Here is a 57671-nt window from a genome sequence, read left to right on the forward strand (position 1 = left end):
TCTGGAACTCGCCGAGTGGCGCGCGGGTAGCTTGGTTCAAGGATCCGGATGGGAATGTGCTAAGCGTGACGGAGTTTCGATCCGCGTAAATCTCAGATATCCCGAGTCTCAAAATCGAGACATGGGGCACCCGCGAAAGCGATCGCTTCTTGAGCGGCCGGGAAGCGAAAAGCAACTGCAGGTTCCTCCACTACCCCTTCACTGACGTTCCGGGTCCGTTCGGAATGACAGCCGTTGAGAGGAAGCAAGTCTCCCGCCGCATATAGAAAGGCCGCGCTATGCGCGGCCTTCTGGTCACTGGCCTCTGATCTGCTTTTTACCCGTTCAACTGTTCCTGCAATTTATTCAGCGTGCGGTGCAGGTCCTTGTCGGTGCGGCGCAATTCATCGATTTTGCCGATGGAGTGCATCACCGTGGTGTGGTGCTTATTGCCGAACTGGCGGCCGATTTCCGGCAGGCTTGCTTCGGTCATCTGCTTGGCGAGATACATGGCGATCTGCCGCGGCACAACGACGTTGCGGGAGTTGTTCTTCTGCTTCAGGTCGCTCACCTTCATGCCAAACTGCTCGGCGACAGCGCGCTGGATCGACTCGATCGTGATCTTGCGCACCTGCATGTCAATGAACTGTTTGAGGCACTGCTGCGTGGTTGCCAGCGTGATCTCAGTGCGGTTCAGGTTGCACCAGGCGACCAGCCGGGTCATCGCGCCTTCGAGTTCGCGCACATTGGTGCGAACGTTGGAAGCGATGAACAGCGCCACATCCGTTGGCAGCTGTACTTGTTCGTTCTCGGCCTTCTTCTGCAGGATGGCAACTTTCGTTTCGAGATCGGGCGGCTGAATGTCGGCGATCAAACCCCACTCGAAGCGCGAGCGCAACCGGTCTTCAATTTCGGCCAGTTCCTTGGGCGGACGGTCCGAAGCGATCACGATCTGCTTCATGCTCTCGTGCAGAGCGTTGAACGTATGGAAGAACTCTTCCTGCGTCCGCTCTTTCTGCGCGATGAACTGAATGTCGTCGATGAGGAGTACGTCGACGGTGCGGAAGCGATCACGGAAGCTGGTCATGCGATCGTTGCGCAGCGAGGTGATCATCTCGTTGGTAAACTTTTCCGCGGAGACGTAACAGATGCTTGCCGACGGCTGCCTGCGCTTCACCTCGTGGCCGATGGCGTGCATCAGGTGGGTCTTGCCCATACCCACGCCGCCATACAGGAAGAGGGGATTGTAGGCGCGCGAGGGACGCTCTGCAACGGCCAGTGAGGCCGCGCGGGCAAACTGGTTGCCGTTGCCAATCACGAAGGCGTCGAAGGTGTAGCGCGGATTGAGCTGCGCCGCTGTGGACCAGTCGAAGCGCGTCTGCTCGGGTGTACGCAATGAGGGCGCGGTCGGTGCATGCGCGGGCAAGGGGCCGAAGCCGCCATCCCTGCGCTGCGGAGGCATCGACGGATCCTCTTCCACGGTGACGAATTCCACGTCGTCGAACTCGAGCGACTGGAGGTCGATGGCTTCCTGGATCAGGTCGCCATACTTGTCACCGATGTGTTGAAACTCTTTGGACGGAACGCGAACAAAGAGTGTGCGGCCATTGGCATGGCTGAAGCGGGTCGGTTTCAGCCACGTCTCAAACGACTGGCGGATAACCTTCTTTTCCAGGGCTGCGAGAATCTGCAGCCAGGGATTGAGAGCCGAAGCCGGCGAAATTGCGAATGCCATCGAGCGAGTCCTTGCCGGCGCCACCTGTCTACTGCCGTGTAATTTTCAGCCCGCGCGGTTGAGACAATGGCTCACGCAGTGAGAGAGCCGTTGCTCACCCACATTCGCGTTTTGAGAACATGCCTGATGGCCGTTGGTCTGCCTCGGAATAATACTGCGAGGCACGGGTTGAACTTCACTCCGTGGGACGCTCGGAAACTTTCTTGAACGGTCCCGATGGTAGCACATTTGGGGTGTGTTGCAATGCCTCTTTCACATAACTTTTGGGAACATGCAGAAGGTTGCACCACACACGGTGAAACAGAACACACACGATCAAAATTCTCGCGCTTCGAACGCAAAATTCTACTCAATTATTGCTTTCATCGAGCTCTGTCTGGATTGGATGCCAGACTCGCGCGTCGCGTTTTCGGTGATCCGCATCGGCAAGCTTTGCCGGAGTCCTTCCGCATCGACGCTCCTCACATCGAGTCCCCTGATTACCAGCGTGGAGTCGCCCCGCTGGCTTCCGGGGCCAACCTCCGATATACTTAATACTTGCCGTTCAGGCGAAGATTTCAGACAGGAAACAGGAGCGCATTTTTATGCCCAAGCGCACATTTCAACCCAACCGGCGTCACCGCTCGAAGACGCATGGCTTTCGCTCACGTATGAAGACCAAGTCGGGAGCAGCCGTGCTGAGCCGTCGCCGCGCCATAGGTCGTAAGCGCGTCTCAGTCAGCGCCGGTTTTCGCGACTAAAGCGGTTCTCCAATTGATGTAATGCGATACTGCCAAGCGGCTTTTCACTTACCGGGGTCCCCGGCGACAGGTCTTCGTCTCTGGGGTGGAAGCAAAAGCCACCTTCTGCGAACTAAAGATGCCAAATAGTAATTGGAGAATCGCTCTAAGTTCTTCCCGCCGTGTTGTTTCGGCTGGAGCACGTTCCAGAGCCTACCATCCTCTGGCCGAATTCCTTTCAGTTTTGCGATGAGCATCTCCATCAAGCCTGAGCAGGATTCCGTTGCGCCGACGTCGTGCGTCGCGGCTGCTGCGCCTAAGGTCCGCGAGTCTCTGGCGGGGTCGCGGCTGCGCAAGCACGCGGACTACCAGCATGTGTATGCTCAAGGCCGCAAACACCGTTCCGCTTCGATGAGCTGGTTCCTGGCGCCGCAATCCGAGGTGTCGGCTCCGCGCGTCGGACTTACGGTGGGCAAGGTGCTTGGTCCGGCGCACGAGCGCAATCGGATGAAGCGGCGGCTGCGCGATGTGCTTCGGCGGCATGTTGGCCAGTTACCGGCCGGCTGCGACCTGATCCTGCATCCACACCGGACCGTGCTGACGCTCGAATTCACGAAACTTGATGCCGAGATTGTGCGTATTCTCCAGCAGGCAAATGCCGAACAGGCCCGCGCAAACCCGACTCACTCTCCGCGTTCCGGCAAGACAGAGCCCGTTCGATGACGCGCGTCCTTCTTGCCATGCTCGCGTTCTACCGCCGCTGGCTTTCCCCGGCGCTGCACTCGCTCGGTTCCGGTGGCGGATGCCGTTTTGTGCCCACCTGCTCGGAGTACGCATCCATCGCGATCGCAACGCACGGCCCTGTCCGCGGCACGGGACTTGCGCTCTGGCGGCTTCTGCACTGCCATCCATTCAGCCGCGGGGGCCTCGATTCCGTGCCGCCCATACGACACGCAACGCATCCGCCGCACGAACCATTACCATAGAAGGAGCGGCTCCCTTTCGGTGAGCCCCTCCTTGGAGACAGGAAGTTACCTTTGCCAGAAATTCGTAATCCCAACCTCGAGTCGCAGGGTTCCGGCGGCGGCGGCGCCAGCGGCGGCGATTTTCGCAGCCTGATCCTTTTTACATTTCTGGCCCTTGCGGCCCTGATGGTCTATCAGTATTTTCAGAAGCCGGCGGCGAATGCTCCTGCGACACAGAACCAACAGGCACAACAGCAGGTAGCGCAGCACCCGACGAGCGTGCCGGCTCAAGGTCCTGGAGGTTCTGGAAGCACTGGCCCGAGCAGCTTCGTTGGTCCTATCGCTAGCGTAGGCGCCGCGGCCGAGACCACAACTACCATCGAGAATGAGAAGTTCCGAATCACCTTCAGCAACAAGGGCGCGCAGGTGGAGCATTGGATCCTCAAGGGCTTTACAGACTCCAGCGGCAAGCCGCTCGACATGGTGCAGCAGGATGCGGCGAGCCGTTTCGGACTGCCGCTCTCGCTCTTTACCTATGACAACGGCCTGACCACGCAGCTCAACACGGCTCTCTACGAGGCTTCGGCGACCGGCCAGCTTCTGGCGCCAAACTCAGTCACGTTCCACTACGCTGCTGGAGGTCTCGATGTGGTGAAGACTTTCAGCTTCGATTCAACCTACGTCGTGAGTGTGCACGTCGCCGTGAAGCGGGATGGCGTTCCTGTGCGCGCGCTGGTGGCATGGCCCGCCAGCCTTGGCGACATGGAAGAGTTTCTCGCCGCCAGCGGCAAGCACACGACGTTCCTCGTACCTACGCAGTCGCAGCTGGCATGGTCGATCGACGGCAAGCAGGACACGATGGCGGCGAAGAAGGTGAGCGGCGAAGCCACCCTCGATCAGCCATTCGAATACGCCGGCGTCATGGATCTCTACTTCGCCGCGGCGTTTATGCCCGACGACCCATCGCGCGCCACTGTGGTCACGCTCCACCACACCATCGATCTGCCAAGCAGCTTGAGCGACCCCAACAGCGCCAAAAAGCCTGCGGACGTGATTGGTCTCGCCGTTGGCGACCAGAGCGGCGATACGCAGTTGCGTCTGTATGCCGGTCCGAAAGAGACCAGCATCCTCAACTCCATCCACGCCATCGGCACCGATGGGAAGCCCACAGGCGAGGCGCTCTCATCGCTTATCCAGTACGGCTGGTGGGGCATCATCGCCAAGCCTCTGTATCTTGCGTTGCGCGCTCTGCATAACATGATGGGCCCGGGACAGTACAACTGGGGCTGGGCCATCATCATCGTCACGGTGATTTTCAACCTGGTTCTGCTGCCCACGCGCATCTGGACCATGAAGTCGTCGTTGAAGATGATGCGCATCCAGCCGCGGCTTGACGGGATCAAGAAGAAGTACGCCAACCTGAAGATCAACGATCCAAAGCGCGCCGACATGCAGGCCGAACAAATGGCGATCATGAAGGAAGAAGGCGTGAACATGTACGGCGGCTGCCTTCCCATGCTGCTGCAGATGCCGCTCTTCTTCGCTTACTATCGCGTGCTGCTGAATGCCGTCGAGTTGCGGCAGGCGCACTGGTTCTGGCTTACCGATTTGTCGCTGGCCGACCCTCTGCACATTCTGCCGATTCTCATCATCGGCACCATGTTCCTGGTGCAGTTCATCACGCCTTCGCCCGGCATGGATCCTGCGCAGCGGCGCATGATGGCGATCATGATGCCCGCGATCATGGGCTTCACCCTTTGGAGCTTCGCCTCGGGACTGGCGCTCTACTGGATCACCGGAAACATCATCAACCTGATCATGCAGGTGGCTATCAATCGGTCCAAAATCGGCAAGGAAATGCACGAGATCGCTTCCCGCCGCGCCGCAAAGAAACTCGGCAACAAGGGCGCCAACGTGAGTCCCAAGGTAATCCAAGGCCGCCGCTAAGCGAGTCTGTTCGAATCAAAACCAATCTGGGTGCCCCATCCATGCGCGTTCTTTTGCGCAGGGGTGGGAAAGCACGATCTTTACGTGAGCGCCTTTTCTAAAGCGACGCGTATCTCCGGCAACGCAAACCGGAACCCCGCTGCCTGCAACTTCCCCGGCTGCACGCGGGCACTGGCCAGAAGCGCCTCGTCGGCCATCTGTCCGAACATCACACGTAACGCGAATGCCGGCACGGATAAGAAAGCGGGTCTGCGCAGTTGTTTTCCGAGGGCGCGGGTAAATTCAGCATTGGTTACGGGATTGGGTGCAGTCACATTCAGCGGGCCTGACAGGTTTGAGCGTTCCGATGCAAACAGAATGGCCGCCACTACATCTGCCAGGCTGACCCAGCTCATCCACTGCTGTCCGCTGCCGAGACGCGCACCCAGGCCGAGACGAAACGGAGGCAACATCTGCTGCAGCGCGCCTCGACCCGGCCCGAGCACGACACCGAAGCGAAGATGCACGACCCGGATTCCCGCCTGAACCGCAGGCGCCGCCGCCGCTTCCCATTGTTGGCAGAGATTGGCGAGAAAGCCTGTTCCAGGCGCCGACGTCTCCTGCAGCACCTCATCGCCACGATCGCCGTAGATCCCGATCGCAGATGCGACCAAAAAGACCCTGGGCGGTTTCTGAAGCCCCGCCAGCACCCTCGCGAGCCGGTTTGTTGAGTCGACTCGGCTGACGGTTAATTCGCGCCGATACGCCTCGGTCCAGCGATGGGTGGCCACGCTGGCCCCGGAAAGGTGAATTGCGGCCGCTTTGCCTTCCAGCGGTGCAGGGTTTTCGATAGGACGGTCCAAACCAGGATTCCATTGCAGTTGTCCTTGGGAGGTCGGAACCCGTCTTAGTAATTGAAGGGTAGAAATTCCCCTCGCCGTCAACGCTCGATGCAGAGCAGCGCCCAGCATTCCTGAAGCGCCGCTCAGAACGATTCCGCCCGAAGCGAGTGTGGAATCCATATTTGGCATTGTCGTTCCTGTTAAGTGTGAGGAGTTTCGCCCGTTTGCTCAGACTATACGAGTTTGGTAGGATGGGAATAGGTTTTGATTGGGGCAAAACACGCCCGTGAATTTCCTGGAGGGCTGATGACTGAAGCAGCGGCTCGCAACGAAGAAACGCAGAAGTCGCAAGTGGACACCGAAACCACCGAGAAGTTCATTGCCGAGAAACACATCGGCGAGCGGATCAAGCGTCTGCGACTGAAGAAGTCAATGGGCCTGGTGGAATTGGGTAAGCACACAGGTTTGTCAGCGAGCTTCCTCTCGCAACTCGAAACCGGCCGTGTGGTTCCTACCCTTCGCAATCTCGCCCGTATCGCGATGGTGTTCTCAAAAGACCTCTCGTATTTTTTTGAGGCTGAGCCCCAATCGATGTTTCGCATCCATCGCCGGAAGGAACGTGTGCGGCTGCCACAGACCGGCGTCGAAGAGCCGACCTATTTTTTTGAAAGCCTTGGCTACATGGTGCCCGACCGGCACATGGATCCCTACTTTGCCGAGTTCATACCGCTGGATAGTGCCAAGGAACCGCGCGCGCACATGCATCCGGGCTACGAATTCCTCTACATCCTTGACGGCGAACTCGAATTGCACCACGGGGAGCACCACTGTACGCTGACGCCCGGCGATGCGGTTTACTTCGACTCGAGCACGCCCCATTCCTACGTCTGCGCGGGCAAGAAGCCAGCCGACGCCCTGATCGTGACCATGCACCAGCCACCCGCTACGCAGCCGGTGACTCTTCTGCGGTCCGGAAGCGGTGCAACGCTGGTGCAGCGGGCAGTTGCGGGGCGCGGCGTGCTCGGCGTGCGCGAGCCGGCTGGAAGTTAAGACTCGTCGCGAGAGTGGCTCTTTCAATCGAACTCTTCGCGCACCACACCCTTACTGTTGGGGTTTTGTTGGCGGATTGGCTGGTGGATTGGCAGGCGTGCCCGCAGCCGGCTTCGTCGTGGTCGTCTTTGCCACCGGCCGCTTCTTCTTTGCAGGCGCAGGCGGCGCTGGACACTTGGGAGCCGGCAGCGGCGTTGCTGCAACCTTCAACGACGCAGCTTGAGTCTGCACCGTGGTCCGCAAATCCACGATTTGCTTCTCCTGCACCGTTGCAGTCTGCACCAGCTGGTTTCCGAGCCTGACGCGTGCCTTCTCCAGGTCAGCCAACGTCGTTTGCAACTCGCCTACCTGGTCGCCTGGTGCGGCCACGCGAGACCCTTCCACCACGTGGACCAGCACGTCGTAGAGCGCGTCCACGTTGCGCGAAAGCGGAAGCATCTTGCTCAAGCTGCCGGGCGCGGAATCGGCCTCCTTCAAGAGCGAAGGGAGCGTTCCCTGCATATCGCGCTGGATTGCGTCGACATTCGTTTGCGCCTCGTCGCGTACCGATCCGCGCTTCCACTTATCAAGCTTCAGGGCACCGACGGTTTGCTGCACCTCTTCGAGCGAGTGCCGCAGTATGTCGGATGCCGCCGAAGGCGTAAATGCAGCGTTTGCGCCGGCGGAACTTGAGGCAGCCGAGGCGGCCGTGGGCCCTGTCTGTGCCCGCCCGGGCAGCACCAGCTGAATCAATGCGCTCGCGATCAAAACGGTCTTGGGAATTCGCATGGGGGAATTTGCCTTCCTGCAAGTTGCGGGCATACGCGGCTTAAGAGAATGTACGATTTAGAGCGCGGTTCAATTTGCGAACGCAAGACCCGTCCAACCAGTATCAACAATCGCCTCTCCTTGAACAAGTAGCGGCCGCATCCGCGGCACGCACTTAAATCGTTATCTTGCTTCAAGGCAACGGCTGTATCTCCAAGGCCATCTACAAAGCGGATGCGTCTACAACGTAGAACGAACCTGGATTTAGCTATTCGATGCCGGCAATGTGCCGCCGTGTTGGTTTTCGCCTTCTCGATCCTTACTGCGGCATCGCCGATCGCAGTGCGACATCCTGAGGGGACATTGCACGGATTTCTCGCCCTGACCACGGACCAGGGCCAGGTCCTCGCCGACGGCGACCTCATCGAAATTGTGCGCGGCGATCGCGTGACCTCTCATCTGACCTTCCACTTCAAAGACGGATCACTCGACGAGGAGACCACCGTCTACACGCAGCACGGGTTCTTTCGACTCATCTCCGATCGTCATATCCAGCGCGGACCCTTCTTTCCCCATCCGATCGACATGACAATCGACGTCGCAAAGGGAGTCGTGATGACGAGCTCGCTCGGCAAAGATGGCAAGGACGAAGTCACAACCACAAGGGTCAAAATGCCGCCCGATCTCTGCAACGGACTCGTCATCCCGGTGATCAAGAACATCTCCCCCGATGCCGGTGAAACGAAGGTCTCAATGATCGTCGCCGCACCCAAGCCGCGCGTGGTGACGCTGGACATGATGCCGCAGGCTCCGGGAACTTTTTATCTCGCAGGCATGCCCCGCAAGGCGACGGTCTACGAAATCAAAATCGAGATTGGCGGACTAGCCGGCATCATCGCGCCCGTCATCGGCAAGCAGCCCCCCAACATTTTCATTGAGATCATCCAAGGCGAATTGCCGGCTTTCTTGCGAGAAAGCGGCCCAATCTTTGAAGGCGGAGAGATCCTCACCATTTCGCTCATCGGCCCTACGTGGAAAGCCGAATCTCACGATTAGTCTGCGCAATGAACGATCAGTCTTCGATTGTGGCGAAGTATTCCGCGACTTCGTGCCAGTTGTTCACGCGCACGAAGCCCGTCGCCGTCAGGTTGTGCGGCGCGGTGTACAGCAATCCCCGCCCTTCAAAGCGCAGCAGATTCTTCGGCAGATCGTCTACCAGGTAATCGGCGCGCAAGATGCTCTTGTCGCCGCAGAAGACATAATGCGTGGGCGGAATGAAAGGGAAGTGCCGCTGCAGCCAGCGATACTTCGGCCCAAGTGAGTTGGGCACCGCCATCGCCTGGGTGGCGATGAAGATCTCGAAGCGCGACGAAAGCTGCTTCAGAACCTCCTGCGAGTCCGGCATCAGCGGCAGATCCTCGAAGAAGTCCTCCGCATCAAGAAACGCGCGCAACTCCTTCTGGCGATCCTGCGGCGTAATCTCCCACAGTCCCTTGCCCGCCAGATCATCGACCGTGACATCTTCTTCGAAGGCCTGGTTGTAGCGGCGCAGGTGCTCGGCCAGCGTATCCGCCATCACTTCGTCCATGTCCACGCATACGCGTTTCAACTTCCGCTCTCCGGTTTTTGCGATCTGGCTTCGATTGCATCCCTAAGGCGAGCCATAGCCATGCAATGGCTCGTCCATAGCCGCGTGGAAACTCTAGGCTCCGGCCTGCCGCGGCTTGCGGATCGCATGTCCCGTGTCGGCGACTGCCGGATCCGGTTGGGGCGTCTTGGGTGCGGGCGCCATCGCAGGATCCCAATAGAGTAGCCGCCCGCAACTGTCGCAGGTCAGCAACTCGCCCTCGCGCAGCTGGTTCCACATCTGTGGGCGCACGCCCATGCGGCAGCCTATGCACTGCTGGTTATCGACGCGTGCAATTCCGGTGCCGCGGCTTGTAGCAATCCGGTCGAAGCGGGAAAGCAACTCCGGCGCAATCTCCTTGCGCAGCGCTTCGCGCTCGGCGCCAAGCGTGGTCTGCTGCTGGGTCAGTTCGCGCTGGCTGGCCGCCACGCGCTCCTTTGTCTTGTCCAGTGTCCCAGCCAGTTCTTCTACCTGGGCTCGTGCGGTCGCGAGCGTCGTCTCCTGCACTTCGCTGCGTTCCAGGCTCGCGAATTCCTCAGTTTCCAGGCGATCGATCTCGGCCTGGGCAAATTGCACTTCATGCTCGATGGCCGAGGCCTGTGCCGGTGTGGTCACGCTATCCTGTTGCGCCTTATAGCGCTCCGCCTTCTGCCGGTGGCCCGTAATCTCGCGATCCAGCTTGGTGCGCAGCGAGTCCTCACGGTTCAGCGCATCGGCCGCAGCCGCCGTCTTTGCCTGCATGGCGGCCAGTGCGGACTCGGCCTGGTGAATTTCAGCGGGCAATGCCTTGGCCAATTGCATCAGCCGGCTTCGCTCCAGTTCCACGGCTTGCAGCTTCACCAGGTTCTCAATATTCGTGTCCATCGTTGCTATGAAGTCTAGTTCATTGGCCGTCGAATCAGAAAACGGGTGCGTAGATCGACCGGACGGCATCCAACCTCAAAGATGGAGCTTACTGAGACAAAGACCCCGCGTAGACGCCTGCCCCGCTGGCCATTTTGGATTGGCGGCTGCATTTTCGCGCTCCTGGTCGCCGTCGCCATCTTTATCAACATCGCGGCACATCGCGCCGAGCCATTTGTGCGCCAGCAGGTGATCGGGGCGCTGTCAGAGCGCTTTCACGCGCGCGTCGAACTCGACAGCTTCCATCTTTCGCTGGGCAATACGCTGCGCGGCGAGTGGGGCGTCTGGGGTGAGGGGAAGGGTCTTCGCATCTGGCCACCGGCCGACGTTGAGGGGGTTCACGTTCCGGAGCCCAACCCCTCGCTTCAGCCGCTCATCCGGCTCGATGAGTTCCATTTTCATGGACCGCTGCATTACTCGTCCGGGCAGCCGGTTCACATCACGCAGATTCGTCTCAAGGGTCTCGACATCCGGTTTCCTCCGCGCTCGCATATGCAGAGGGCGATCGACTCCGGGAACGAGAAGCGGCCTCCCTCGGATTCGCTGCATGTCAGCGTCGTGATCGATGCTGTCGAATGTACCGACGCGCGCTTCTCTCTCGAGACGGACAAACCGAACAAGCTGCCACTTCAATTTGTCATCAACCATTTCCGTCTCAAGGGTGTCCGCTCCGGCGCGCCCATGGTCTTCGACGCGCAGCTTGAAAACCCCAAACCCCCCGGAGCGATCCACACCACGGGCAGCTTCGGTCCCTGGATCGTCGAGGATCCGGGAAGCAGCTCCATCAAAGGCGACTACACGTTTAACCACGCCGACCTTTCTGTCTTTACCGGCATTGCCGGTCTGCTCAATTCCACCGGCCGCTACCAGGGAACGCTGCGCGATCTCACCGTGGACGGACAGACCGATACTCCCGACTTCCAACTCACGCATACCGGCCACACCATGCCGCTCCAGACCACGTTTCATGCGCGCGTCGATGGAACGAATGGCGACACCTGGCTTGAGCCGGTGGATGCAACTCTGGCCGGATCGCACTTCACGGCGAGCGGGCAGATTGTGCGCGTGCTGAAGACCGGTGACGACGGACGGTTGCACAGCATTGGCCACGATATCGCCCTCGATGTGAATGTGGATCGCTCGCGGATTGAGGACTTCCTGCGCCTTTCCACCGATTCTCCGACGCCCATTCTCAACGGCGGCATTCAGCTGAAGGCCCATCTCCACATTCCCCCGGGAAAGGGGCCTGTCGGCCAGCGCATCGCGCTGAAGGGGCATTTTGTGATGGACGATGCCGAGTTTACCAGCCTGCCGGTACAGAAGCGCATCCGCGAACTGAGTTTGCGCGGGCAGGGGAAGCTCAATGAGTTGAAGTCCTCAGAAGACGACAAGATCAAGTCGCACGTGGAGGGCGATTTTGCGCTTGATGCCGGTGTGCTGACGCTTCCTTCACTCCTGTATACGGTACCCGGCGCCGATATTCACATGCACGGCACCTATCGCAACGAAGGTGGGACACTCGATTTCACCGGCACGGCGAAGATGGAGGCGACGGTCTCGCAGATGGTGGGCGGCTGGAAAGGATTCTTGCTCAAGCCCGCCGATCGATTCTTCAAAAAAAATGGGTCTGGAACCGAGATCCCGATTTACGTTGCCGGCACCCGCGAAAAACCGCAATTCGGCTACGATTCGGGGCACTCCGGCGGCACCCATCCCCAGCGCCCCGACGCACAATAGCAAGAACTTGTACGGTGGTGCCGCACTCCTGTCCAAATGCGACATCTGGCCTTTCTAGCCTGTCTGTATAATTCTCCGCAGATTCCACATTTCAGTGTCGCGGAGGCTCCTATGGACGTGGTCATTCTGATCCTGCTCGCCGTCCTTGCAATTATCGTTCTCTCGCTCATTCTGGGCAGCTTCTTTACTGTCAGTACAGCCGAGGTCGCGGTCCTGACGCGCTTTGGCAAATTTCTCCGCGTCGCTGAAGCCGGTCTCAACTGGAAGGCGCCCTATCTCGACACTGTTGCGGGAGTTGTGAGTCTTCGTGTTAACCAGATCACGCTGACCATGGAGACCAAGACGAAGGACAACGTGTTCGTCACGATTCCGATATCGGTGCAGAATCGCGTGCGCCCGGAGCGCGTCTACGATGCGTTCTACAAACTTTCCGACCCCGTAGCGCAGATCAAATCCTACGTCGAACAGGTGATTCTCGGCCATGTCCCCGGCATGACGCTCGATGAGGTGTTCGCATCGCAATCGAGCATCGCCGCCGCCGTCAAGCAGGAACTCGACGCCGATATGGCGGCCTTCGGCTACGAGATCGTCAACGTGCTGGTCACCGACATCATTCCCGACGCCAAGGTAAAGTCTGCCATGAATGACATCAACGCCGCCCAGCGCGAGCAGGTAGCCGCGACCGCCCGCGGCGAAGCCGACAAGATTCTCGTCGTGAAAAAGGCTGAAGCCGAAGCCGAAAGCAAAGCGCTGCAAGGGCAGGGAATCGCCAATCAGCGCAAGGCGATTGTCGAAGGGTTGCAGAACTCCATCGAGCAATTCCAGAAGGCCGTTGAAGGCGCCACTCCGAAGGACGTGATGCAACTGGTGCTGGTCACCCAATACTTCGACACGCTGAAGTCAATCGGCGAGAACGACAAGACCAATACCCTCTTTCTCGCTCACTCGCCCTCCGCGGTAAAAGAAGTCTCCGACCAGATCCTCGAGTCCATGCTGATCGCACAGAACTCGACGGTGATGTCGCGCTGAGGATGTCGGAGTGAGCAAAAAAGGCCTTAGTCCGGGACGTCTGGAGGCGTTCTCCGACGGCGTTATCGCGGTCATCATCACCATTATGGTGCTGGAACTGAAGGTGCCGGGGCCGGATGGTTTAGCCGGTCTGCGCGCGGTGCTGCCTACCATCTTTCTCTATCTGCTCACCTTCGTGCAGATTGGAATTTACTGGGTGAACCATCACTATCTCGTCGACGAGGTGGAGACGGTCAGCCACGGTGTCTTGTGGGCCAACCTGATGTTTCTCTTCTGCCTCTCTCTGTTTCCGTTCGCCACGGACTGGATCGGCGTCAAGGGATTGTCATCGTTCACCACTGCGCTTTACGCTGCGGTCAGCATTTTCCCGGGGCTTGGATTTATGGCGCTGTGGACCCAGATTCGGGCGCAGAGTGGGGCGTCTGCGCACGCAAGCTGGGGCAAGCAGATCGCGTCCGTTTCGCTTTATCTCACAGCAATTCCCGCGGCTTATTACCGGCCAGCTGCCTCTCTGGCGCTGATCGGCATCGTTTCGCTCCTCTGGCTGTTGCCGCCGAAGGCCGAGGTCGGCCCCGAGTGAGCTAGTACACCGCTCCGCGGTGAACGCGAGAATTGCCCCCGCTGTGATACTTTGGCGTGTTCACACCGTTGCCGATTTTACGAGCAATGGAAGTTTGAGGGACCCGCAATGCACTGGACCAAATCTGTTGTAGCCGCTATCGCAACATGCGCTCTAAGTGTGTCCATTGGAGCGCTCGCGCAAACCGCACCATTACCGCCATCGACTCCGTCCGCGCAGTCACAGCCCACCGGCCCGGAGTGGTGGCGCCATGCGGTGATCTATGAGATCTACCCGCGCAGCTTTCAGGATTCCGACGGCGACGGCATCGGCGATATCAAAGGCGTCACGTCGCGACTCGACTATCTGCACGACCTCGGCATCGACGCTATCTGGATCACGCCGATGTATCCCTCGCCCGGCATTGACTACGGCTACGACATCTCCGACTACACCGCCATCGATCCGCTCTACGGCAGCATGGCCGACTTTGACAACCTCGTTGCCGAGGCGAAGAAGCGCAATATCCGCGTGATCATGGACTACGTCATCAACCACACGTCAGACCAGAACAAGTGGTTCCTCGAGTCCCGTTCCTCGCGCGACAATCCCAAGCGCGACTGGTACGTCTGGCGCGATGGCAAAGGCGAGACAGCGACAGATAAAGGAGAGTCGCCCAACAACTGGCAGTCGTGGTTCGGTCATTCCGCGTGGCAGTGGGACGAGAAGACGCGTCAGTACTACTACCACTATTTCTATGTGCAGCAGCCCGATCTCAACTGGCGCAATCCCGAGGTGCACAAGGCCATGGATGGCGTGCTTGATTTCTGGATGAAGCGCGGTGTTGCCGGCTTTCGTATCGACGCCGTTTCGCGCCTCTACGAAGATCCGAATCTGCACGATGATCCGTACCTCCCGGGCCACAATGCGTATGGGGATCGCAACATCCAGCACAAGTACACCGACGACTTGCCCCAGGTGCATGACGTCCTCAAAGAAGTCCGCAGCGTCGTCAACAAGTATCCCGGCGATCCGGTGCTAGTGACCGAAGCCGACGAGCCCAATGTCGAGGCGCTGGCGAAGATGTACGGCAATGGCGACGAAGTGCAGCTACCCATGGACTTCCAGATCGCCGACGTGAACAAGCTTTCCGCGCCGCGCTTCCGCGAACTCTTCAACGAGATCGAAAGCAACTCGGCGCACGGCCAGCCCGAATACTTCTTCTCGAATCACGATCAGCCCCGCCAATGGGATCGCTACGGCGACGGCGAGCACAACGATCAGATCGCCAAGCTGATGGCTGTGCTAGAACTCACCACGCGCGGCACTCCGCAGATGTACTACGGCGAAGAACTCGGCATGCGCACTACCGATCCCGCGCGCGTCGAGGATGTGCACGACCCCATTGGCAAACTTGGCTGGCCGAAGGAGAAGGGCCGTGACGGCGAGCGCACCCCTATGCAATGGGCGTCATCGAGCGAGGCCGGCTTTACGACGGCCACCAAACCCTGGCTGCCCATCCCACCCAGCGCCATTACGTACAACGTCGAAGCGGAAAGCAAGGATCCAAATTCAATTCTGAACACCTACAAAACGCTAATTGCACTTCGTAAATCGGAACCCGCGTTGCGCGATGGTTCGCAAATGAGCATCGGTAACGATCCCGATGTTTTCCTATATCTGCGCCAAAGCGGGAATGCCATCGTTCTTGTCGCGATCAACATGAGCGACCAACGACGTACAGTTGGCGTAAAACCGGACGAGTATCTCGGGTCCACCACGGCCCGCCTCTCCACTCTCTATAATTCGATTGGAAACGCCAGCGAACTATCGCCCGCGCACATTGTCCTTGAACCCTTCGCGGCGGTGGTAGCAAAGGTGCAATGAGTTGCACTTGAACCGCACAGCGTGGTCCGTTGCAGGCGGGCCTGGCTCGGGAAGATTCTGTCTTCGCAACCTTGCTTCGCTTCTAAGCGTCTAGGTCAGGAGCGGCCCGATCGATATCGTGCGGGCTCCTGGATCCTTCCCCCGTGGAGATCATTCCATGCAATCCGTTGTCGGCTGGTCGGCGATGCTCACCCTGTGCGCCACCCTGGCTCCCAGTTCCATTTCCGCCCAGGTGCAGGTCGTCGCTCGGGCATGCACGAAAGACGGCAACCAATACAGCTGCGATAAAGCCAATTTCGAAAAGATCCTTCACGTCGCCAGGACAGTATCGGTTCGCACGCCCCGGCTTCATTGCCCCGCGAGCGATAGACGCCCTCCACTTTGCGTCGGCCAAATGAACCCGATCCCGATCTATATCTCTTCATTTGCCAATCGCTGCATTGATTTGGATCGCACCCCGCTCTATCCCACTTTGAACTCCCCGAACCCCCGCCGAATGTGTTAGTTTTGCCTGTTCACACCGTTGCCAATTCAAGAGCATCGGAATCGGGGTTCGTCGACGTATGCCTTCGGCCGAATGACCGCCCCATGGACGAGGAGAGCGCAATGCATTGGACTGGAAAAGTCTTCAGGAAACTCCTAACCGCAACGACCGCAGCTTTGATGTTGACCCTCTGTATTGGTAAGACGGTGGCCCAATCTCCAGAACCCAGCGCTTCCAATGAGAAAAACTGGTGGCGCAATGCCGTGTTCTACGAGATTTACCCACGCAGCTTCGCTGACTCGAATAACGATGGCATCGGGGACCTGAAGGGCATCACCGCGCACCTCGACTATCTGAAGGACCTCGGAGTCGATGCCATCTGGCTCTCACCATGCTATCCGTCGCCACAGGTCGACTTCGGTTACGATATCTCCGACTACGAAGCCATCGATCCCAAGTACGGCACCATGGGCGACTTTGACCATCTGGTTGCGGAGGCCAACAAGCGCCACATTCGCGTGCTGATGGACATGGTGATGAATCACTCGTCCGACAAGCACAAGTGGTTCCTGCAGTCGCGCGTGTCCAAAGACAATCCTTACCGCGACTGGTATGTTTGGCACGACGGCAAGGGCGAGACTGCGACGGACAAAGGCCAGGTGCCCAATAACTGGCAATCCGACTTCGGCCACTCAGCGTGGGAGTGGGATGAGAAGACGCGCCAGTACTACTACCACAAGTTCTATATCCAGCAACCCGATCTCAACTGGAACAATCCCAAAGTTCACCAGGCTTTTAAAGACATTCTGGCCTTCTGGCTCAAGAAGGGCGTAGCTGGTTTCCGCTTCGACGCCATCACCACACTCTTTGAAGACCCCGAGATGCGCGACGACGACGTCTTGCTCGACAAGAACGGACAGCCGTTCCAGAACGCATACGGCGACACTGCGCTGAATGACACGCGCACCAACAACCTTCCTCAAGTGCACGCGGTGATGGCCGAGATGCGCCAGGAAGCCGACAAGTTTTCGACAGACAAATACCCCGGCACCCGCGTCTTTATCGGTGAGACCTATCTGCCCAACGTTGCCGAACTGCTCAAGCAATACGGAACCTTCGAGCACCCTGAGTTCCAGCTGCCCATGGATACGCAGCTCGGCTTCATCAACAAGCTCGATGTCGGTGCCTTTCGCGCGAGACTTGAGGACGCGGAGACCGATCTCGGCAGCAACGTTCCCCTCATCATCTTCGACAATCATGACAACCCGCGCCTCGATGCCCGATTTGGCGACGGAGTGCACGACACCGATATTCAGCGCGTCATCTCCACCATCCTCTTTGCCAATCGCGGCGCCTCGCTCTTCTACTACGGCGACGAAATCGGCATGAAGACTACTCCTCCCACACGAAAAGAGGATGTAAAGGACCCGGTTGGCTTGACCGGCTGGCCCAAAGAGAAGGGTCGCGATGGCGAGCGCACCCCCATGCAATGGGCGCCCGGTCCAAACGCGGGATTTGACGGCCCCAAGGCCACGCCCTGGCTGCCCGTTCCGCCAAGCGCCGCTACCATCAATGTCCAGATGGAAAAGGGAGACCCGGCTTCGCTCCTCACCTGGTATGAAACCCTCATACGGGTGAAGAAAACCAATCCGGCTTTTTCCGAGGGCTCCGACACCATGCTTGACACCGAAAACACCAAGGTGCTGAGCTGGAAGCGCGAAACCGCCGGCGCTCCTCCGGTCGTGATCGCACTCAACTTTACGGCCGAACCGCAGACGGTCAACCTGGTTGGCCCCGGGCTGCCGGATGGCACCCTCAACACTCTGCTGAAAACCCCTGGCGGCCCCAGCTCAGCCTCGCTGAAAGCTATTCAACTCGGTCCCTACGGCGTCTATATTGGCCAACTCCAGTTCATGATCAGCCGCTAAGACAGGTCGAAACAGAAGCAGACTCAATCGGCGGCTTCTCTTCCCTGAAGTCGCCGATTTCGCTTTTCCGCCCCGGATCAATTTCCAATCCTCAAACCAGCGGCCGCTGGAGTAATATGGCGGAACGTCCCCAGCCGGGGGCGCGGGCTGACCGTGGCCCATCCTCCTCAGGAATCCGATGCCGATGCCCGAAGTTACTCTCGACCGAGCCGCAATCTTCCAGGCCGCCCTCGCCGAACACATCCAGATCATCCAGGCCCTGAAAGATCAGCAGCGCGTCCTCGATCAGATCGCCTCCGAAATGGTTCTCGCCATTCGCATGGGCGGCAAAATCCTCTGGTGCGGCAACGGCGGCAGCGCGGCAGACGCGCAGCACCTCAACGGCCAGCTTGTCGTCCGATTTCGCCTGGACCGCCCCGGCATCCCCTCCATCGCACTCTCCACCGACACCTCCATCCTTACCGCCGCCAGCAACAACTACGGCTACGAGCACATCTTCCAGCGCCAGGTCGAGACGCTCGCACGCAAGGGAGATGTCGTGGTCGCCATTTCCACCTCGGGCAACAGTCGCAACGTCTTTCTGGCCCTCGAAGCAGCCCGCAAGGTCGGCGCTGTTACAGTGGCCTTTACGGGGGCCGGCGGCGGCAAAATTGCCACGGCGGCGGATTTTCTATTTGAAGTCCCGTCGAATGACACTCCCCGCATCCAGGAAGCGCACATTCTCGCCGGACACGTCCTGATCGAAATCCTCGAAAAGGAGATATCGGCTGGGCAGGGAACAGCGGCGCAGAATGGCGCAGGAGTCAGAAATCCTGTGCCGACTCGTCCTCAGTAATTCCGGATTCAGAGCTCGTAATCTTGTCTTCCGCTTCTCGTAGCCGGGAAAGCGTCTTGCGGTAGAACCACGCCGCTGCCAGCCCTCCCAGAACCGCCGATGCGGCGGCCACAGCCCCGACCTTCAACCAGCCAGGCGGAGGTGGTCCGCGCCGGTCAGCTTCCGATTCGGAACTCGCTTCTGTTGAAACTGAAGATTTCAAACTACTTGCCATCCTGTAAACCCGTCTTCAGTCTATCCTGGGCCGTTCTGCCTCAACCATCGTGGCGCACGTTAGATGCTTCTCGGAGGGAAAGGTTTCATATACCACATGGCGGGAAAATTTCAAATTTTGTATTTGCTTCGAAGTGGATCTATAGTATCGTGTAGATATTCCAGTGATGGAGAGCGGTCTTCCTGATCGCACCAAAGCTGGAAGTAGTTTGCGTCACTGGCCTCCCGGCACGAACAGCTAACCGTTCGTGCCGTCTTTTTTTGTCCTGAACTCACCAGCCATCTTACTGCGATATTCTCTTCGGATTCGAGGCATTCGTTCCCGACGGTGGATTCCGTTTGCTTCGTCGCGGGTCTAAAATGACCAGGAGAGAATACCGCCTCAATGATCATCGCCAATCGCCGTTTCTTTTTGGGCTTTGCCGTCTTCGCCCTCACTGCCGTCAGCTACGCGCAGTGGTCCAACCCCGCCGAGGATGTCCCTGCCTATCACCCCTCGGCACCGCTGAAGGTCGTCGCGCTGCCTGCGCTGCTGTCTGGGACGAAACTCACGGGCCAAAACTTCCGCTACCCCTGGCAGGTCCATGTCTATCAGCAGGCCGCGAAGATCGGTAGTGTGCTCTATCAGCTTCCGTGCAACTGCCGCTGCGACCGCGCCCTGGGCCACACCAGCCTGCGCAGTTGCTACGAGGGTTTGCACGGCACGGAGTGCTCCACCTGCGCGCAGGAGGCTTTTTACGCCTACGCGATGACCAAGGCCGGTAAGACCCCTGTCGAGATCCGCACGGGCATCGCGAAACACGCCTACGAGCAGATCGATCTCGAAAAGCAATAACCGACCAACAAATAACGGCTCGGAATAGCCAGTCAACTCCAACACTCGACGGCAGATTTTGTCTGCTTCGTGTTGTTTCCTCTCTCTGCGCCAGGACGCACCGTCAGTCACGCCCGAACAGGCATTCCGTTTGCTGTTTTGCTCGCAAGAAGCAGTAGATTAACCGTCTTTAGAGTTCTTGAGAGTTCCGTCAAGACTTCACGGCGCTAGTTCGATAGCGTTTGCGTACGGAACCGGGTCTGAAGACATTCTGCTCAGCGCCCGTTCGGCAAGTGCTTCCCAAGCACGCACAGCCAAAGTGTTCCAAGGTCCCTGTGACTAGTGAGGAGAGGTCAATGAGCCGACACTGTTTGATTTTGAACGGCAAAGACATCAGGAACTTCGGGCTAATTTCACTTGCCTGTTCAATCGGATTTGCCGCGTTTCTGGCGCCTCTCGCCCAGGCACAGACGCAGAACCCCATCCAGGCAATGAAAGATGCCTGGAAGAAGACTCGGGAACAACAGCAACAGGTAAAACAACCGCAATCGAAGAAGGTGGCGAACCCCGGCTCGGGGTCAAACAGCGCAGCCCCAACCCCCAAAAACCTCCCCCACTCGTCAGCCCACGTCGATGACCAATTGATGGCTGCGAGCGAAACGGGGCTGCAGTTTCAGATCAGCGAAACTTCTGCGCATTTTGTGGCGCCGGCGCATCGCGGTAGTCGCATGGTGATGCTCTTTGACGGCGCGGAGGGACCGAAATTCGACCAGATTGTTCCTATGGGCGGAGCCAGCGGACCGGTTGTTTTCAGTCCCGACGGCACGCGCTTTGCCTATACCGGACGTTCCGGACCTGAGAAGGTGGTGATGGTAGACGGCAAGGAGGTGCTTCGGTTCGACGAAAGCAAGACGGCACTTGCCCCCGGAGCCTTCAATGCCGCTGATGTGGAGTTCACCCCGAACAGCAAGCACTTCTTCTTCCGCGTCCATCCCATATCGACCATGGGGCACGAGAGCGATGCTGCGCACTTCTACTGGGACGGAGTCCCCGGCCCGCCCTTCGCAGACTATGCCGTCATCAGCCCTGATGGTGATCACTACGCCTATTTCACGCACGTGCCATCGCCGAACGGAGACGCCGTTCCGCACCTTTACCTGGACGGTAAGGCCGCCGGCTACATGGGCGGCAATCCGCAGTTCACGGCCGACGGAAAGCACCTCTTCACGGAAATGAATTATCCGAGGCCTACGCCCTATACCGAGGTCCTTCTCGACGGCAAACCAATCATGAAGGCCACAGCGGTCCAACTCTACATGCCCCCGACCGGATACAACTTTGTTGCCGTTCTTGGAACCGGCATTGGTGACAACTACCGATTCCTCGCGGTTGGCAACAAGAAGGTGGAAGGAAGCGAGTGCCGAGGCTCCGGCGGCTACGACCAGGTTTCGTTTACTCCGGATGGCAAGCATTGGGCAGCGCGATGCGAATCGAGATCCGGATACCACTTTGTCATCGCCGACGGCAAGAGAGGATCGGAATACGGCGACATTTCCATGCTGAACTTCACGGCTGATGGAACGGTCACGTATTTTGCCGGCCAGCTCAACAAGCACTACGTCGTGATTGGAGACCAGGAGTCAGAGGGGTACGACGGGGTGGGGCCCGCAGCGGCCCAGGATCTGTCGCAGGTCGGAATGCCCGGCCCGTCAGTGATCGGCGAGCACCTTGCCTATGTCTCTCGCACTTCTGGAACGCGTGGAGCAGTCATGCATATCGATGGCAAGGCATTCCCCGCCACGGACTTGGGAAAGCTTCAGTTCAGCCCCGATGGCAAGCACTTCGCCTTTGTCACCACCGGGAATGACCCACGCTATGGAACGGTTGTGCTGGACGGTGTGAACCAGCCGGGCACTTACATGGATATGTCTCAGATAGTTCGCAAGAACCGTGGATATATCCCAACTATTGTCTTCAGCCCGGACAGCAAACATGTCGCATGGTATGGCACTTCGCCCTCTGACCCGGAATCGTCAGGCATTTTTGTCGATGGCAAATTTGTTAGGTCTGGCGAAGCTGGGCTAACGCCATATCATGTGACCTTTACGCCGGACAGCAAGCATCTTGTCTACGGTTCGATCATGAGAACGGAACCGTCGAGCTTTGGTGTGTTTGTGGATGGCAGGCTCGCGGCACAATTGGACCTGAACAACTCACTGATGCAGAACGAGTCCTCATGGCAATGGGCTGACGATGGAAGTCTATTTGTGTTCGGACAGGATGCGGACGGCCTCAAGCGGTTGCGGATTAAACCTGCGGACGACACCAGCGTGGCAACCATGGTCGGATCTGGCGCAACCATTGCGGAGAACCGCTGAAACTTCTCACAGACGTTTTTGCACCAACGCGACCACCTCGGGGACTCTCGAGGTGGTCGCCGAAATCACCGTTCGATCCCCATCCAATACTTCAGGATCACGGCTCCGAATCCCGCAGCCATTGCGGCAACTTTTGGCCCTGGGTCGCCGAAGATCTCGAATCCTGTTTACAGAACACACGGCCGCCAGTTTCGGAACCCATTGCTGGACCACCGGACCCATGAAGTGAGCTTCCACGGCAGCCGCATCCACGTATGTCTCCAGAAGCGTGAACCGCTTGCTGCCGACATCGGCAAACCACTCGTAGCCGAGCGTGCCGGGCTCCGATTTCGAGCCCTCCGTCATAGCCTTCGCGATGCTATTGAACGCTTCGGTCTGTCCTTCGTTAATGGTCAGGCTCACTGCCAGGCGTACCACTTTCCCTATCACGTTGACCTCACTTTCCTCCCCAATCGCATTGAGATGCGAAGGGTTACATGCCACCGTAGCACCCCGCATCCAGCTCTCACATCAGATTTGGCGTAAAATAAAAAGAGCAGCACGAGCCAGTTGTCCGGCTCGCACCCTGCAGGGAGATTGGTTCATCCAACTGGGTGACAATCAACTCCGGCTTTGGGGGCGTCACGGTTTCGACGGGATCGATTGCGGCATGGGAGGCATGTCGGGGTGTGGGCACCCGTAATCGCCTGCAAAAACAAAGTTGCCAACGATAACCTGGCACTTGCTGCTTAATTAATTAAGCAGCCGTCTCTCGCAGCTTCGCCTATGGGCAGCGAATCGGACGTCATTCAGTAGGCTGGTGACTGCTTCTCGGTCCGTGTTGCAGCCATAAGATCATCGGACTAGCTTCAGGCGCATCTTGTCCGTTCTGAGCGTCTGAGGCGAAAACATGCGGAACTGGACTGAACATGGATCTTCCCGGCTGACAGCGATTTCGGACGCGGGTTCGACTCCCGCCGCCTCCACCAATTCTAAGCTACTTATTTTCAGTAGCTTAACTTCCAAGGCCAATTTGGACGCACGTTTTTGTACGTGATTTGTACGTAGCGCCCTTTTTGACCGACTTCTGTTCTGCGGGCAATCTCACCTGAAGAAGTGGGAGCCCGATGCTGCTTTTTGTCTTTACCCGCCACTCCACCGGCTGCAAATTTTCAAGATACCGCGCCTGTCGGAGGTGCAACTGTCCGAAGTGGGTCGGTGGGCAGGTGAACGGTTACTACTTTCGCCAGAGCGCCAAAACCCGCCAATGGGCCGTGGCCGAAGAGATTCGCCTCAAGCTTGAGGAGGCACTCGTCAAAGGCCTGCCGCCTTTCGGCTCCGCAGTTGCGAACGGTTCGGCGCTGTCACACCCCACTCCGGCCGATCCTCCGACGGCGCCCCGGACGGAAATCCCTGAGCCACGCGTACCGAAGCCGCGGCCAAGGGTCACGGTGGAGCAAGCGGTCGATGCGTACCTGGCCGATGCCGTGAGCCGCAGCGTCGAATCCTCGACCCTCAAAAAACTCGAGACCATTTTCCGCAAGCAGTTTCTTGTCTGGACCCGAGCGCAGGGGCTCGAATACCTGGATGAACTCGATCTCGATGCTCTGTTGAACTTCCGCGGCACCTGGAAAGATGGTCCCCTCGCCAAACAGAAAAAACAGAGCCGCGTGATTGGTTTCTTCTGGGCCTGCGTACGACGCAGATACTTGACCGAAAACCCCGCGATCGGTCTGGGGAAGATCAAAGTCGTTCAGATTCCCACCGACTACTTTCCTTCCGATGAGTTCGAGAGGATCCTCGCCGCCTGCGGGCGACTCGATAAAGGGGGCAAGCGAGCCTATGACATCGAGAAGCGCGGTCAGCGCATCCTGGCGCTTACGGAACTGATGCGCTGGAGCGGGCTGCGCATCCGCGATGCGGTGACCCTGGAGCGGCATCGCCTCCACGGCGACAGCCTTCTCCTCTACCAGGCAAAGACCGGCACACCCGTATACGTGCCGCTCCCACCGCACGTGGTCGAAGCTCTCGAAAGAGTTCCCCCCGGCCCCAAGCCCAACCCCCGCTACTTCTTCTGGAGCGGCAACGGAAATCCCAAAAGTGCGGTCGCCGATTGGCAGCGGAGCTATCGCCGTCTGTTCAAGTTGACGGACATCAGGACACCGGACGGCGAGCGAAAGCGGTGCCACCCCCACATGTTCCGCGATACGTTTGCGGTCGAGATGCTGCTCGCCGGCGTTCCTATCGACCAGGTCTCGCTTCTGCTCGGCCACGCTTCGGTGAAGATCACTGAGAAGAGCTATGCGCCGTTCGTGAAGGCCCGGCAGGTCCAGTTGCAGGAAAGCGTCCGCAACGCGTGGAAAGTGGGGCAGCCCACAGGGCGCGGTCCAGAGAACAGCCCGTCTGCGTCTTCGGCTTCGAAAAAGAAGCGCGCAGGTCTGCAGCTGATTCACACGCGGCCGAAAACAGGAACCGGCTAGTCGCTATTGGAATCGCAGCCCGGAATATCGGGCCATGTGCACCTGGACCCTGGCATGCACTTCATCCCAATTCCTGTCCAGGATTTGAAAAAAACGCTCCTCTGCGTGCCCGTTCACTACCAGCACGCGAATCCAGGAGCGAAGCAACATCGACTCGATCAGATCTGGTGCGACACCTTCGAGTTCGCATTGGGAGATTGCATTCTGGAGGTCATCGATCGTCAGAATTTCTTCCGGCTCCTCCTCGTCGAGCAAATCAGGCGATTTGCCGAGCCACGTCTTACGTCGGTCGAATTCCCTCCTTCACGCCGCCGGGCCGTTGAAGCAAGGGGCCCTTTGACCGAATCCTGAATCCACGTTACATCTAAGCCGCTCGATCTCGCAGCCCGCAGTCTGTTCGGACTCATCGGGCGGCGTTCACTACTCGCCGCAAATCCGAATTCTGAGAGGTGCTCAATGGAACCCATGCAACAGCAGATAAATGTTTCGATGACTCCCGAACGGCCACAGAATGGCTTCGCCCCAACGGCATTGGAACGACATTACAGCGTTTCCGAGCTGTCTAAGCTCTGGTTTTTCAGTGAGAACACCATCCGACGCTTATTCAACCGGGAGCCCGGAGTCATCAAGATCGCCCGTCAGTCCACCAGAGTCAAAAGAGGCTACACATCTTTGAGAATTCCGGAACGAATTGCTCAGCGTGTGCACCAACGATTGCAAGGACTTTCCTGAAATCTATCCGGGATGACGCGAATTTGACTGAGTTCCGGATTCGCCGCATGCTGCAACGGCAGTCGGAGGAAATCCCACGTGCGAGAAGAGCAACCCGAAACACAATGCTCGGCACATTTGAGCCTCCGGGAGCACGCTGATGTTTGATTCGATTGAACAGTTATCCCGCGAGCTCACCTCGACCGGTTACTTCATTGATCCGGTCATGATACAGGTCGTGTTTCTCGCTGCCAAGCTGCAGAAACCTCTTCTCCTCGAGGGGCCCGCAGGCAGTGGCAAAACGCAACTCGCCTTGTCGGTCGCAGCTGCCGCGCAGACCCATGTTGAGCGCCTGCAGTGCTACCGCGGCGTGACGGAAGACAAAGCCATCGGCCGCTTCGATGAAGGCCTGCAGCGGCTCTACATGGAGTTCTCGAAGGGCCAGCACGAAGATTGGCAGACCGTGCAGGCGAACCTCAAGGGGCGGGACTTCTTTCGTCCCGGCCCTCTGATGCGCGCTCTCGAATGTGAGCGGCCCTGTGTGTTGCTTATTGACGAGTTGGACAAGGTAGACGATGGGTTCGAAGCAATGTTGTTAGAAATCCTCTCCGCCTGGCAGCTCTCGATTCCCGAGTTCGGCACGGTCGCAGCAAGGAGCGTTCCCTTCGTCGTACTCACCAGCAATGAGGAGCGCAGGCTGGGCGACCCCATTCGGCGGAGAAGCCTCTATGTGCGCGTCGAACATCCAGCACCGGAGCGCGAAGCGGAAATTATCGCAAGCCGGACCCCGCTGGCTGATGAGAAGTTTCACCGGGAGATGGCGGGGATTGCTCTCTCCTTCCGCAATTACTCGCTCGAAAAGCCACCCTCGGTTTCGGAGATGATCGACTTCGCCAACGCACTTCAACTCCTCGGGACCGACCACGTAACTGAGGAGCACCGTGACGTGCTGTTGCCGTTCCTGGCGAAGACCGAAAAGGACCGCCGACACCTCCTGTTGCGCGAGGGATTCAAGAGCCTCCTCGACGACGGCGCGCGCTTCGCGAAGAGCCTCGCGCTCCCCGGAGGGTCACCATTATGAACCGATGGCTTTTCCTTTTGTTGCTCGTGTTTCCTCGGTTCGCGTGTAGTGAAGTTGATCCGGCGCATGCGGAGCACTTGGCGCGGCAGTACGCGGCGCACTACCGTGTGCCACCGGAGTTGATTGCCGCATTGATCGATGTCGAATCGAGATGGAATCCGCGAGCAGTCTCCAACAAGGGAGCGATGGGGCTGATGCAGCTCATGCCGGCGACAGCGAAGCGATTTGGCGCATTTGACGCCTTCAACGCGGAACAGAATATCGCCGCGGGCACCCGCTACGTGACGGCGTTGATGTGGGAGTTCCACGGGGATCTGCGCCTGGTCGCCGCGGCCTACTACGCCGGCGACCGCAACATTGCGCGGAAACAACTGGATTATCGCAATCCGGCGGTTGTGGCCTACGTTCAAGCGGTGCGAAGGCAGTACATGCTTCGCAGGTATCCGGCCGTTCGGCCATCAAGGAGGTCAACCCCATGAAACTTCGCTGGCTCATCCCTGTCGCAGTCCTGATTCCACTTCGTCTCGGCGCGGCCGACACTCCAGTTGGAGCACGCGTCGCAACTATCACTATCAACCCGAGAGACGTTACCGTCCTCCATCTGCGGCCGGAGTTTGAGTCGACCATTCGCATGCCGGAGGAAATCACATCTGTCATCTTAGGCAGTCCGGGTGAGTTCAAGGCCGAACATAACGAGGGCGAGCCGGAGTACGTCTACGTCAAGCCGATCGTCAAAGAGGCCGCGCAGTCGAACCTCCTCATCGCGACCAAATCAGGCCAGCATGTGACGCTGGAACTGGTCAGCGATGGCGCGAGCGTCCCAAACGCAACACAGCCGGTAGATTTCCTGATCGAATACAGAACGGCACGGAGCTTCCTTATCACCGCCGATTCTGAATCTCTGGCGATGCGAAGCGCGCCTACCAAGGAACCAAGTCAGGGTGTGAGTAGTGGAACCGCCGGCTTGCGTTCGGCGCCGCTGTCGAGTCTCGATGAGGCGTTTAAACAGCAGGAAAGCGTGAACGCTCCCAAGTGGGCGAAATGGGAGGACAAGCAGCTCGAGACATCGATTGGCGACATGCGGCAACTGAGCAACCAGGCCATGATCTCCTACTCCATTCTGAACACCTCGAATGAGCCTATCGAGATTGTTCCGCCGCAGATCCAGATCACAGGACGCAAGGTTACGAAGAAGAAAAAGAAGGAAAGCAAAGGGATCATCTCGGACCAACTGGAGATCCGGAACTACAGGTTGAGCACGACACGCCTTGAGCCGGGAGAGCGCGCCGACGGCGTGGTCGTCTTCGACAGGCCGAACTTCAAGGAATCGACCGAAAAGCTATTTCTGCAGATTGCCCAGGCGGATCAGGTGGATCATCCGATCTTGATCCATCTTCCGTTCACTCCACCCATGTCCGGCGATGACAAGTAGAAGGGAGTCCCAAGGTTATGAGCGCCAATGAGAACAACAGGAATGGAAACGGGAGCATGAACACTAGTGTCGCCGAATTATCAGAGCCGGTGGTTTCGCAAGGATCGATTCATGCGTCCGAATCGACCAACGGCACGGATAAAGCGGAGCCCGCCATCAAGTTTGCAACACGAACTGCCGCCAAAGGAGCTGAAGGAATAAGTAAGGGCAAATTAATACTCCTTGGAGGCGGACTTGCAGTTGCGGTTCTCTTCTTTGTTTTCGCGGCGATTGTCGGCAAGTCGCCGAAGAAACTGGTAGCAGCAAAGCCGCCGTCTCAGCAGGCCAAACAGGAGCAGCAGCAGCCGTCCAAAGGGAGTGTGACACCCCTCATGGATACCGTGCGCACGCCGGCGCCAGACAACAGCAGCGGGCAACTCGGTCCAGGGGATATTCGTCGGACACGAACACCGGATAATAGCTCAGGCACGAAGCCATTTGCAGGCAAGCCTGCTGTTGCCAGCTCCCTGGGAAATGTACCCTCTTTCGCAGACACGCAACAGAAATGGGAAGATCCGGCACCCTATGGCGGAACTCCCGCCACAGTCACCCCACAAACGCAGCAAGACAGCCTGAAAGAGTCGTCGCTCGTCTTCGTGCGAAGTGTGGCGCAAAGCCCCGTGTTGACTGCACAGAAGATCAATACCGACGAGGATGGTACTCCTCGCTTGGAACTGACACCGGGTACGCGCATCCAGGCGAAGCTTGAGACGCAGATATCGAGTGCTGTGCAGGCCCCTGTCGTAGCCGTAGTTGAATACACCTACGCGATCGGCGACAGAATCATCGTCCCAGCGGGCGCACGCGTGTACGGTCAGCTCCAGCAGGCCGACCGAAGCGGACTGGTGAGCGTGAAGTTCGACGAGATCGAACTTCTCGACGGAGCGCGGGAGAAGATCGACGCTGTCGGTACTGGGCTGGACCTCGGACCCATCAAAGGAAGCGTGTACGGGAAGAACACGGGCAAGAACTTTCTTGTGCGCGCAGCGTCGGGACTCGGTTCGGTTCTCGCGGAAGTGGCCGGAAACAATACCAGTGGGGCGTTCTCCGAGGATGACATGCTACGTGAGCGGCTGGCCGAGAATATCGGAACGGCGGGCGACTCCGAAGTGATGAGCCTCAATGTCAACAGCCGTGTTGTCGTTTCCGTTCCTGCTGACACGAAGATCTACGTCGTGTTCACCAAACATGAACGAACCCCTTCCGAGCTTCACAAGATGGGCCCAGCAGAGGCCCAGTAGACCGCTCGCACACATCACGCCTCATCTCTTCGCCCTGGCCCACATGCTAGGGCGTTTTCGTGTGCGGCAATCATATTCAACCTGCTGATTGCCTGTTGGCAATCGCTCTTGCGTCGGGCTTCCAATGATGCAATTGGCGCATGACTCCTTAAACGCATTCCCCTGTTCGGGTAAAGATCGGTCCGCTTGACCCAGTATGCAGTTGAGCAATTGTCATTCCCGAAGCCCCACTGTGAAAGTGAGCAAAATTCGGTCCGCATGACCCAGTACGCAGTTGGGCAATCTTCGCTCCCGAAGCCCCAATGTGAAGGTGAGTAAAGATCGGTCCCGTTGACCCACTTCGCGGTTGGGCAAGAAACATCCCCGATTACACAGTATGCAAATTGAGGCATCTTAGTTCCCGATTACCCAACGTCGGATTGGGCAAAGATCCTTCCGAATGCCCCAAAGTGCGATTTGGGTTATCGTCGCTCTCGAATACTCGGTGTGCTCATAAGAACGATCGCACGGAGAGTTTCAGAGACCCAACCGTTATGCCGATCGGTCCAGATGAACCAGCCAGGTCTCTGAGCTATGAAGGGATCAGACGGAACCGCCCGCAACGCCTGCAGATATATGTGTGCTCCCAGTTCCAATGGAGCCGGGGATAAACCTCTCGGTTGTAGCGGGCGATCCTTCGAAAATTCAGGAACATCCCACCAATGCACGCAGAACCGAGAAGCAAGAGAATAGCGACCGTGTTTCCCAAGGTTGTAGCGGACTTAGAGTGATCGAGAATGCCGACAAGACCGACGAAGCCCCAAAAAAGGGTAAAGCATATTGGTATTCCCCAAAACAGGAGCGGTCGTCCGTACCCGCGAGGATCTGGCGGCGCCGCTGCCTGCGCAGAATAACATTGGGTCGTCCCCGAATGGAATCTGGTGGAGTATGTGTGTGTGCCCTGTTGATAGAGGACGGGCGCAGCCACGATGTTCGCGGTTCCGCACTGGTCGCATTGATACGGGTTCAGCTGCGGTACGGATGCCATGCTGTTGTCCATGAGCTGGCGACAGCTTGCGCACCGGGCTCCTCGATTGAGATTTTAGCTCGATTCCTCCAAATTGTTCCAACACTCCAGAAGACCGAAATCCAGTCCTGGATTGCTCCGGTCGGAGAACCTCTTCAGTCGATTGGAGATAGGCCAATGGCCCATCCTGGTCCGACAAACTCATTTGACCGAGTTTAGGTTCCCGCACATTCTCTCGTTCGACACGGATGCCCCAGAGCAGCCGGGTCCAGGAGAGAAAACCTATGAGAACCGCAATGGCCTTCTGGCGGCGCTCCCAAGTGCCCGCTGCGACCTCCACACTCGTTCTTCACCGTCCCGATCAAATCAACTGGGTTCGCATCGCTATCCAGTTCGTGCTGGGATTGATACTCGCCGGCAACCTGCTCGTACCGTTTGCTGCGAGAGCGCAGAACCTCGGCACTTCCCCTCAACTCGGCCAAGCTGTGCAAGGTCAGCAGGCGACCACAGTCGAAGGCACCGTCCTCAACATCGTGAACTGGGGCTGCAATGTCATTGCGCCGGTAATCGCGGTTGCGTGCCTCGGCATCGCGGGATGGCACTTCAAATCCGGACGCGGCTACATGGGGTGGGGCGTTACAGGCGTCTCTCTCATGGTGATCTCCGGTCTCGGACGCATGGCTGAGGGCTTCATCACTCAAGCACAGGGCATTCAGTAGCTGAAGAAGGTGAGCGATGCAGACGCCACAGTTCCTCCTCGACCTTTTCCAGTTGCTGCTCGATCTCGCGGTGCCGGCGGCGTTCTGCACGCTGGCTGCCGCGGGAGTAAACCTGCGGCATGAAGGTGGGATCAACTTTCACGTAAACGGCCGCACGGGCAAGTGGATCCTTTGGACCATTGTTCTTCTGACACTTCCGCAACTGTTGTCGTGGGTTGCCGCGCAGGGCATCAACATACCGTCCGCGAGCGGATCGGTTGGGACAAGTTGGCTGGCCAGTATGGAGACGGTATTCAAGAACTTCGTTAGCCAAATCGTCGTCGCCAAGCTGGTGCCAGTTCTTGCGGCGTACTTCGTCCTGAAGGCAACACTGGACGGGGCCGCAGGCGAGAATCCGCTCGGCTCGATCGTCGCGGCTCTCTTCCTGATGTCGCTCTCGGCAACGATGCAGCTCTTTCAGGGATGGAACTCAGGAGGCCAGTATGCGATGACCGACATGCTCGCCTCTCTGTGGAACTATATCGCCGGACAGATCTTGCCGGCTGCTGCGGGCCTCGCTTGTGTCGGAGCAGTGATCAATTTCGTGCGCCACAGACCCTGGACCAGACTTGTCTTCGCCGCGATCTCTTTCCTAAGCGTAAGCGGTCTTCTCTCGCTCTTTCGGGCGATGGCGGCATGAGGAGCAATGCATGAGTCTCGATGGAGCCATTACGAACCTTGCGTCATGGGCGGGCAACACCATAATGCCCACGATGGCCGGGTTGTTCTTCGCCGGAGCGGTGTATCGCTATAGCAAAGGGAGCCCTTTCGAGCAGCCATTGTATGGAGGCTTCGCCTCCTTAATGTGCTCCGGGATTCTGCGCGCTCTGGAAGGGTTTGTGCAGCACGCGGGAGCAACGAATGCCGATGCATTCTGGATGGCCACGATGAGTCTGGTGAACTGGACGGCCAACGTAATCCTGCCCATGTTCGCGCTCACACAGTTGGCAGCGATGGCCATGCACATGGGCGGCGTGGTTTCGGAGATCTATCCGGGTTCGACGTGGATCAGAAAGTTCGTCGCAGCAATCGGCGCACTGATGGTTTCGGGAATGGTGCGCCTGGCCGAGTCGATGGTAACGCAAGCGCACGGAATCGGAGGGTAGAGCCATGAGTCTCGATATGACGCCGGTTCACCGCAACCTCCACACCAAGGTGACATTTCTTGGCCTCGAGTTTGAGGACCTGATTCTAGTACTCGCATTGGCGGCGGTGTTGAACCTCCTTGCGCACTTTGTGAACGGCAATGCTCATGTGTTCGGCATTCCGCTCAACATCTTTATGGAGTTCATTGTGCCTGCGTTGGCTGTGCCGTTCCTGATTCTGTTCAAGTATGGGAGGCCGCGCGGGTATCTCACCGACCTGGTCCGCTCGTTCTTCGCTCCCAGGGCCTGGTGCGCGCTTGAACGAGATTCGGAACTGACTCAACCTTACGTGGTCGACGAGGAGGAATAAGGATGCAGGCATCGATCACAACCGAGAGGAGCGGGATGGTCGTCGCAGTTCTCGACGCGGAAGCGGCACGCGTCACGTTCGCGTGCGTCATCTTCGCAGCACGCTTTCATGAGGAGATCGCTCCACTTGCGCGGATCGTGGAGCAGCAATTGCAGATCGAGGTGGACGGAACTCTAGAGGGAGACCTTAGCTATGCCGGTGACCCAAGCAGAACACGATAGAAGGCTCAAAGTACCGGCGGTATGCGAGTTGCTGCCTCTACGCGATCTCCCTATTGGAGACAACATCATGGTCCGTACCAATGGGGCTTTCGCCGCTGGTTACGAGTTAAAGGGGATCCTCGCGTACTTTGCGACCGACGGCGATAGGAATCAGAACAAGTCGATGCTTGAGGCGCTCTTTCGGAGCGTGCCCGATGTGAGGATGCGGGTTCAGTTCAGATACGAGATTTCCGAGCATCTCGGAGATCTCCTCAGCGACTATATCCACGAACAGCGAACTGATCAATCGGAAGTGATGGCCCTCGATGCGCACCGGCTTCGGATGTGGCGACAGAAGGAAAACAGCGGCTTCTTCTTCGAGAATCGGCTGCATGTGTACTTGATCTGGGACCCGCGCATTCACGCCACGCTCTACCACTCCACTCAACAGAACCGCAGTCTTGGTGGATTCACTCTGAGCCAGAAGAAGGCCATCCAGCGTGCGCGGAAGGAGCACGAGACCTATCTGGCCGAGTTCGAATCCATCCTCCGGGGCATCGAGGGGTCGATGGAGGCAGCCAACCTCGGGCCACGAAGACTCCTGACGCAAGAACTCTTTGAGGAATTGAAGCATGCGCAGCACCCAATCCGAAGCGATCGGCGGCCGTATGTGCCCGGAGAGGAGATGATTGAGTACCGCAGCGCACGGGAGCAGGCGACTGAGGCAAGCATCCTCAACGAGACCGAGACTTACCTGAACATCGATGGGTATCTCTATGCCGTGGTCAGCCTCAAGGAACTTCCCGATGCGACCTTTCCCGGGATGCTGCAGAACTTTTCGTCACTTGGCTTCCCGGTTGTCGTCAGCGGACAGGTCGTGATCCCCGACCAGGTGAAGGTGCTCAAGAGCTACAAGAAGCGCCTCCAGAAGATGACCGCTGCGCAAAAGGACGCCAACGGAAACTTCAAATCGAATCCCGAGGCCGAGGTAGCTCAGGCGCAGCTCATCCAGGTACAGCGAGACATCATCTCCTCCTCTCTCAAGACGGCCAAGCTCAGTCTTTCCGTCGTCGTGCGCACCTCGCAACCGGCGATAACCCTGCACGATCTCGAACGGTCTGAGCGCGAACTCGCCAACCGCACGCAGGAGGTCCTGAACGGCTTCACGCACATGAATGGGGCGAAGGCTGTGGCTGAGACGATCGCCAAGCGGCGGATCTTTCTGGGGACGTTGCCGGGCATGGGCCAGGAAGACAAGCGAGATCAGGACATGCTTACATCCAATGCCGCGGATCTTGTGCCCGTAGAAATGCCCTGGACCGGGACGCGGAGGAGCCCGCTCATTCTCTTCGAGACGCCCTATCGCCAACTTATTGCGTTCTCAATGTTCGATCCAGATCTTTCCGATGCTAACGGCCTCCTGATGGCAAAAAGCGGTGGCGGTAAGACTCTCGCCGCACAGCAAATGCTGCTGATGGCGGCCCGCGCCAACCCGTTGATTTCGATTCTCGAGCGCGGAGATTCGTATCAGCCACTGGTCGAACTGATGGGAGGGGAGATGATCGAGATGTCGCTCGACAGCGATCAGACCATCAATCCCTGGGACCTGCCCCACGGGGAGACCAAGCCTTCGAACGACCAGATTTCATTTCTGAAAAACCTCACCCGGCACATGCTGGGTGAGAACACGCCCCCGGATCTCGACATCGACCTTCTGGACAGTGTTCTGCTTGAAGCCATCGCTTCAACCTACAAGAGGTGCAGCGCCAAGACCTCCAATCCGATTCCGCTCTTCGGAGATCTGGCTGCGGAATTGGCGCACTGGCAGGACCGAGATCGAAATCAGAAGATCAATGCGATGGCGCAGATGGCCTCGACCAAACTCCGAGCCTGGGTTGACGAGGGACCGTATGCACGACTCTTCGACAAGCCGACCACGGTCCAATTGAACAATCCCTGGCTCTACTTCAACGTCGAGAAGCTCAAGGACGATCCGCGGTTGGAGCGTGCCATGAGCCTTCTGATCGCGCACACCGCGACGTACCGCGCGTCAGGGATGACTGGGCAACCCAGCATCGTCTTGCTCGATGAATGCTGGGCGCTGCTTGAGTCGCCGATCCTCGCCACCGTCGTAGTGCAGCTGTTTCGCACTGCTCGCAAACGCAATGCAAGCGTTTGGGGCATCAGCCAAACGCCCGAAGATTTCGTAGGGACACCCGACCGTCCAAATGAACACGGCGCCGGAATCGTGAAGAACGCGACCACGAAGATCATCGGCAAACAGCCCGGTGATATGACTGCGCTTCGCGAGCACGTTCATTTGAACGACACAGCGCTCAATCAGATCAAAACATTCGCTCACCCCAAGAAGGGACACAGCGCCGAATTCCTGATCGCGATTGGGGAGAAGGCGGAATCGACGCATGCGATCAGGATTGTTCCCAGCCCCGTGGACTACTGGATTACGACCACCTATGCGCGGGAGCGAGCATTCCGCAAATGGTGGATGCGACAGCACCAGCAACTGCCGCTGATCCAAGCTTACGAAGAACTTGCCGAACAGTATCCGCGAGGCCTGGCGGAAGTGGCGCCGTTTCCCGCAGAACTCTCTGGAGAGATGCAGGAGGCGATGAGCCAATGACTGAAAATGCCCAACCCGAGATGGATCTACTTCTGAATGGAGAGCCGTATACGGCCGATCCACAACGCGACCGAAGGCCAGGCACCAATGCCCGCTGGAATAGGAGAGTACTCATTCTTGTTCTCATGATCGAGACCTGCTTTGCTCTACCCAAGCTCGCTCATGGTCAATTCCTTAGCGTGTTCGACGCGATCTTTAGCTCGATTCAGAACGACATCGGCAGCTCGCTCAAGACGATCAACCAGATTGCCCAGCAGATGCAGAAGTTCTATCAGACAACGGTTGCGCCGCTGGCGGCAATCAACCAAGCCCGGGGCTTCGTAGCAAATTCGATCAACACATATCGCGGGCAGATGAATCAGGTGTTCAACACGCCGTTCACAAGCGCCGTGACTCCGGGGCCGCAACAGTTTGAGAGCATCCTGCATAGCCGCCTGTCGACAGAGATTCCCGCATTGCAGACGAGCTTCACTGCCAATTACGGCGCTATCCCGCAGGTAAATACCGCTTCGCCACAAGACCGCGTGATGATGGACGTGGACGACGCCCTTGGCCAGGAGAATCTCAAGACAACACTGATCGCCGATCAGGGGGCGGACGTCATTCTTCAAACCGCCAATCAGATGGAAAACCAGGTTGCGGTGAGCACACCCGGCTCGAACCCCTTCCTTACCGCTCAAGCTCAAGTCGCCAATCTCCGCTGCCAGGCATACATGCAGAAGATGCTCGCGGCGGAGTTGCGTCAGGAAGCCGGTCGCATTGCCCACGACAACGTTCTCGTTAAGCGCCGGACGGCCGCAACCGGCGGCGTCAACGGCCTGATCACTGGGGCGCTAACAGCGCGCTAAGGAGGTTTCGATGACCGACCCCAAGAAGAACCCGAACAAGCAGCGCAGGTCATTTTTCTGGCAGCGTAAACCAGCTTTAGCGCGGGAGTTGGCCAGACCTGTAAATGCCGTTCAAGCGAACGAGAGCAAGGCGCAACTCTGGTACCGACCAACCTTGCTTAAAGTGGCAGTGGTTGTGCTCGCGGTGGTCGCAATCCTGCCGAGGCATGCGAACGGGCAGTTCGGCATCGACACGGCTGCGATCATGGCGGCGCTATCCAAGATGCAGTCGCTGATGAATACCTATATTGCCGCGCCGCTCAGGACCATCAATCAATACGAACAGAGCACGGCGAAGTATCAACAAGAGGTCATGTACCCGCTTACCGCGATCAATCAGGCGAAAATTTCAGTGATGCAGTTCGAGAACCAGTTCAACCAGGTCAGCGGAATGTTTCACGTTAACGTATCGAGCGCCACACTACCGCAGTCGCAGAATCTCGAAGCACTCCTGCTCTCGCGCAGCGCGGCCAATGTGCCAACCGTAACGGGCCAGTTTCAGAACGTGTATGGCCTCGTGATGCCGCAGAATGCGGCGTCTCCGCAAATGAGAACGATGACCGACATGACGGACGCGCAGGCACAAGATGCAATGAAGCGGGCCATCGAGATCGATGCCCTCGCGGACGCGGAGTTAAACGAGGCCAACCAGATGGGACAGCAGATCTCGCAGGCAGCTCCCGGTAGTGCGGGAATCCTGGAGGCCGAGGCCGACGTGTGGGTCGTGCGGGCCAATGCCTACACACAGGCAGCTCTGGCTGAACTGATGAGGACGCGCGGCATCGATCTTGCCAACCAGAGCAAGGCTTCAAAACTTGCAACCGCCGACAACACGAACAACAACGGCCTCATCAACGGAGCGCTCACAAACAGGTGACAGCCATGCTGCATGCGAATCTACATCCCGAGGCGATGCTCGCGTTCTTTCAGTCGACGCAGCTGAATCTATTCGAGCGGTTTTTGACTCAGGCAAGGACCGGCATCGACTCGACCGGGATTACCTCCGGGATGCAGAACGTCGCATATGTGGTCCTGGTCGTGGGCTTTCTGTGGCAGGTCTATCAATCGGCCCTGCACGGCGGGGACGTCCGTGGATTGGGCACAAGTCTTATCAAGTATGTGGTCACTGCAGTTGTTGTAATGAACTACGGAACCATATTCACGACCGTCAATCAGGGCTTCGTGAACGCAGGCAACTGGATCAGCAATGCTTCAGGTGCGCTGAACCTCCTAGACAACTGGAAGATCGACCTGCAGACGCAGTTTAACCAAGTGGGATTTCAAAAAATGTGGGGGCTAATAACCGGGGACATTGCCGGGCTCTTAGATGCCCTTTTGATTCTCGTCGCCTATCTCCTATATCCGATCGTCATCGTGATCTTCGGCTTCTTCTACATCTTCTACGGCAGCATCCTCTATATCTTCGGCCCGATCGTGATTGCTCTCATGCCCCTCGGCGGCGCGAATCGCCTTGCCAAGTCCTATGTCGAGAACATCTTCATTTGGAATGCATGGACCATCCTTTACGGCGGCTTCGGCGCACTGTTGAGTGCCGTACAAATGGGCCAACTCGGACAGATGCTTAGCCAGAACAATTTCCTCGGAGGGCTTGGCAACCTCGAAGGTTCAATTCTGATCGGCATCGTGAGCATCGTCTATTCCCTGGCGATCGCCATCATTCCGTTCATTGCCAAGCGCATCGTCAGCGGCGATGTGGGTAGCACTGCGGTCGCGATGGTGGGGACGGCAGTCACTGCACTGACAGCAGGCGCGGCGGGGATTGAGGGAGCTGCGGCGGGTGTAGCGGCAGCGCGAGCGGGATCTGCAGGTGCAACTTCGGCGGGAGCATCCTCCGGCGCTGCGACCGCTGGATCTGCGCGCGCGCTCACGACCGCTGCAGGCGGAAACATGCCCGCGGCACCGCAGTCGGCACCCATCGCGGCTTCCTCTACCACAAGGGGGTTTTCGCTTGGCGACGGCAATCCTTCGCTGGAGAGCCATGCCGGCCAGATTCGCAATTCAATCAGTGAAGTGATGGGCACAAGCAGCGCCGGGGAGGAGAGCAGCGGAGCAATCACCGTGGCGGCCGAGAACTCCGGCGCTCTCGAGAGCCATCCCAGTGGCTCAGGCGCAACCCCGAGAGTCGGCGCCAGATTATCGGCAACAGCGAGAAAAGGTCCCAGCATACATCGCTACAACCTCGGCACATGGACTGCATACCATGCCGCCCGAATCGCAGCTGGCAGCATTGCTGGAGTGACAAGGCGCTCGGCAGATCAGGAGTAGGAGGACACATGAAGACCGGCATGGTTGCAACAGACGACGCGGCCCTCCCAAGGCCGAAGTACTACGAGATGGATGGAGCGCTCAGGGCGAACGCGAATCGTGCCTGGCTGCTCGCCTTCCTGACAATCCCGATTGCGCTGCTCGCAATCGGATTCGCGATCTTCGTCCGCATACAGCCGCCGACAGTGATTCGCATTGGTCCAAACGGCGACGCTTCAGTTTTAGGCAAAGCAGCGAGAGGTGTCGTTGCGGATCTGGCCACCGGCGGAACGGATGAGTTTCTAGATGAGGCGTTCGTCAAGCGTTTCCTGACGAGCTACCTCAACTATTCGTCCTCCGACGTAGACGACCACTGGGCCAGCAGCCTCAATATGATGACGCGCAACCTGCGTGCGAACACCCTAAAGGCAATGGCGGACGACAATACGCGCGGCAAGATTGATGACGGGCAAATCCAGTCCGCATTTCATCTGCGCGAGATCGAAACAGTCAGTGGTGAGCCCCTAACTTATCTGGTCTATGGCGTGAAGGACGTTCACCGCCTGAGCAACGGAACAGAAACTACGGACCATTTCATCAACGAGTACCGTGTGCGCCTCATCGCCGACAAGCGTTCGGACGTGAACCCGGACGGGCTCTGGATTGCGGATTACAGCGAACGCCCGATCGACGGCGAGCGCCGCGACCGCATCCTGAATTCCCCCGATGCTGTTCCGGAGAGTAGCGCCGCTCAAGACAAGGGAGGTCAGTGATGGAAGCTACGCTCGCACGGGTTGCGGAGATACAGTCACAACCGACACAGGTATCGAACCCCAGGAACACGCGCAAATCTCGCCGGCAGACGGAGGAAGGTATTCGATACTTTCTCGCCAAGGACGGATCGTCGATTGAGAAACCGGAGCTTGGTGCGGAAGTGGCAAGCGAAGGCGAGGCTCTAATCAAAGCGTTTCAGTCGAAGAATGGCGTGATCTACACCGTTCTCGCCTACAAGGCGGAAGCGGAGATACAGGGAGGATCTCCGACATTGGTAAAGCGGCCCCTGCGCAAATAGGGCGCCGACATAAGTAATAGCGGTCAGCTCGGATTCAAAGAGGAGACAAACCTGAAATACGGCTCATGTCGCCTCATTTGACGCCTTATCGCTCAAGCGCGATGAGGAATTCCGCTGACCCGGTTTGCACCCTCAAGCCTGGTTCGGCTAGCATCCCCACCCCTAACCCGGGCGGCCAGGCGAGGAGATTGAAGACCGGCGATCAGCCAAGTCTCTAGTCACTTCGTCTCGAAGCGCCAGACAAGTGAGGAGAACATGACAGCGAACAGGACACAAAACGCGGCACTCGATCAACAGCTCATTCTCGAACTGAGGATCGATGCGTCCGGTGAAGTGACCCGCAAGCCAACCAAGCTCGGACGAAAGGATACGCTCGAGGGAAAGCTCCTCGGTCAGCTTTATCCTGGCATCCGAGTCGCGCGCGTCAGCGTGCCGTATGAGTTGACGCCGTATGAGCAGTCTGTGGTCGAAAACCGCATGGCGAGCCTTCATTACGGCGGGGTTGAGTACAAGCTGGTGGGCGCCAGCGGTTCGGCGAAGGATGGCAAGTTCTACTTCGTTGACAAGGTGCATGCCGGCCCGATAGCTGAGCGCTTTCAGCATTGGCCCGAGGCGGCGATCGTGTACTTTGCGATCCTCGTCTCCGACTGCAAGCTGATGGTCGAGGAACCCGACCTGCGCATCGCTGTGGTCAAGGATCACGTCCTTGGCACCAACGATTGCCGTGGCTGGGCGCGTGAATCCCTCTACCGGAAGCTCAAGATCGGCACGAATCGTTTTTGCCAGTTTCGGCTGGCATTCGACGCAAGCGAACCGAAGCAGGCGAAAGGCGCATTAAAGGCGATGAGCGATCGTGTGGCCGACAGGCTCGCGGTCGATGTCATTCTGCCCGAGAGCGCCTGCAAACCAACCCTAAGGGGAGGAGTGCGATTTCTTCCCAACTTGGGCACATCGGGCCGCCTGTATACGGGTCCGGCGATTCTCGGGATCAAACAGATCTCCCGTCAATCGGAGTTTGGGTCAAGCTACACGTTGATCGAACACGCTTCGGAAGAGGCGCTGCAGTTTGAACTGAAACTGTGGGCGCTTGAACGAATCAAGGCAATGAGAAAGGCATGGGACGAAGGTGACTACCAGGCTCTTTTCGAAGTAATCGGCAAGTCCGAGGTTACAACGATGGAGGATGGTGTCGGCTTTGACCCCGACTCCCTGGAGCGAGAGGACGATCCGGCTTCAGAGGGATGCGACCCGGCGGAGGCGGTTCTGTTGGCGGACCGTAGCGGAAATGCAATCAAGATTCCCTATGTCTTCAACCAACTGAACCGCAAGCTGGCCCGCTGGGCATTTCGTGCCTGTACGAGCGCGGATCTGAAGCTGCCATCGTTCGCTCTGGCGGACGACGGTGTCCTGATGGGAGCACCGGGGAAAGATTCTCTCGGCCTCCGACTGGATACCTGAAGACAGTGCGATTGCATCGTTGGCGGCGGAGAGGGGCCTTTGCATCCGGTATCCAATACGGATGCAGGAGGATCTCTTGCCCGTTCGTCATCTCACCAACACAGAGCTTGTTTCGGCGCTCAAACAGGCGCTCGGAACAGCCGACCTTGACGAATCGCAGGTCGCCTATCTTCTTGATCGGCACCTTCGCATGGAGGGGACGTACATACTTCATTCGAAGACCGCGAGCAAAAACGGCGGCGACTTCGACTTCGACACCATCTGCGTAATGCCATCCGATCGGTTCCCGAAGTTTGTGGCGGGAAGGGTCGCATATGGGGAGAGATTTCACCAGGAAAAGACCAAACATCAGAAAGCCAAATCTCCTTGGTGGAATGCCTGCCCGGTTGCCATGAAGGCGCGTGGAAACCGGATCGGCTCGATCACCGATCTGAAGACCTCATGTCTTTCGGCGGGACGGCCAGACCTGGCCTACAAGCTCGTCGAGCAACTGCAGAACGCTCTCGATTCCCTGAAACACAGGGTCGAGATCGATGAATCCGTTGTCAGTGAAATCAGGAAGGAGGTAGCGCCGGCGCCCTGGCTCCGCTACAAGCGTGAGCGCAGAGTATCGGACCTGCCGTCCCATCTTGAAGTCGCGGACACGGATAAGGTTGGGAGGCTCTATAACGTCCTGCGCAAGGAGGTTGGCTTTCTTCCCGACGAAACTGGTAACGGTTTCGAAGAGAAGATGTCGATAGAAGACTTCCGAGGACTCTTTTCGGGTGAAACCGTTACCCGGGAGATGTTCGAGGAATGCCAGTTGATCAATTCGATTTACGGGGATATCGCAAGCCGGATTGTCCAGCGCGAGGATGAAGTCAAACAGCAACTCAAGGACGCTCAAGCGCAGTGGGAAGTTGTACGCGGGAGCGAAGACAAGGAGAAAAGAAAGTCCGCAGTGCTTGCGCGAAACAAGGCGCAGGCGGCTCTGTGGGAACACGAACAGGATGCACGGGATCAGTTCAGCTCGTTGCATCTATTCGTTCACTACTGGGCGCAAGGAAAACAGGAGAACCGTCGGGCATGGGCGCAGGCGATGAATGGTGTCGTCTCAGGTGGCTCGGGTTCCGGCGCCGTTCTCTTCCAGTCGTTTCCGCAAGAGGTGATCGATGCCTTCGCGGAGGTTACCGGTGGTCAGCGGGTACGAGTGCGACTTCCGAAGACTGTGAACGGCTATGTCTGGTTCGACAATGAGCAGCGGGCATTTCTGGTCGAGCGGATGGCGAATCCTCAAGGCCCTGAGTGCGAGAAGAGGGTATTTCTCTTTCAGTACAAAGGAAAACGCTCGCTTGTCTTCGAAAATACGAGTGTTCCAACGTCGATGGAGCATTCCTAACCGGCAAAAGAGAAGCTGCGGCCTCGAGCCCCGGCTTCTCTTTTCCTTTTTGTGACTCACCCCACGCCCAGGGAGGCCGCCATGAAGACGATCCCGATCTTTTTTCTTGCTCTCGGTGCGATCGCGGCCGGGGCACAGACCACCAGCCAAAGCCAAATCCGTCACATTGAGACATCGTTGAATCATCTGACGGTTCTCGAATTTGGTGAGTCCGTGACCACGCTTGCGATCGCCGATCCAGACAGCTTTCAGGTCGAGCGACATGACGACAAGGTTTTTGTGAAGCCTCTCCGCGAGGGCGTGTCCACCAATCTCTTTGTCTGGACCGCGTCTCGGGAGTTGAGCTACGAACTCGATCCGGCTGGCCAACTCGCTCAAATGGACGTCCTGGTTCGCACCGAACCTGTGCCCAATCCGCACACCAGCACACAGGCTTCGGCTGAGCCCTCAGATGCAGAGATTCGCAGGATCGCCTCGCTGGTCCTTACTCAGGCAATGATGGGAGCCGAGAACATCGTGCATGACGCAGAAAAACGCGCCACGGGCCGCATCGAGGTCGATCTTGAACAGGTTTATCGCGCGAAGGATCGCATCTATATCCGCTATTCGGTTGCCAACGAGACCAAGGCTCCGTTCCGGGTCACGACTCCGGACGTGTGCGCCCCTGTCCCGACCGAGCAGCCTATCTCGCTCGTGAGCCTCAGGAATCATCAGATCACGTCTCGGACCTTCACGGCCTTCAAAGCGAAACAGGTTTCAGGCATCGATGTGATGCAGGCCGAGTCAGGTACGCGCGATCTTGCGCCGGGAGAAAAGACGACAGGTGTAATCAGCATTGGAGCTTCGACAGGCAATCCGCCACAGATTTATCAGCTGAACTTTGGCGTCGATCAAAACGGACCTCTAAAAATTGAGACGGTTCTCTAGTCATGGACACCCAGGGCTACATTTCGCAGTACGAAGTGCGCCAGTCGCTCAGACAGATCTACCGTAGCGATGCCGAAACCAGTCTGCAAAGCTCCCTCCTCAAATCCCTTTCTGATGAACTAAAATCCATCGACGAGAAGGGCCGCTGGAAGCCCAGCCCAGTGCTCATTCTCACCTTTGTTCTGCTGTGCGCCTTGCTCGGGGTTTTTCTGTATTTCTCGGTGGGAGGACGCGGATGAGCCCCTACTACGATCAGCCTGCATTGCATCAGAGAGGAACAGAAGATGTCGTAGGCGTTCTGGTTCTGCTCGCTTCTGCCGTGCTCGCCTTCGCGTGGTACGTTGCTGTTTCACGCCTCCATCTCCGCAACCAGCAGTGTCTTGAGATCTTCCTGTACGTCGCCATCCTGTTTTTCGGCGGAGGCCTGCTCTTCGCACAACTGGTTGGTCGGAGACGAAGGAGAGAGGAGAACTGGCCACACCCGGCCATCCTAATTCCAGCATCGAAAGACGTGGCAACAGTTCGTCACATCAATCAAGGCGAAGCTACATTGCTCGGATACAACGTGCACAAGGAGCCCTGGCTCTGGCCCGATATCGTGCGAATGAAGCACGGTATTATCGTGGGCGGCACGGGTTCTGGCAAATCAACGTTTCTCGAAAACATCATCGCGCAGGATGTAATGCGCCGCTTCGGCGCGCGCAAAATGCCGATGATCATCTTTGACGGCAAGGGAGAACGGGAGTTTCTTCATCGCCTTCTGCCGCATATAGAGGCTGCCGGTCGCCTGCAAGATCTGCGAGTGATCGATCCAACCCACCCCGCGGAATCGGCGCGATACAACCCGTTTTATGCACTCGAGGATGCTTACCAGGAGCACGTGAATTTCATTTTCCGGTCCTTCGGGCTGCGCGAAGACTTCTTTAAGGGACACCAGGAGGCATACCTTTCGGATCTTGTCCGCATACTCCAGTACACCGGAAAGCTGTTCAACGTCTACGACGTGCTGGTGATGGCGCTTGATGAGAAGGTGCTGGAGGAACAGATCGGGATTGCGAAGGCGCGCCTGGCCTCAGTGGCTGGTATCTCCATGCAGAAGCGGTTGAACTTTGAGATGTCGGTCAAAATGCTTCAGCGATCGCTTGCGGACCGTGAACGGGTAGAGAAGATTCAGGGGCTTTTGAATGAACTTTTGAGCTTCCTGGAGGACGAACTGTCGATTGTTACCAGCTCCTATCAGGACCTGCTTACGCTCGACGATGTGCTCGAAAACGACCTGATCCTATTTGTCTCCCTCAACGCCAACCGCAATCAGCGTGCGGTCGAAGCCTTGGGAAAGATCCTGCTCCAGAACATCCAGTTGATGGTAGGTAAGCGTTACGCACAGCCAGCCAGCGACCGGAATGTAGACGAGCCCATGCTCTCGGTGATCCTCGATGAGTTTTCGCCGTTCGCCTATCCCGGGTTTACACAGGTGCTTCAGACGGCGCGCGGGGCGCGCGTCTCATTCCTGTTTTCGTTTCAGAGCATTCCCCAATTGCAGCGTGTGAGCCAAGCGTTTGCGGACGAAGTGTCGTCCGCTCCGGGAACGAAGATGATTATGAACGTATCGGAGGAACACACGGCCCAGTGGTTTTTGAAGGCATCTTCCCGAATTGCGAGCAAGCGTCGCAGCCTGTCGGTGCGTAGAACCGGGATTTTTTCGACCAAATATACAGAGACCGGAACTGGCAGCGAGAGCGACATCAAGGAAACGCGTGCGCGCGAGGACCACATCAAGAACCTGCCTGTCGGCCAGATGGAGATCCTGATGGTGGACAGCCGCGAAGGTACCCGCTACTCCCATTTGCACGTGCGGCGTGTTCCTCGGTTCCAGGTGGAGGGCCTTGAGCCTTCCCTCTATCCGAAGATGCACAGCTATTTCGACCCTGAGATCGGAGTGAATCTCCGCTTCAAAGAGGCGGAGAACCGGAAGCAACGGCGCAGGAGAACGGCAGGATTGTTTCTCGGAGAGGCAGGTGGAGATTGAAGATGCGAAGTTCAGCCGTCATCCGATGGGTACTTATCGCGATCGCATGTTGCTGCGTGGCCGGCCAATTTGTCGGTCAGACTCCGAACGAGCCAGACATTCGAACCGCGCAGTCGGCGCCCAGACGCCAGGGACTCTTTGACTACGCTTTAGGCAAGTTCAATCCACACGATAAGAACTACGGCGCGTCGATCGAGTCCGCGCGGAGCGCCCTTGTCGGATACACAATCGACGATCTCTACTTCTGGTCGAATGTGGTGACGCTTCTGTTGCTCAGCGGGCTGGTCGCAGTTGTTCTTCTCCAATGGCGCGCCATGGACAAGCGCGGACTCATCGCAGCGTCTCTCATCGCGCAAGTATGGAACGGCCGTGTCAGCGACAGGATCGAGATAGAGCGTCGGACCCAGCAGTTTAATCAGCTGGTCGAAGCGCATAACGCCGAGGCTGAAGCAACTCTATCCCACAAATCAAGGCCCTCGGAACAGGAAAGCGATACGAACGGGAGCTTGACAAGGAGCGTTCGCACATTGGCGGACAGCAAAGGGATTACGCCAGCGGAGGCAGAGAAGATTGCCGCCGTCGCGCCGGATGCGACCGCAGCGAGCGTGCAACAAAGCAATCTCTTGCTGCGGCGGCGTGTTGAAGCGTTGCAGAACAGCGAACAGAATCTGAAGCAGCGCCTGAATCAAACGACTGTTTTGCTCGACCAGGAGCGGCGCCGTAATGCAACTCTGAAAGGCGCATAAGAAGGCCAGAATGATCAGAAAAAGACCATCCAATTTCGGAAGCCATGATGATTGGCTCGCGCATGTCCGTAGGGAGATTCCCATCCTGGAGCAACCTTATGCGCTTGCTGTCGGCCGCATGGAGCTCTTTCGGAGGTTCTACCGGATGCAGGAACTTTCGTTCCCAACTCAATTTACAGAGGAGCTGCAACGTATCGAGACAATGCACGACCCCGAGCGGACACCCGCGTTGGAGGCCCTGAACGACCTGATCTTCAGAAGCCTCACGATGCATCTGTTCAATCGGGCGCGGTCGATAACTTCAATCGATGATCGGAAGGCGCCGGCATCTCCGCGCAAAGAAATTGAGGAACTGTTCAGCCATGTTGCGAAGAAGAACCGCTATTTCGCGCTCTGGACTGTTTACAAAAGAGGTGTATCCGACCGCTCGGTTGCCGAGGAATGGGACGAGTATCTCCTTCAGGAACTCGGGACACAAAGCCCAGAGGCAATCGTCTTCACTCGAGCAATGGTCGAATTGGATCGGCTTCTCACCCTTTTTCACGACGAAAATCTTGCGCTTCCCAGTCTCGCTTTCGAGCGTATTTGGTTCCTTCACTACCTTCGAGGACCCGAGCGAATGGCCCAAACGCGCGCTGTCCTGGGAATGCTTATGGCGGAGTTGGAGGCATGTACATCCGCGTAATCGGCTTCGGGACAAACTGGTGGGCCATGCGTTCACACGACACGAGCGATCCGTTCTGCTTCCGGCGAAGGGCGGCCTACTTCAACGCTGCCGCCGTGATGTCGGGAAGACGTCTCCATCACAGCGCAATTTTCCCTGGACAAATTCGCTTCAACGCGAAGAGTGGATTTGATCCAGAGTTCCCGTTGCGCACGCTCGGCAAGACATTTCTTTGCTCTGCGCCACGTCAGTTCGCCGGAAAGATGCATTTGCTATTCGAGCGACGCACCGGCGAGATGATGCCAGATGCCTATCTGGTCACCCTCAAATCTGCGGAGCATGGCGCAATCCAGTTCGCTAAACCCGGTTGGAAATCGGCTGGAGTCCGGCCAATTTCGATCAGCCTGCGCAGTGAAAGGTACGAAGCAATGTTGCTGTTCGGCCCTGGAGATTGGGTCGAGAGCGACTTGGGACGGTGGCAGGTTGTTCAGGCTGAATGCCGAATCCGACTCAACGAAGTCACCGAAGGAGTGCTCCCGTGAGGTATTACAAGGGGTATATCGCTCTGTCCGAAACATGCGATGTGCCAGTTCTGCTCCACGTCCGGAACTCGCGCGCGATCTGTTTCGATCAGCTTCGCGAGTTGCTATCGCGCGAGATGCTGGCGGCGATCGTTCGCTCTTTGCGCTGGCGGGTGACACGGCTCGAAAAAGTCGGGCTGATCGCGAGGCTGAATGGACAGCGGTTTCTGGGTAAGCCTGTCTATGGAATTACCCAGCAGGGCCTTGAATGTCTTGAGTCGCGCGGGCATTACCTGGTCTCGTTGCCCAGTGACACGGAGCAGATTCTCCATCCGTCAAAGGTCGCTCACGCGCTGGAGTTGGTCAATATCCGTCTGGCTCTTGCCCGATCAGGGTTGCTTCGTTCGTGGAAGAGTGACGTGGAGATCACCTCCCGGAACCTTGTTGCCGCCAACGGAACGACCAAAGACTATGACGCCGTCGCGGCGATCGAAGTCGACGGATGCACACGAAGTATCGGGATCGAATACGAGAGAAGCGCGAAGTCCGCGTCCCGATATGACGCAATTCGCGAGGCTCTTGATAGAGACAAGACCAGTGATACGGTCTTGTACTTAACGGCAAGTGACGATATTTTGTATTTGCTCGCCATGGAATTGCGCGCGACTCGCAGACGGATCGGCTTCGCACTCAGCGAGACATTCCGCCATTCTCTCCTCGAAACGCGCACTCTGACCAACACGGAGAGCTCAGAAATTGTGCCTTTCCGCGAACTCCTAGGATTACGGAATCCGTAATTGCCATTCTGCATGGCGAGCCATTCCTTCGACTGTCCATTGTGGTTGTATTTACGTCGCATTGGCGTTTCATTGCCGTTGCTTTGACCTCCTTTGCCTCGTTATTGAACGGAATCGGCACCCTCTAAGTCATGACCTCTCAAGAACTTCCTTTCTGACTATCCCCTTGTAGACATGGCAATTTTGAGGTGACGGGAAGGAGTTGAGGATAGAAGAACGCATGAGAGTGAGACTGATACTTGAACGCCTGTTGAGGAAGCACGCTAGCAGAGATCTGCTGGTGAAAGCAGAACTCGCTCTCAGTTCCCGCTCCTAAACAAGCCAATTCCCGAAGCAAGCGCATAGCTCGCCCTTGATGGGTGGTGTGGGTCGCGGCCACCCGTTCGCATTTTTCACGAACGCCATCCGGTACTCGTGCCACGAAAGGAAGAAATCGCCATGCCCAACTCTGACTCCGTCGCCTCCACTCAAGCGGTGGAAGCAGCATCTCCCACGGACCACTTCCGGCGTCGCCTGGCGATCTGCCTTGTGCAGACCGCGTTCAACACGATCATCGTCGCAAGGTACGCTCGAACGCTCTATCTAGTGACAGTACACGACGCGCTTCAGCAGGTCGGAGTGACTTTGCTGTTCGCAGCCCTGCTCGGATCGCTCGCTCGGATGTGGTTCCTCACACTGAAGGGCCGGGCACGATAACCAACTATCCGTCCCGTCAACCTCTACTCAGAAGGAAGGAGAATTGCCATGCAATCCAGCTTAGGAAAGATGTCCGCCTACAAGATGTTCAGTTGGCGGGACCGGGCCGCGGGCTCAATCGAACAAACGGTCACGATGTTCCTGGAACTTGGGGAAGCCGTCGCTACGCGTTGGATCGAGACCCGAAAGGGTGTCCTGCTCCTCCAGATGGTCCCGGACGACCGTGCGTCGGGGGCAATCTACCTCTTCGATCGGCAGCGCGAGCAATGGTACATGCTGTCGTTCGAAGATTGCGAGGACCGGTTCACTTCGGAGAAGTTCGACCGCGCGTTCTCCGAGTACGACCTCTTCCGATTGGTCGAGCAGCCCGGCCTGCTGCTAACCGAGTTCCAGCCAGCCAACCCCTAGCCCACCTCGTTACAGCCCCAACAATGAATTCCATCCCAACTCCAAGAGGAGCCGCCATGCGTCTGTCCGCAAGTCGTATTCGCTCGATCAACCGCGCGATTGCCAGGGTCCAGTCGTCCGCCTGGTCCGCGCCAGACAGAAACCACTGCCACTCGACCCCTAACCCGACGCCTGCTGTTCCTGTCAGCGCGACAAAATTCGTGAAGATCGTCGCGGTACCAAGGAGTGCAGCATCGTAGCGTCCGCAACGGGAAACGGCGAGCAAACTCAGGCGATAAGCGCGTTTCGCTCGCCGCTTTTTCGAAATTTGACCGAGTTTTGGACCCGGGATACAACCACACAGCGGATGAAGGAGGCAGAACACCATGTATGCCAAATTCTGTGTAAACCGGGAAACGGCAAGCAACTTCATACGACTGTTCGTGAACCGGCGTGCTTACGCAATTCAGGGAGAGCGACCTCTGCCGAACGGTTCTGTTCCCTATTACCCGGCACGGGATTGGAAGACCAAAGAACCAAAGCCGCTTGATGATGGCGTGGCACGCATGCACCTCAACGGCGACATCACCATCAGTCTGTACGGGATCAATCCGGAAACGCAGCGCTCGAAGTGGGTCGCAATTGACGCCGATTTCGATGGAGCTTTGGAGTCCCTGTTTCAACTGCAATGGGAACTCAAGCAGGATGGAGTGGATGCTGCCCTGGAACAATCGCGCCGTGGCGGTCATCTGTGGATCTTCGGCGCCGAGCCGTTGCTGGCGTCCGAGTGCCGGATCTATGTCTACAACCTGGCGCTCCGGCTGGGCGTTCCGGTCAAAGGTGGTGGTCTGAAGGAAGGCATAGAAGTCTTCCCGCGCCAGGACCGGGTCGAAGACGGAGAGTACGGTAACGCGATCCGCGCCCCGCTCGGCGTGCACCGGAAGACGGATCGGCGCTACTGGTTTTACGAAGCCGAGCCCACTCCGGAAGCGCAGCTTGCCTATGTCGACAGGTTGACAAAGCTCACGGAGGCTGAGCTCAGGACATTTATTGAGGGGATGAGTCTGCCCGAAGCTTACAGGCCGGTGTCGCTGGCCCCGTACACTCCACCCGTTTCATCTCCCCGCTACCCAGAGTTCCGGATTCTCGACTACGTCCGGACGACGCGCAAGGACAGCCGGAACTGGTGGGCAAGATGTCCCTCCTGCGCAGGAGTCGGGCGCGACCGCACAGGCGATAACCTCGCCATCCAGATCAAGGATCCCCGCTTCTACAAATGTTGGGCTGGCTGCACCAAAGAGGAGATCCGCGCCGCGCTCGGTCAACCCATCCGAAAGCGCGCGATGGTTTAGGGAGCGAGAATGACAAACGTCTTGAAAAAACCGAAGCCCCCACGTGCAGCATCTAGTCATGGACTCGTACTCCCGCTCGGCACGCTCAAGGCGCTCCAAAAGCGCGGCATCTACTGCGCGCCCGGAGTCTCGCTGGAACACCAACACCTGGCCAGGCGCTATGTACTGCGCGGCGTGGAATCGGGCGGCGCAGTCTCCGACATGGGGAGAGCCTGCGCTTTCGTCGCGGAGAATGGGTCGCCGCTGCCGTGGCTTCAGTCCATCCACTCGATTGCCGTGAATGGCCGTCATGCCATCTTACTGGCGGAAAGCATGGTGCGCATTGAGATGCTTCGCAGCGAACGGACCTGGGAGCTAGCGATCACGTTCCATACTTTGTCGCGCGTTCCGGAACGAGCGCGCCCACAGATAGTCTCGAGGTCGCTCTTTCGTGGAAGGGATGGAGTTCTCTCGGTTGATCTCTGGAAGGAAGAACATCGGGCGCTCCGCGGGAGGCTGGCTCCAATCTTTTATAGCCGTGCCGGCGAAGCCCTGACTTACCCACCATCGTTTGAAGATGCGATCCGAAAGACAACAGCGGCCGCCTGCTGCATCGGTTGCAAACACACGCACGTCGGAGTGCCCCCAACCGTGGTCAATCACGAACAAGGGACAACTAGCATGACAGACCCCAATCAAGTTGCGGTTACCGTCGGCGAACCGAATTGGGCTCCGCTTGAGTGTGCTGTTCCGGCCAAGGAACTGGAGAACTTTATGTATATGGGCTGCGCCGGAGAGATCGAGCTCTATAAGCATCGGTTTACGCGGCGTTACCTCAACATTGGGCGGAACTCAGAGAGATTTTACCGGTACCTCAACGGAGACTACGTCGAAATCTCTCGAGCAGCTGCGCTCGAACACGTGCGCAGCTGAACCCTCAGCAAAAGGAGCACGGCTATGTCAAAAGGTGTCAACAAAGCAATCTTGCTAGGCCATGTGGGCAAGGACCCCGAGATCCGTTCTACAAACGGCGGGACCATCGTTGCTTCATTCTCACTCGCCACTGCCGACCGCCAAAAGGACGGCCAGGGAAACTGGCAGGACAGGACGGAGTGGCACAACCTCGTCGCTTTCAACCGCACCGCCGAGATCATTCGCGATTATGTGAGGAAAGGCTCGCAGCTTTTGATCGAGGGCAAGATTCAGACCCGCACGTGGGATGACCGGGAATCTGGCCAGAAGAAGTACCGAACCGAGATTCTCGTCCATGACCTCACACTGCTGGGCGGTCGACCCGGAGACGAAGGCCGGGCCTCCAATGGGAGAAGTCATGCCCGAGCGGGAAGCGTCGGCTTTGGTCATGCGCAACCTGCGAATGGCGAGGAGTACTCCGATCAGGGCATCACGGCGGACGATATTCCGTTCTAAATCGGGGTTTTGAGCGAGTGTTCAGTTTCCTTTCTCCCCTCTATGGATGAGAGCATTCGATTTCTTGTCTGGTTGTGTGCGCAAGTCACTCCGGCCTACGGCCGGCGCGACTTGCGCACACAACCAGATTCCAAGTACACCTCGTGTCCAGTTATCGCCGATTCGGCTTCAGTAGAGCAGGGCTAGCACCAGTGTCCAGTTTTCACCGGAACATCATTGTTATTTTGGGGCGTCGGCGGTCGGATTGTACCAGGCGTATCGGTAAGGCGAGCGGCTCAGGTGGTGTCCTAAGAGTGCGTTGCTGCTAACCAATGGCATCATCGCAGCGGTCGTCCCTGCGATATCGGGAGAGAACCCCTCCAGCCGCATCCCATCCCATACTGTTTAGGGCATTCAATGGGCACAGTTGCAGCGGGATCATCCTCGGCGGCTTGCGCTTCAAAATGAGCCAATAGAGTTTTGCCGCAATGCGGGCAGGTGAAATAAAGACTCGGCACGTGGCAGAATTATACGGACAATCAGGTGCAAAAAGTGAAGCCACTCCGATGCAATTTACGTCGAAGTCCTAGCATCATACCTACTGGGAAACAGGAGGAATCCCATGCCAGAATTCATCCCTCGTCATTACGAGATTCATGCCTGGACAATTAGCGAAGCTAGAAAATATCTCGACGTAAAACATCAACTGGGATGGCGCGTAGCGAGGATGGTGCCCCAAGTTGGAACCCGTAAAATCGTCTTCCTTTTCAAAAAAATAGCCCCTCGTAAAGAGGCAGCAACGCAGAACTAGGACACTACCGGCGGCTCACAACCGGCTACAAGATGCAATCTGCCGGTGGTCGGATTACAACTTTCCTTATCTCTCACCGGCGAGGGCCGCTTCTTCGGCATCGTAATTGAACTGCTGCGGCTCAACGATGCTAGGCGGGTGTTTCCGCTCCGATGCGACGGTTCTGTTTATCGCTTCGCCTATTTCCACTGATTCTCTGTATCCAAGTTCGGCCCGAATGCGCTCAGAGCTGGCCACAACATGCTGCGCTGCATTGCCGGGCTGCAAAAGGTGCTTTGGAGTTTGCTCTCCCGGCAGCACCACGAACCTCCCATTCCATCCCACCCGCTTTGCAATCATCTTCTGCCATGCCAGTTCCGACAACGTAGGTTCCTGGCAAATGTTGTAGACACGTCCAGCCGCTTGGTCCGATGTAGCGGCAAGTTCGATCGCATTGGCAACGTTCTCCACATATCCCCGCGGTCCACGCCAAGCGGCCAACTCTTCTGAAAGCAGTATGGCGGGTCTTCCGTCAGCGAAGCGTTTCACCAGCGGAAAGAATCTATGCAGGCGATCGCCCGGACCGTATACCATCGGCAGCCGTACCACCGTTCCCGAGACGAAGAAACTACTCATGATTACCTCTTCGACCGCGATTTTGTCGTAATGGTCATCAAGCCGGGTAAATGTGCTCTGCAGCATCTTTACCGTCTCTGGCGGGTAAGCTGTCGAACGGTCCGGAGCGGTGAGTCTTCGGTCAGTGGTAACGGCTCTAAGGGTCCTGTTTCGCTTCCGTGTACTACGCCCCACGCGCGGTAAACGTCCATGCTGCTGATCGCAACCACACGCCTCACAAATTCGCGGGACTCGTCCATAAGCTGCCGCGCCTGCTCTCCGGAGCTAAGGATCAAGTCGATGATCACGTCCGGCGAGAATCGCTGGATTTGCGTTCGGCATTCGGAAAGGCGGTTCCGATCTCCCCGGATCGCAAGTACCCCGGCACTGCGGGGACCCATCGGCGCTGCGTTGCAAAACCGTTAATTCGTGTCCGGAATCGCACAGTTGTTGCACCAGATATCGACCGATGAAGCCGTTCCCACCGATCACGAGGATTCGCTTGCGAGAGTAAGGGAGAATTTGACTTTGCTCACTGAAGTGGTTCGACATCCCATACCCTTCGTTTGGAATCAGTCAATTCAGCCACTCGCGCTCTCATCCGCATCCTGCGGATTGCCCAAAGAGGCACCGCACCGCCGGGCCGAGAATCGTCCCAAACGCATCCCGCTCAGCTTATGCCCCTCCTCATATCAGCGGCAACAATGAAACCGAACAGCCAGAATGCCACATATTGCACAGTGTTTGCAGCCACTTGGGCTAGCAACCTGAACACTGCGGAAAACCGCGTAAAACCCTTTCAATGGACTTTCACGACGGCGACTGAGGCGCTCTTCGAAGCGCCATTTCTATTTGAGGAGATACGACGATGACAACGGAAGATGTGAAGCCGAACCCAGAACCGGACACTCAGTTCACGCAACTGGCGGAGCCCTTTGATCCTTCGGAGATCAAGTGGCGCGTCACGCACACAAATCGGGATGGCAGCCGTGGAGCGGTCATCGCATATGCTGATCCGCGGGCGTACACCGACAGGCTGAACCAACTCTTTACTCCTTCGGGCTGGACCCGTAGCTACCAGGTCTCGACGGTTTCGTCTGTTACCCGGAAGCGACGGGACAAGCTCATCCAGACGGGCAAGGTGCTGGTGACCTGCACGTTGACGATCACCGGCTTGGGTTGTCATACGGGCAGTGGAGAGGAATGGGCTGATGAACAGAATGCAATGACGACGGCGGAAGCGCAGGCGTTCAAACGGGCCGCGAGTTGTTACGGCCTGGGACGCTACCTGTACAACTTCGCCGAAATGTGGGTGCCGCTCAACGAATATCGCCAGCCCGTCCAATTCCCAAAGCTCCCGAACTGGGCGCTGCCCAAAGGGAGCGTGCCCGCAAAGAGCCATCCTGCATCTGGCTCACACCCCCCGGCGGCGCAACGGGGGCCGATCGATCAGATGACAACGGTGAAGATTGAGGGATTTCGGCGGATCCTGGGAGATCCAATCTATGGGGAGATCCTCTGGCGCGTCGCGCATGCACGCCGAGCAAACGCCATTCCGAATGCACAGTTGCAAGACAATGTTGCCGAGGCGATGGAGAGAGCCTCCCGCGGATTTAGCAAGGCACACTCTCTCGCCGACCAGATTGGTGAGACATCCTTCATTGCGATCCTTGATAGGTTGCGAATCGAGTCCATGACGACGATTCCCAGACTCGAAAGCCTCAAGACTCTGGTGGCTGAGCTTGAACGCGAGGCGGCCCGAACCGCCGCCTGATCGCACGAACTTCCACCTTGGACCCGCTGGAGGTCTTATGCGCAACGTAGTGATGATTCGCCGCGAGGCAGGCTTGGTCGCCATTCCTGTGGAGAAGGCCGTCTATTGCGAAAACTGCCAAACAGTCTCGACTTCGGCCAGGCAGCGCTGTGGACTCTGCGGATCGGAGCAGATCACTCGATTGGTCCCCTTGATTCCAGAGCCATGGGACCCGGGCCCGGCTCCAGCCGCGGTCCTGGCCGCATAACAAACCAGACTGGTTCGCGGCGACATGGGCGTTTTCGAGGAGTCATCCCGACAATCGAACGTAAGCGGATGTCGATGAGTGGTTTGGCCTGAAGTCTGCACTTGAACCACCGACGGGCCGCTGGCTGTGTAGTCTTCGAGGCCAATCGAACCGACCCCGGGCACTTTTTCTTATTTGCTACATGCAGCGAGTCAAGAGAGATTAGTGCAGGCTCGCGAACTCGATTCTAGCTTGCTTCAGGATGGGAATGTCGGGGTCTGCGCTTTTCCAGAGAGTAAGGAAGTGCTGGTACGCGGCTTTCGCCTTGAGCCTGTCGCCGGCGAGGACCTGGGCTCGCGCTAATTGCAGGTGGGCCAGGGCACCGATCGGATCGTTCACCACGACGCCCGGATGATCGATAATCTTCTGGAATTCGGCGGCGGCTTCGATGCCTTGACGAGCGGCGAGAAATGCTTCGCCGCGCGCATAGACGGGATACAGAGCGCCGAAGAAACCGTAGTCGGCGCTCTGCGGAGTTCCGAGCTCATGGGGAGTGGCGATCTGCAGGGAGTCGATCGCCTTTGCGGGGTCATTGATGTGCAACGCGAGAAGTGCCCGCAGTGTCGGCATGTAGCTGAACTTCACCGACGTATCTTCGGGATACCGCTTCTCTAACTGGTCGGCGATCATTTTCGACTGAGGGGCATCACCGGCGAGAACGAACGCGAAGGCTGCACCGTACTCAACTTCCTTATCCCTGCCATGCTTCAGCGCATCGCGCGCTGTTTTGCCGGCCTCGGCAGCATTGCCGAAGAGGGCTTCTCTGACCGCTTCGCCGGCCTCAAACAAGGCGGCTCGCTCCGTCTGGCCTGACTGCCCTGCGATGACAGCGGCATTGGTTGAACGGCGCCGAGCTTGTTGGAGATGCCCCATGTAGGCGAAGCTGAAGGCAGACTGATTGAACAAGAGATCTTCGACTCCCGAAAGACCTTGGCTTAAAGATAGTTCGCGATCCATCGCTGCCTGATCATTCTTGAGAAACGCTATCTCGAATCGGTCGACGAAGAAGTCGGGGATATCAAGCTTTCGATCTTTCGCCTGACGGAGTGTGTTCTCCGCCTCGGGGAGACGGTCGCGCACGATGTAGCTCAGGGCGGTGATGTTATAGCCGATGGCGAAGTCCGGATCGAGCTCGATGGTTTTAAGGCCGTGTTCGCCTGACTTGTCGTACCTGCCGATCACGGGATAGATACCTCCGGAGAGAAAACCGTGCGGCTCCATGGCCTCGGGATATGTCTGTGCCCAGGCTTCGCAGACCTGTTGCGCAAGTTCCAGGTTTCCTGTCACCTGCTCATGATAAGAAACGGAGATAAAGAACTTCTCTGGTTCACTGACGTGGCCATGCAACTCATAGGCTCGCTGAATGCTTTTTAAAGCAAGTTCGGATTCACCCATGCTGGTGTAAACAATCCCAAGGTGCGCATAGGCCATCGCAAACCCAGGATCGATGTCGATGGCATGTTTGAAGAAAGGCAGTGCGGCCGCCGAGCCGCTTGAGGAGAGAACTCTGAAGCCTTCGCTGTAAGCCTTGAGTGCATCGAGAGAACTAGTTGTGGCCTGGGCAAGCGGTGTTGAGTACCTGTTTATCGTCGACTGCGTTTCTCCCATGCGGGTGCGGAGATTGACGGCGATTTGTCCGAGAGCGTTGAGGACTCCCTCTTTTCCTGCTGCTTCGGATTGTTCTTCGGCCAGAATTTCGCCCGAGCGACAATCCCTGGCGCGCAGCCCCAGCACGTATCTGCTTCCGATGCTGGTGACGGAGCCATCGACGACGGCTGCGCCTCCGGTTCGTGCGCAAATTTGACGAGCGGTCTCCGGCGTGAGCGGCGCGTCTTCCGCTTGACCCATCAAGTGCAGAGCCTGCTGCATGCGCTCATCGGAGATCAGGCTCAGGACTGGCGATTGTTCCAGTTGTACGCGGAGGCCCTGGCGAAGCGTGCCATCGAAGACCGGATCACCAGTGCGATTTAAGAAGTCGGCGAGCACAATCTTGTCTCTGCCGGCCAAGTTGCGAGGATGCAAAGTGGGCCTTCGAATATAGGCATAACCCGTTGCCAGGCAGCCGATCACTATGGCGGCTCCGGCAGCGACCTTCCAATGTCTTGCTGTTGCAGGGGCCGGTGTTGGCTGGATTGCCGTTGACTCGAGGCTCAAGGCCTCTACGGGTTCTGCTCCCTGCGGAATATTGCTGACCGCCAGCAGGGGCTCGACCGGCACCATGAGGCGGTATCCCCGGCGCTTGACGGTTTCGATGTAGCGCG

General features: G+C 57.8%; 56 protein-coding genes and 1 other RNA gene (2 of these 57 cut by a window edge). 48 read left to right on the forward strand and 9 right to left on the reverse strand.

The window, feature by feature from the left end; genetic code table 11:
* Positions 1-89, forward strand: the 3' portion of a protein-coding gene (locus VK574_RS02315; protein ID WP_472798190.1) for a VOC family protein. It extends 313 nt beyond the left edge of the window; 89 of the gene's 402 nt are visible here — the last part of the coding sequence; its start codon lies beyond the left edge, outside the window; it ends in the stop codon at positions 87-89.
* Between the two features lie 227 nt (positions 90-316).
* Here VK574_RS02315 and dnaA read toward each other — a convergent pair whose 3' ends face one another.
* Entirely contained in the window at positions 317-1714 is a 1398-nt protein-coding gene (dnaA, locus tag VK574_RS02320; RefSeq protein ID WP_472798191.1) for a chromosomal replication initiator protein DnaA, read from the reverse strand.
* A 584-nt stretch (positions 1715-2298) separates the two neighbouring features.
* Here dnaA and rpmH point away from each other — a divergent pair.
* The 4 genes from rpmH (at position 2299) to yidC (ending at position 5345) form a co-directional block, all read left to right on the forward strand.
* Positions 2299-2454, forward strand: coding sequence for a 50S ribosomal protein L34 (rpmH, locus tag VK574_RS02325; protein ID WP_472798192.1), 156 nt, complete (start codon positions 2299-2301; stop codon positions 2452-2454).
* Between the two features lie 228 nt (positions 2455-2682).
* Positions 2683-3156, forward strand: coding sequence for a ribonuclease P protein component (rnpA, locus tag VK574_RS02330; RefSeq protein WP_472798193.1), 474 nt, complete (start codon positions 2683-2685; stop codon positions 3154-3156).
* Entirely contained in the window at positions 3153-3419 is a 267-nt protein-coding gene (gene yidD / locus VK574_RS02335) for a membrane protein insertion efficiency factor YidD (RefSeq protein WP_472798194.1), read from the forward strand. Before rnpA ends, yidD begins: the two co-directional genes overlap by 4 nt.
* 51 nt (positions 3420-3470) lie before the next feature.
* A complete protein-coding gene (gene yidC, locus VK574_RS02340; protein WP_472798195.1) occupies positions 3471-5345 on the forward strand; it encodes a membrane protein insertase YidC in 1875 nt (624 codons plus the stop codon).
* Between the two features lie 80 nt (positions 5346-5425).
* On the opposite strand, the gene VK574_RS02345 is transcribed toward yidC, so the two are convergent.
* Positions 5426-6355: a TIGR01777 family oxidoreductase gene (locus VK574_RS02345; RefSeq protein WP_472798196.1), complete on the reverse strand. Its 930-nt coding sequence runs from the start codon at positions 6353-6355 to the stop codon at positions 5426-5428.
* Between the two features lie 117 nt (positions 6356-6472).
* Between VK574_RS02345 and VK574_RS02350 the strand changes: the two genes are divergently transcribed.
* Positions 6473-7216 (forward strand): helix-turn-helix domain-containing protein, encoded by a 744-nt coding sequence (locus VK574_RS02350; RefSeq protein ID WP_472798197.1) that lies wholly within the window; start codon positions 6473-6475, stop codon positions 7214-7216.
* A 51-nt stretch (positions 7217-7267) separates the two neighbouring features.
* Here the strand turns inward: VK574_RS02350 and VK574_RS02355 are convergent, their stop codons facing one another.
* A complete protein-coding gene (locus VK574_RS02355; protein ID WP_472798198.1) occupies positions 7268-7984 on the reverse strand; it encodes a hypothetical protein in 717 nt (238 codons plus the stop codon).
* A gap of 342 nt (positions 7985-8326) precedes the next feature.
* On the opposite strand from VK574_RS02355, the gene VK574_RS02360 reads away from it, so the two are divergent.
* On the forward strand, positions 8327-9019 hold the full coding sequence (locus VK574_RS02360) for a hypothetical protein (RefSeq protein ID WP_472798199.1): 693 nt from the start codon (positions 8327-8329) through the stop codon (positions 9017-9019).
* Between the two features lie 16 nt (positions 9020-9035).
* Here VK574_RS02360 and VK574_RS02365 read toward each other — a convergent pair whose 3' ends face one another.
* Both VK574_RS02365 and VK574_RS02370 read right to left on the reverse strand, forming a co-directional pair.
* Complete coding sequence (locus VK574_RS02365; RefSeq protein ID WP_472798200.1) at positions 9036-9572, reverse strand: 5' nucleotidase, NT5C type; 537 nt, start codon at positions 9570-9572, stop codon at positions 9036-9038.
* 93 nt (positions 9573-9665) lie between these two features.
* Positions 9666-10454: a zinc ribbon domain-containing protein gene (locus VK574_RS02370; protein WP_472798201.1), complete on the reverse strand. Its 789-nt coding sequence runs from the start codon at positions 10452-10454 to the stop codon at positions 9666-9668.
* A 45-nt stretch (positions 10455-10499) separates the two neighbouring features.
* Here VK574_RS02370 and VK574_RS02375 point away from each other — a divergent pair, with 45 nt between their 5' ends.
* The 8 genes from VK574_RS02375 to VK574_RS02410 all read left to right on the forward strand — a co-directional run bounded on the left by VK574_RS02375 (position 10500) and on the right by VK574_RS02410 (position 22357).
* Complete coding sequence (locus VK574_RS02375) at positions 10500-12230, forward strand: AsmA family protein (RefSeq protein ID WP_472798202.1); 1731 nt, start codon at positions 10500-10502, stop codon at positions 12228-12230.
* 111 nt (positions 12231-12341) lie between these two features.
* A complete protein-coding gene (locus VK574_RS02380; RefSeq protein ID WP_472798203.1) occupies positions 12342-13259 on the forward strand; it encodes an SPFH domain-containing protein in 918 nt (305 codons plus the stop codon).
* Positions 13260-13269: 10 nt separating this feature from the next.
* Entirely contained in the window at positions 13270-13839 is a 570-nt protein-coding gene (locus tag VK574_RS02385) for a TMEM175 family protein (RefSeq protein ID WP_472798204.1), read from the forward strand.
* A 108-nt stretch (positions 13840-13947) separates the two neighbouring features.
* Positions 13948-15705, forward strand: coding sequence for an alpha-glucosidase (locus VK574_RS02390; protein WP_472798205.1), 1758 nt, complete (start codon positions 13948-13950; stop codon positions 15703-15705).
* A gap of 606 nt (positions 15706-16311) precedes the next feature.
* Positions 16312-18117, forward strand: coding sequence for an alpha-glucosidase (locus tag VK574_RS02395; RefSeq protein WP_472798206.1), 1806 nt, complete (start codon positions 16312-16314; stop codon positions 18115-18117).
* Between the two features lie 184 nt (positions 18118-18301).
* Positions 18302-18952, forward strand: coding sequence for a D-sedoheptulose-7-phosphate isomerase (locus VK574_RS02400; RefSeq protein ID WP_472798207.1), 651 nt, complete (start codon positions 18302-18304; stop codon positions 18950-18952).
* A 598-nt stretch (positions 18953-19550) separates the two neighbouring features.
* On the forward strand, positions 19551-20000 hold the full coding sequence (locus tag VK574_RS02405) for a PCYCGC motif-containing (lipo)protein (RefSeq protein ID WP_472798208.1): 450 nt from the start codon (positions 19551-19553) through the stop codon (positions 19998-20000).
* 335 nt (positions 20001-20335) lie between these two features.
* The gene (locus VK574_RS02410) at positions 20336-22357 is read left to right on the forward strand and encodes a TolB-like translocation protein (protein ID WP_472798209.1); all 2022 of its coding nucleotides are present in this window, start codon (positions 20336-20338) and stop codon (positions 22355-22357) included.
* A 6-nt stretch (positions 22358-22363) separates the two neighbouring features.
* Here VK574_RS02410 and VK574_RS02415 read toward each other — a convergent pair whose 3' ends face one another.
* Positions 22364-22786: a putative quinol monooxygenase gene (locus tag VK574_RS02415; protein ID WP_472798210.1), complete on the reverse strand. Its 423-nt coding sequence runs from the start codon at positions 22784-22786 to the stop codon at positions 22364-22366.
* 185 nt (positions 22787-22971) lie between these two features.
* On the opposite strand from VK574_RS02415, the gene ssrA reads away from it, so the two are divergent.
* The 32 genes from ssrA to VK574_RS02575 all read left to right on the forward strand — a co-directional run bounded on the left by ssrA (position 22972) and on the right by VK574_RS02575 (position 52756).
* Positions 22972-23325: a transfer-messenger RNA gene (gene ssrA / locus VK574_RS02420) on the forward strand.
* Positions 23326-23562: 237 nt separating this feature from the next.
* Complete coding sequence (locus tag VK574_RS02425; RefSeq protein ID WP_472798211.1) at positions 23563-24816, forward strand: tyrosine-type recombinase/integrase; 1254 nt, start codon at positions 23563-23565, stop codon at positions 24814-24816.
* 871 nt (positions 24817-25687) lie between these two features.
* Positions 25688-26608, forward strand: coding sequence for an AAA family ATPase (locus VK574_RS02430; RefSeq protein ID WP_472798212.1), 921 nt, complete (start codon positions 25688-25690; stop codon positions 26606-26608).
* Positions 26605-27087 carry a lytic transglycosylase domain-containing protein gene (locus VK574_RS02435; RefSeq protein WP_472798213.1) on the forward strand — a complete coding sequence of 161 codons (483 nt, stop codon included), beginning with the start codon at positions 26605-26607 and terminating at the stop codon, positions 27085-27087. The genes VK574_RS02430 and VK574_RS02435 overlap by 4 nt, the downstream gene beginning before the upstream one ends.
* Positions 27084-28040, forward strand: a complete 957-nt coding sequence (locus VK574_RS02440; RefSeq protein ID WP_472798214.1) for a hypothetical protein — start codon at positions 27084-27086, stop codon at positions 28038-28040. The genes VK574_RS02435 and VK574_RS02440 overlap by 4 nt, the downstream gene beginning before the upstream one ends.
* Positions 28041-28096: 56 nt before the next feature.
* A complete protein-coding gene (locus tag VK574_RS02445; RefSeq protein ID WP_472798215.1) occupies positions 28097-29320 on the forward strand; it encodes a TrbI/VirB10 family protein in 1224 nt (407 codons plus the stop codon).
* Between the two features lie 1290 nt (positions 29321-30610).
* A complete protein-coding gene (locus tag VK574_RS02450; protein WP_472798216.1) occupies positions 30611-31045 on the forward strand; it encodes a hypothetical protein in 435 nt (144 codons plus the stop codon).
* Between the two features lie 16 nt (positions 31046-31061).
* Positions 31062-31724 carry a hypothetical protein gene (locus VK574_RS02455; protein WP_472798217.1) on the forward strand — a complete coding sequence of 221 codons (663 nt, stop codon included), beginning with the start codon at positions 31062-31064 and terminating at the stop codon, positions 31722-31724.
* Between the two features lie 10 nt (positions 31725-31734).
* Positions 31735-32190: a hypothetical protein gene (locus tag VK574_RS02460; RefSeq protein ID WP_472798218.1), complete on the forward strand. Its 456-nt coding sequence runs from the start codon at positions 31735-31737 to the stop codon at positions 32188-32190.
* 4 nt (positions 32191-32194) lie between these two features.
* Positions 32195-32539, forward strand: coding sequence for a hypothetical protein (locus VK574_RS02465; RefSeq protein WP_472798219.1), 345 nt, complete (start codon positions 32195-32197; stop codon positions 32537-32539).
* 2 nt (positions 32540-32541) lie between these two features.
* Complete coding sequence (locus tag VK574_RS02470) at positions 32542-32760, forward strand: hypothetical protein (protein WP_472798220.1); 219 nt, start codon at positions 32542-32544, stop codon at positions 32758-32760.
* Positions 32761-32827: 67 nt separating this feature from the next.
* Entirely contained in the window at positions 32828-35380 is a 2553-nt protein-coding gene (locus VK574_RS02475; protein WP_472798221.1) for a TraG/VirB4 family ATPase, read from the forward strand.
* Positions 35377-36228, forward strand: coding sequence for a hypothetical protein (locus VK574_RS02480; protein WP_472798222.1), 852 nt, complete (start codon positions 35377-35379; stop codon positions 36226-36228). The genes VK574_RS02475 and VK574_RS02480 overlap by 4 nt, the downstream gene beginning before the upstream one ends.
* A 10-nt stretch (positions 36229-36238) precedes the next feature.
* Positions 36239-37144, forward strand: coding sequence for a hypothetical protein (locus VK574_RS02485; protein WP_472798223.1), 906 nt, complete (start codon positions 36239-36241; stop codon positions 37142-37144).
* A 5-nt stretch (positions 37145-37149) separates the two neighbouring features.
* Positions 37150-38553 (forward strand): TrbL/VirB6 family protein, encoded by a 1404-nt coding sequence (locus VK574_RS02490; protein WP_472798224.1) that lies wholly within the window; start codon positions 37150-37152, stop codon positions 38551-38553.
* Between the two features lie 8 nt (positions 38554-38561).
* Positions 38562-39305 carry a hypothetical protein gene (locus VK574_RS02495; protein ID WP_472798225.1) on the forward strand — a complete coding sequence of 248 codons (744 nt, stop codon included), beginning with the start codon at positions 38562-38564 and terminating at the stop codon, positions 39303-39305.
* Complete coding sequence (locus tag VK574_RS02500; protein WP_472798226.1) at positions 39305-39604, forward strand: hypothetical protein; 300 nt, start codon at positions 39305-39307, stop codon at positions 39602-39604. Before VK574_RS02495 ends, VK574_RS02500 begins: the two co-directional genes overlap by 1 nt.
* A gap of 255 nt (positions 39605-39859) precedes the next feature.
* Positions 39860-41062, forward strand: a complete 1203-nt coding sequence (locus tag VK574_RS02505; protein WP_472798227.1) for a hypothetical protein — start codon at positions 39860-39862, stop codon at positions 41060-41062.
* Positions 41063-41138: 76 nt separating this feature from the next.
* Positions 41139-42440, forward strand: coding sequence for a hypothetical protein (locus tag VK574_RS02510; RefSeq protein WP_472798228.1), 1302 nt, complete (start codon positions 41139-41141; stop codon positions 42438-42440).
* A gap of 81 nt (positions 42441-42521) precedes the next feature.
* On the forward strand, positions 42522-43367 hold the full coding sequence (locus tag VK574_RS02515) for a TrbG/VirB9 family P-type conjugative transfer protein (RefSeq protein WP_472798229.1): 846 nt from the start codon (positions 42522-42524) through the stop codon (positions 43365-43367).
* 2 nt (positions 43368-43369) lie between these two features.
* A complete protein-coding gene (locus tag VK574_RS02520; RefSeq protein ID WP_472798230.1) occupies positions 43370-43606 on the forward strand; it encodes a hypothetical protein in 237 nt (78 codons plus the stop codon).
* Entirely contained in the window at positions 43603-45396 is a 1794-nt protein-coding gene (locus VK574_RS02525) for a type IV secretory system conjugative DNA transfer family protein (protein WP_472798231.1), read from the forward strand. The genes VK574_RS02520 and VK574_RS02525 overlap by 4 nt, the downstream gene beginning before the upstream one ends.
* Before the next feature lie 2 nt (positions 45397-45398).
* Positions 45399-46142, forward strand: coding sequence for a hypothetical protein (locus tag VK574_RS02530; RefSeq protein ID WP_472798232.1), 744 nt, complete (start codon positions 45399-45401; stop codon positions 46140-46142).
* 10 nt (positions 46143-46152) lie between these two features.
* Positions 46153-46827 (forward strand): hypothetical protein, encoded by a 675-nt coding sequence (locus VK574_RS02535; protein WP_472798233.1) that lies wholly within the window; start codon positions 46153-46155, stop codon positions 46825-46827.
* Positions 46812-47348: a hypothetical protein gene (locus VK574_RS02540; protein WP_472798234.1), complete on the forward strand. Its 537-nt coding sequence runs from the start codon at positions 46812-46814 to the stop codon at positions 47346-47348. Before VK574_RS02535 ends, VK574_RS02540 begins: the two co-directional genes overlap by 16 nt.
* Positions 47345-48124, forward strand: coding sequence for a hypothetical protein (locus VK574_RS02545; RefSeq protein ID WP_472798235.1), 780 nt, complete (start codon positions 47345-47347; stop codon positions 48122-48124). The genes VK574_RS02540 and VK574_RS02545 overlap by 4 nt, the downstream gene beginning before the upstream one ends.
* 438 nt (positions 48125-48562) lie before the next feature.
* Positions 48563-48820, forward strand: coding sequence for a hypothetical protein (locus tag VK574_RS02550; RefSeq protein WP_472798236.1), 258 nt, complete (start codon positions 48563-48565; stop codon positions 48818-48820).
* A 48-nt stretch (positions 48821-48868) separates the two neighbouring features.
* Positions 48869-49228, forward strand: a complete 360-nt coding sequence (locus tag VK574_RS02555) for a hypothetical protein (RefSeq protein WP_472798237.1) — start codon at positions 48869-48871, stop codon at positions 49226-49228.
* A gap of 365 nt (positions 49229-49593) precedes the next feature.
* Positions 49594-50559 (forward strand): TOTE conflict system archaeo-eukaryotic primase domain-containing protein, encoded by a 966-nt coding sequence (locus VK574_RS02560; RefSeq protein WP_472798238.1) that lies wholly within the window; start codon positions 49594-49596, stop codon positions 50557-50559.
* Positions 50560-50568: 9 nt separating this feature from the next.
* Entirely contained in the window at positions 50569-51471 is a 903-nt protein-coding gene (locus VK574_RS02565; RefSeq protein WP_472798239.1) for a hypothetical protein, read from the forward strand.
* Positions 51472-51495: 24 nt separating this feature from the next.
* On the forward strand, positions 51496-51966 hold the full coding sequence (locus VK574_RS02570; protein WP_472798240.1) for a single-stranded DNA-binding protein: 471 nt from the start codon (positions 51496-51498) through the stop codon (positions 51964-51966).
* Positions 51967-52567: 601 nt separating this feature from the next.
* The gene (locus VK574_RS02575; RefSeq protein WP_472798241.1) at positions 52568-52756 is read left to right on the forward strand and encodes a hypothetical protein; all 189 of its coding nucleotides are present in this window, start codon (positions 52568-52570) and stop codon (positions 52754-52756) included.
* Between the two features lie 66 nt (positions 52757-52822).
* On the opposite strand, the gene VK574_RS02580 is transcribed toward VK574_RS02575, so the two are convergent.
* Complete coding sequence (locus VK574_RS02580; RefSeq protein ID WP_472798242.1) at positions 52823-53437, reverse strand: NAD-dependent epimerase/dehydratase family protein; 615 nt, start codon at positions 53435-53437, stop codon at positions 52823-52825.
* A gap of 198 nt (positions 53438-53635) precedes the next feature.
* A complete protein-coding gene (locus VK574_RS02585) occupies positions 53636-53902 on the reverse strand; it encodes an NAD-dependent epimerase/dehydratase family protein (protein ID WP_472798243.1) in 267 nt (88 codons plus the stop codon).
* A 316-nt stretch (positions 53903-54218) separates the two neighbouring features.
* On the opposite strand from VK574_RS02585, the gene VK574_RS02590 reads away from it, so the two are divergent.
* The gene (locus VK574_RS02590; RefSeq protein ID WP_472798244.1) at positions 54219-55124 is read left to right on the forward strand and encodes a Rad52/Rad22 family DNA repair protein; all 906 of its coding nucleotides are present in this window, start codon (positions 54219-54221) and stop codon (positions 55122-55124) included.
* A gap of 448 nt (positions 55125-55572) precedes the next feature.
* On the opposite strand, the gene VK574_RS02595 is transcribed toward VK574_RS02590, so the two are convergent.
* Positions 55573-57671: the 3' portion of a winged helix-turn-helix domain-containing protein gene (locus tag VK574_RS02595; RefSeq protein ID WP_472798245.1), read on the reverse strand. Its footprint extends 274 nt past the window's final position; 2099 of the gene's 2373 nt are visible here — the last part of the coding sequence; its start codon lies off the right edge, out of view; the stop codon is at positions 55573-55575.

Origin of the sequence: Occallatibacter sp., assembly GCF_035317045.1 — a bacterium.
In the GTDB taxonomy this organism is placed as follows: Bacteria; Acidobacteriota; Terriglobia; order Terriglobales; family Acidobacteriaceae; genus Telmatobacter.

Excerpts from the sequence above, each read along its gene's own strand:
- dnaA (WP_472798191.1), bottom strand. The coding sequence starts at position 1,714 with ATGGCATTCGCAATTTCGCCGGCTTCGGCTCTCAATCCCTGGCTGCAG.
- rpmH (WP_472798192.1), top strand. The coding sequence starts at position 2,299 with ATGCCCAAGCGCACATTTCAACCCAACCGGCGTCACCGCTCGAAGACG.
- rnpA (WP_472798193.1), top strand. The coding sequence starts at position 2,683 with ATGAGCATCTCCATCAAGCCTGAGCAGGATTCCGTTGCGCCGACGTCG.
- yidD (WP_472798194.1), top strand. The coding sequence starts at position 3,153 with ATGACGCGCGTCCTTCTTGCCATGCTCGCGTTCTACCGCCGCTGGCTT.
- VK574_RS02345 (WP_472798196.1), bottom strand. The coding sequence starts at position 6,355 with ATGCCAAATATGGATTCCACACTCGCTTCGGGCGGAATCGTTCTGAGC.
- VK574_RS02350 (WP_472798197.1), top strand. The coding sequence starts at position 6,473 with ATGACTGAAGCAGCGGCTCGCAACGAAGAAACGCAGAAGTCGCAAGTG.
- VK574_RS02355 (WP_472798198.1), bottom strand. The coding sequence starts at position 7,984 with ATGCGAATTCCCAAGACCGTTTTGATCGCGAGCGCATTGATTCAGCTG.
- VK574_RS02370 (WP_472798201.1), bottom strand. The coding sequence starts at position 10,454 with ATGGACACGAATATTGAGAACCTGGTGAAGCTGCAAGCCGTGGAACTG.
- VK574_RS02380 (WP_472798203.1), top strand. The coding sequence starts at position 12,342 with ATGGACGTGGTCATTCTGATCCTGCTCGCCGTCCTTGCAATTATCGTT.
- VK574_RS02390 (WP_472798205.1), top strand. The coding sequence starts at position 13,948 with ATGCACTGGACCAAATCTGTTGTAGCCGCTATCGCAACATGCGCTCTA.
- VK574_RS02395 (WP_472798206.1), top strand. The coding sequence starts at position 16,312 with ATGCATTGGACTGGAAAAGTCTTCAGGAAACTCCTAACCGCAACGACC.
- VK574_RS02400 (WP_472798207.1), top strand. The coding sequence starts at position 18,302 with ATGCCCGAAGTTACTCTCGACCGAGCCGCAATCTTCCAGGCCGCCCTC.
- VK574_RS02405 (WP_472798208.1), top strand. The coding sequence starts at position 19,551 with ATGATCATCGCCAATCGCCGTTTCTTTTTGGGCTTTGCCGTCTTCGCC.
- VK574_RS02410 (WP_472798209.1), top strand. The coding sequence starts at position 20,336 with ATGAGCCGACACTGTTTGATTTTGAACGGCAAAGACATCAGGAACTTC.
- VK574_RS02430 (WP_472798212.1), top strand. The coding sequence starts at position 25,688 with ATGTTTGATTCGATTGAACAGTTATCCCGCGAGCTCACCTCGACCGGT.
- VK574_RS02435 (WP_472798213.1), top strand. The coding sequence starts at position 26,605 with ATGAACCGATGGCTTTTCCTTTTGTTGCTCGTGTTTCCTCGGTTCGCG.
- VK574_RS02440 (WP_472798214.1), top strand. The coding sequence starts at position 27,084 with ATGAAACTTCGCTGGCTCATCCCTGTCGCAGTCCTGATTCCACTTCGT.
- VK574_RS02445 (WP_472798215.1), top strand. The coding sequence starts at position 28,097 with ATGAACACTAGTGTCGCCGAATTATCAGAGCCGGTGGTTTCGCAAGGA.
- VK574_RS02450 (WP_472798216.1), top strand. The coding sequence starts at position 30,611 with ATGAGAACCGCAATGGCCTTCTGGCGGCGCTCCCAAGTGCCCGCTGCG.
- VK574_RS02455 (WP_472798217.1), top strand. The coding sequence starts at position 31,062 with ATGCAGACGCCACAGTTCCTCCTCGACCTTTTCCAGTTGCTGCTCGAT.
- VK574_RS02460 (WP_472798218.1), top strand. The coding sequence starts at position 31,735 with ATGAGTCTCGATGGAGCCATTACGAACCTTGCGTCATGGGCGGGCAAC.
- VK574_RS02465 (WP_472798219.1), top strand. The coding sequence starts at position 32,195 with ATGAGTCTCGATATGACGCCGGTTCACCGCAACCTCCACACCAAGGTG.
- VK574_RS02470 (WP_472798220.1), top strand. The coding sequence starts at position 32,542 with ATGCAGGCATCGATCACAACCGAGAGGAGCGGGATGGTCGTCGCAGTT.
- VK574_RS02475 (WP_472798221.1), top strand. The coding sequence starts at position 32,828 with ATGGTCCGTACCAATGGGGCTTTCGCCGCTGGTTACGAGTTAAAGGGG.
- VK574_RS02480 (WP_472798222.1), top strand. The coding sequence starts at position 35,377 with ATGACTGAAAATGCCCAACCCGAGATGGATCTACTTCTGAATGGAGAG.
- VK574_RS02485 (WP_472798223.1), top strand. The coding sequence starts at position 36,239 with ATGACCGACCCCAAGAAGAACCCGAACAAGCAGCGCAGGTCATTTTTC.
- VK574_RS02490 (WP_472798224.1), top strand. The coding sequence starts at position 37,150 with ATGCTGCATGCGAATCTACATCCCGAGGCGATGCTCGCGTTCTTTCAG.
- VK574_RS02495 (WP_472798225.1), top strand. The coding sequence starts at position 38,562 with ATGAAGACCGGCATGGTTGCAACAGACGACGCGGCCCTCCCAAGGCCG.
- VK574_RS02500 (WP_472798226.1), top strand. The coding sequence starts at position 39,305 with ATGGAAGCTACGCTCGCACGGGTTGCGGAGATACAGTCACAACCGACA.
- VK574_RS02505 (WP_472798227.1), top strand. The coding sequence starts at position 39,860 with ATGACAGCGAACAGGACACAAAACGCGGCACTCGATCAACAGCTCATT.
- VK574_RS02515 (WP_472798229.1), top strand. The coding sequence starts at position 42,522 with ATGAAGACGATCCCGATCTTTTTTCTTGCTCTCGGTGCGATCGCGGCC.
- VK574_RS02520 (WP_472798230.1), top strand. The coding sequence starts at position 43,370 with ATGGACACCCAGGGCTACATTTCGCAGTACGAAGTGCGCCAGTCGCTC.
- VK574_RS02525 (WP_472798231.1), top strand. The coding sequence starts at position 43,603 with ATGAGCCCCTACTACGATCAGCCTGCATTGCATCAGAGAGGAACAGAA.
- VK574_RS02530 (WP_472798232.1), top strand. The coding sequence starts at position 45,399 with ATGCGAAGTTCAGCCGTCATCCGATGGGTACTTATCGCGATCGCATGT.
- VK574_RS02535 (WP_472798233.1), top strand. The coding sequence starts at position 46,153 with ATGATCAGAAAAAGACCATCCAATTTCGGAAGCCATGATGATTGGCTC.
- VK574_RS02540 (WP_472798234.1), top strand. The coding sequence starts at position 46,812 with ATGTACATCCGCGTAATCGGCTTCGGGACAAACTGGTGGGCCATGCGT.
- VK574_RS02550 (WP_472798236.1), top strand. The coding sequence starts at position 48,563 with ATGCCCAACTCTGACTCCGTCGCCTCCACTCAAGCGGTGGAAGCAGCA.
- VK574_RS02555 (WP_472798237.1), top strand. The coding sequence starts at position 48,869 with ATGCAATCCAGCTTAGGAAAGATGTCCGCCTACAAGATGTTCAGTTGG.
- VK574_RS02560 (WP_472798238.1), top strand. The coding sequence starts at position 49,594 with ATGTATGCCAAATTCTGTGTAAACCGGGAAACGGCAAGCAACTTCATA.
- VK574_RS02565 (WP_472798239.1), top strand. The coding sequence starts at position 50,569 with ATGACAAACGTCTTGAAAAAACCGAAGCCCCCACGTGCAGCATCTAGT.
- VK574_RS02570 (WP_472798240.1), top strand. The coding sequence starts at position 51,496 with ATGTCAAAAGGTGTCAACAAAGCAATCTTGCTAGGCCATGTGGGCAAG.
- VK574_RS02575 (WP_472798241.1), top strand. The coding sequence starts at position 52,568 with ATGCCAGAATTCATCCCTCGTCATTACGAGATTCATGCCTGGACAATT.
- VK574_RS02580 (WP_472798242.1), bottom strand. The coding sequence starts at position 53,437 with ATGCTGCAGAGCACATTTACCCGGCTTGATGACCATTACGACAAAATC.
- VK574_RS02585 (WP_472798243.1), bottom strand. The coding sequence starts at position 53,902 with ATGTCGAACCACTTCAGTGAGCAAAGTCAAATTCTCCCTTACTCTCGC.
- VK574_RS02590 (WP_472798244.1), top strand. The coding sequence starts at position 54,219 with ATGACAACGGAAGATGTGAAGCCGAACCCAGAACCGGACACTCAGTTC.